The organism is Roseibium sp. HPY-6, from assembly GCF_040530035.1.
Lineage (GTDB): Bacteria > Pseudomonadota > Alphaproteobacteria > Rhizobiales > Stappiaceae > Roseibium.
This window is the reverse complement of the sequence record NZ_JBEWCD010000003.1, coordinates 170,174-224,771: the sequence shown is the minus strand read 5'-3', so window position 1 is coordinate 224,771 and position 54,598 is coordinate 170,174. Positions and strand designations below refer to the sequence as shown.

Genomic DNA, 54,598 nt, shown 5'->3' with positions numbered 1-54,598 from the left:
AACCGGCGCTGCCCGACACGGCGCTGGATGGGTTGCGCGATGCCGATGTCTTCCAAACTCTCAAGATCGACACACCAGATCTCAAGGAAAAGATCCTTGCTCTTGAATCGAGTTTGCAGGCCTTTGGAGACCCGGATGTCGAAGGCACGGAGATCGACGATGCAAGGGACCGGCTTGCGGATTTGAAAGACCGCCTTGAAAGCGGGCTGAGGCTGACTGCATTGATGGACCGCTATCCGTCGGCGGACTCTCTGTTGGATTACCAGCGAGACACAGGCTCTGCCAACAACAGATGGCGTGAAGGGGCCTTGCGGGATCTGAGGGACATGATCGATCAGGTTCGCTCGCAGGATCCGGACAACGCGGTTTCGCCGCACGACTGGGCAAGCATCAAAACCTATCTTCAGGAAACGGGAACAAGCTTCTTCAACTTTTTCGACCTCGGTCAGGTGAGAGACCCGGGCTCCAGATATTCCGCGCTCGAAAAGAAAGTGTCCCTTTGGGATCTTTACGATCCCGGTTATGTGCAGCTTTGGGAATTTGTCGCCGACTACCATGCAGATCCGGAGCGCCGTAATCTTATTCCACCCGAAACTCTTCGCGGATTCGAACCTTACTGGCGCCGGCTTTGCCAGAACCGTCCGCACAGGGTTGGTGGAGAATTCGACGCCTTGCAATCCAGTCCCAGGGCCGGGCCAACCGACAGGGTGCTGCTTCTGCACCTTGCCGGCGATGTCGCCATGAACTGGACATGGGGCGACGCAGGCATTGTCTATTTCTGGATTTCACCGCAAGATCTGGCATCCGGCAGGTTTGAAAACACCGAGGCTGTCCTCGAGTGCTACTAGGACGCCGGAATTCCTCGCCAGACACATCAGCGCGGAGGCCGGAACATGACGCAGTCGAAATCAGCAAGGATCTCGCACATTGCCCCCGTTCTCAGGGTAAAGGACCTGTCAGCTTCGCTCGCCTACTACCGGGACAGTCTTCTGTTCCAGGTTGCGTTCGAATGGGCGGACAAAGAGGGCGACCCGGTGCGCTATGCTGTCCTTGAGCATGGGAAATCGGGCGTGCATCTGACACAGAGCGATACTCCTGGTGGCACCACCGCCTATTGTTTTGTCGAAGATATTGACGGTTATCATGCCCTTGCGAAGTCAGCCGGGGCGAACATAACCGAGAATATCGATGATCAGCCATGGGGCATGCGCGAATTCGAAACCCGGGACCCGGACGGGAATGTCCTCATTTTCGGTGAGCACAAGGACAACATCGCTGAACGCAACGCGCCGAAGCACAAACACCTGAAAGACAGCTTCTGGTATCACGGCATCCTGCACCCGCATGATCATACCGGCTCGCAGAGCTGAGTGCATCGCTTCCCTGAGTTGAAAGCAGAACGGATTTCCCGGACTGCTACCTGAAGGAAATCATAGGTAGATAGCAGCGCGGGAATCCGGTGAAATGCGCGATAACCGTGATTGTGGTCCGGCTATGCTTGAAGGCGCGGTGCCGGTCGTCGGGGGATGTGTCATGCGGAACGCGGATTGAAACAGTTCTTGCTTGCCGCTTCGTCCGGGAATTGACTACGCTTGCGGCTATTGTCGTGGATGCCTGCAAATGACAGGAGCCGATTAATGTGGGATTTTGATTTTTCGCGTGCCGTCGGGCTGATGGTACGGACATTTCCATATCTATTGTTCAGAGTGATTGTATATGGCGGTATTGCCGTCGCGTATGTTGTCGTGACCGGGTTCGGAGCCGGCATCGGTTACGGTCTCGGATGGTTCGGCGATCCGGACTCACAGGCCGGATTTGCCTTCTGGGGCGGCCTGATCGGTTTCGGCCTGACCGCCACCGCAATCTACCTGCTGCGCGAATATCTTCTTTACACCGTCAAGGCCGGGCACATCGCCGTGCTGGTTGAACTCATGGACGACAAGGATTTGCCGGACGGACAGGGCCAGGTCGCCTATGGCGCAAGCGTGGTCAAGGAACGGTTCGTCCAGTCGAGTGCCCTGTTCGGTCTCGATCAGCTCATCAAAGGCGTGATCCGCGCGATCAGCGGCTTTGTCGAGGGCGTTGCGTCGATCCTGCCGATCCCGGGGCTGAACGGCCTCGTGTCGCTTTTCAGGGCCTTCATGAAGGTGGCGGTCGGATTTGTCGACGAGGTTATTCTTGCCCACGCAATCCGGACGCGGTCCGACAATGCCTGGGCATCGGCACGCGAAGCGCTTGTTCTCTACGGTCAGAACTACCAGGCGATGCTGAAGAATGCGGCCTTTATCGCGCTCTTCACCTACATAATCGCAATTCTTGTGTTCCTGTTCATGTTGGCGCCCGCTGCAGGCCTCGTCTATCTGATGCCGGGCTCCTGGAGCGCAGGCGGTCTTGTGTTTGCCATCATTTTTGCCTGGGCCGTCAAGGCGGCGGTGCTCGAACCCCTCGCGATCACCCTGATGATGCAGGTGTTCTTCAAGGTGACGAAAGGTCAGACGCCGAACCCGGAATGGGACGCGAAACTGTCCCAGATGTCCGACAAGTTCGTCGAGATCAAGGACAAGGCTTTCGAGGGTACCCGCCCGGGTGGTGCGGCTGCTCCCGCTGAATAAGGTTGGCGCAGCAAGGAAAACCGGCAAGGATAGGGTTTCAGATCCGAATTTTCTAAGGGATTGCCAATGAGGACTTTCAACACTCCGATCGGCTGTGCCGCCGTGATCCTTGCCGGGCTTTCACAGCCCGCTTTTGCCGATGCCTGCAGCAGTCGGTTCACGGAAATCTACATGCAACTCGACCAGGGTGTTGCAACAAAAACGGTCGCGACGACCCAGTTCAAAGGCGCGCCGGCGACGGTGAACGATTTTCTTTATCTCAGCCAGGATCACCACATGACGGTGCCGACCGATCCGGCGGGACCTTGGGTACTGACCTATCAGAATGTCATGTATCAGTCGCCGGATGAGGGCAAGACCTGGAGCAAAGTGCGTGATCTCGACAGCGCCCAGAACGCGGAAGGTGCAATTGCGGCTAAAAAGGCAAATGCGGAAACCATCCGCAACGCGGAGTGCGGCGAAGACACCGTCGATGGCGTTCCCCTGGAAAAGGTCGCGGCCGACCTGACGGTCAGTCAGGGGATGATCACGGAAAACCGCTACACATACTGGCTGACACGCGACGAGGGGTTCATCGTCAAGGCGGTCTACGAGACGACTGCGCCCAATTTTGAGATGGTGACGACCCAGACGATCGAGCCGGCACCGGAGCTTTCCCTACCGACCCCGGAGTAAGAGTTGGCTTGAACCGGCTCAGCCGCGTCCGCGATAAGGCGCAACGCCCTGTTCCGGTATCCAGACGCCCTCGGGGGCCGGGCCGGTCTGATAAAAGACGTCGATCGGAATGCCGCCACGCGGGTACCAGTAGCCACCGATCCGGAGCCACGCCGGGTCAAGCAGTTCAACCAGACGTTTGGCGATGGAAACAGTGCAGTCCTCGTGGAAAGCGCCGTGATTTCGAAACGAGCCTAGATAGAGTTTCAGGGATTTGCTCTCGACCAGAAATTCGTTAGGCACATAGTCGATCACAAGATGCGCGAAATCCGGCGCACTGGTGATCGGGCATAGCGAGGTGAATTCCGGCGCGACGAAACGCACCATGTAGGGCGTGCCCGCCTGGGGGTTTGGAACCTTTTCCAAAACCGCATTGTCCGGGTCGTCCGGAAGCTCGGTCGATGCGCCGAGCTGGGTCAGGTTCTCGTAAATGCTGCTTTCGGACATGAATCTCTCGCTGGTATGAACGGTGTTCGATTTGGCGCTCAAACGCCCCGCAAATTGCCCCAGATCAGCGTGTGCAGCTGTGGCAGCACGGTGGCAGAGTACAGCCGGTCGGTGGAAACCTTGTCGACCAGCCAGCGCATGCGCTCCATGATGCCAGACATGTCGATCGCACCGTTCTGTTCGTCCGGGTGTGGCGGTGTATGATTTCCGGGCTGAAGAAAAAGCGGAAGCTCAGGGTAGCGCGCAGCGACGTCTCGCGCGAAAGCGTAGTCCTCGTCATCGAAGATCACGACTTTCATCACGATCCGGGTGACCGGTCCCGCTGCCTCGACGCATTCGGCCAGCTTCTGCCAATCGATGGTCATGCCGCTGGAAGGGGGTTTGGGGCTGAGTGTCAGCGTATCCAGCATGGCGAACCAGTCCCGGGCAATGCTGCCCTGTGTCTCCAGCGCAAACTTATAGCCTTCCTGCCGGCCCAGCCCGATGAGGCCGCCGAGCGGTTGAATGGCCGGGTTGCCGCCGGAAAGGGATACGATCAGCGGTTTGCCGCCAGACAGGATATCGACCTGCATCATGATGGCGGCCGGTGACATCGGCAGCCATTCGTCCCGATATGCGCTGTCGACAGCGTGCAGCGTATCGCACCAGCTGCAGCGGTAGTCACATCCCCCGGTCCGCACGAATACGGTCGGTTGGCCGATCAGCGCGCCCTCGCCCTGGATGGTCGGACCGAAAATTTCGTTGACGCGAATGGTCTCCGGGGTCATCGGCGGGCCTCCACGGGAACGTAGACCAACGGCCGGTACTCCGCGCAGGTTTTCGGTGTTTCCCTGACCCGAACCGCCATTGTTTCCGTCCATTCAGCCTTGCACCAGTCGAAAAGATGCTTCGCCAGCCGCTCGGCCGTCACGCAGTCATCTCCCAGGACATCATTGAGATGACGGTGATCGAGCGTGTCATCGATGTAGGTCTTCAACGCCTTCAATTCGTTGTAATCACGCACGAAACCGACTGTGTTCAATTCGTTCGAGGCGAGTTCGATCTCGACAACGTAGTTGTGGCCGTGAAACCGCGCACAGGGGTGATCGTCTCCAAGCCCGATCAGCTGATGGGATGCGGAGAAGTGGAATTCCTTTGTGATCCTAAACATTGCAGGCGGCCTTCCAGAAGTCCGTGTCCGCATAGACCGTAGGATCGATACCATCTGCCAGGTGGAAGGCTTCCCGGCGCTCGACGCATGTTCCGCATCGGCCGCAATGGGTTTCACCACCCTTGTAGCAGGACCAGGTCTTTCGATAATCGACGCCCAAACGCAGACCCTCGGCTGCGATATCCGCCTTGCTGACGTGAACATAGGGCGTGACAAGGCTGATCTCCGCGTAGCCGTCCAGCGCATAGCGCTGCATTGTCTCAAAGCTCGATGTGAAGGCCGGACGGCAATCAGGATAGATGAAATGATCGCCGCCATGGACAGCTGTTGCAACGGCATTGGCGCCACGCGAAGCGGCAATGCCGTAGGCGATGGTGAGCATGATCGCGTTGCGGTTCGGCACAACGGTGACCTTCATAGTGTCTTCGGCATAGTGCCCATCGGGAACGTCGACGTCATCGGTCAGCGCCGAGCCGGTGAGCTGGCGGCCGATGTTTTCGATGTTCATGAGAATATGTTCGGTGTTGAGCTCCTCGGCGCAGGTCCTGGCAAAATCCAGTTCCTTGCGGTGGCGCTGGCCGTAGTCGAAGGAGATCAGACCAACAAGCTCATGGTCTCGCGCAATCTTGTGCGCAAGGGTGACGGAATCCATTCCGCCGGAACAGATGACAAGTGTTTTCAACGATATAGTCCCTTGTTTTCGCTGTGAACGTCCGTTGAGACGCTCGTCACCGGGTAGGCTGCGACCGGTGGCTCACCATCAATGAGCGGCGCGCCTTTTAGCAGGTTCTGACGAAAAGGGAAGGCCTGAGCCGGTCAAAGCGTTGAAACAGCGCTGTTGACATTTCTTTGCGAGTGTATAGAAATAATTTCTATGCAATCGTAGAGAAATAAGATTTATGGCCCGTCCAAAGAGCTACATCGTTGAAGAAGTTGTCGAGCGCGTGGTCTATGCGTTCTGGCAACACGGTTATCAGGCACTCGGCCTGAGAGAACTTGAGCGCCTTACCGGCCTCAATCAGTTTGCCATCCGGACCGAGTTCGGCGGTAAGGAGGGGCTCTACCTCGCGGCCCTGGAATTTTACACGCAGAGCGCAGTCACAACTGCAATGCAGCCGATGAGAGATGGCGGTGTCCCCGAGATCACCGGTTTCCTGAAGTCACTGGTCACAGACGGATCGATGACATCGAGCAAGTACGGATGCCTTGTCGTGAACACCGGGATCGAAAATGCCAGGGTTGGCAGTGTGCGGCTTGAAGAAGCTGTCAGGCACTACTGGGACGAACTGGAAAGCTGTTTCCTGGCCTGCCTTCAAAAGGCGCTTTCCGAAGGCAAGCTGGATCCGTCGATGGATGTTCCCTCGGTGGCAAAGGGACTGGTGTCCGGTGTCATGGGCGTACATGCCCAGAACCGGTTGGACCAGTCCAACCGGGCCGGACGTTTCCTGGTCGATGTCCTGTGCAATCAACTCAAAGCCATGGAGAAATCATGACCAAACGCAACCCCTCGCTTGAGCGCGTCGAAGGTCATGACACCCTATGGACGGTCCGGAAAGGCAATCTGAGATGCACCATTGTCGGACTGCCCGATGGTAGTGTCTGCCTCTACAGTCCGGTTGAAAAGACCGGCGGGATCGTTGCCGAAACGCATGACGTCCGGTTTCTGCTGGCGCCCAATCATTATCACAACAAGGCGGTTTCAGAGCATGTTCAGCTGTTCGGCGAGGCAAGACTTGTGTGCACCGATGCGGCACGCCCGCGGCTCGACAAGATAACCGGTCAACGTTTCGAACCGTTGTCCTCACTTGCCGATGCGCTTCCGGATAATGTGGAGTTTGCTGAACCTGAAGGGCTCAAGACGGGAGAACTCTGGCTGATTGTACGCACCGGCAATGAGCTTGCCTGGATCGTCACCGACGCGTTTTGCGGGCTTCAGGACAACGAAAACGAGGCGGCCCATCCGGGTTTTCTGAAGACGTTTCCGAAATATGGTCTTAAGGACAAGGCACGTTTTTCAGATTGGGTGCGTGAACGGCTTGAAGAGGAAAGTCCGACCATGATCATTCCGTGCCACGGGGAGATCGTGCGAGGGACGAGCCTTCGGACGGAATTGGACAATCTGCTCAAGACGCTTTGATGTCAGCGCGTCCAAGTGCGCTGGTGACAAAGTCGGTTCTTCAGGCCCAGATCGCCATCCGCAATCCGCGCTCGTCGCGCCTGTAGGAAGCAGGAAACGGGTCCGCCTGGCCCAGCAGGCACCTCTCCGCGATCAGGCTGTTGGCGGCGGCATCGAGAAGGTCGTCCCGGCCGCATCCCTTTGGAGGTCTCTGGTCGAGGAACGTCTGCGGCAGTCCCTTGGACACAAGCAAGTCGCGTCGCTGATCGAGACCGTCGGGGTTCCGGCGACTTTCGGCTTTCTAAGGTACGCGTCTTGCTCTCCTGCCATTCAGGCGTCAGCTTTTGACGCTAAATGACGAGCTGCTCACGTGACGCTACTTCCCTAACCTTTTGCTTTAGCGGTCGCGCTCCAAGGTGTTCCAGGCTGAAGGAGGACATCAGTTCAGTCGTATGTGTGATGTCCGCATCAGCATAAGCCGAAAAGCCTAGTTTTGTTCGTTCGGAGAGTTCCGCCACCGTCACCTGGAACAGGCGGAAGGGATCGAAATCAATAGCTTCGATGTCACTCAGGAAATCGTTCTGTGACAGAACGAAGCAAGCTGCCGTCAGTTTGCCGCTGCGGCCGCGGTACGCAACCAGTTTCCAGAACTCTCGTGGAATCAGGACGCCACGGTATTCCGGGTCATCTTCACCAAAGACTGGGCCAGAAATTACAGATACTCTAATGTCCTGGTCGGCGGCTTCTTCTAGGATCAGGTTTTCAAGTCGACCCCAAAGTCCGCTCAGGCTTGATCTGTTGAAACGTTCGTGTTGCGGAGCGATGTTGGTGTAGAAGAAGGAATCCTTGTTGGCCTGTTTGGCTTCGGGGATTGGCCCCCATGCGAGATCAGCGCGTCTTGCAATATGCCCGCGGTCCAGTTTGTTTTCCTCGTAGGTAGAATTGTCCAGCTGAAACTTAGTCTGGATACGCTTGTCTTGTCTGAACGAATGATCTCCAAGCACTACCTTTCGGGCTCCGTCAATGTTCCAGGCTACGAATCGCGCCATTCGGCGTTTCGCGCTTAAGCAGACCGAGAAATGTGTATAGGGAATTGTCTGATTTCTTTCGAAGTTGACGGCGTCGCGTTTAATTGCGGTCGACATCTCCGGCATGGGTGCCGGTAGTCCGAGAAAATTAGCGTCATATCCAGTTCTGAGACCAACGGACTCTGGCTCGTCATCTTCCAATATGAGTGTTGCTGGTGGTGACAGCGTGAACCGAAGCTTGTTTTGCACCGATACCGGATAGCAGGCGAGAGCATGTTCGTCAGGGTTATCGCCGCCCTCTCCAGCAAAATGCAGTCCTGCGAAAATATTCTTTGCTTTTTTACCTTCAGCTATGACCCAAACACTGCCGGAATCGCCACCCATGCTAATTTCGTTCCCTGAAGCGGGTAAAGCCGGGTTCGGCTTGATCTCGAAACAGCCGATCATTTGTTCGCCAGTCGTTCCGCCGTAATTGATTTTTACAATGACGTCCGTGCGGCGGACGATGCCATATGTGGTTCCTGTCGTTCGCCCGGTTTTAACGAGCGTATCATCGAGTTCAACGTCGGCTAACTTCGTTGGAACGACATCAAGATTATGGATTGAGGCATCGAAATGCCGATTCCGCAGGTTTGCAAGCGCACAGTCACCAGCGGCACCCAAATGGCTGCGCAGTAGTTCGCCGCAGGCATTGTTTGATATATTGTTGTCGTCATGGGGGCCGGGTTGCACGATCGTGTCGCCAACTTCCCCGGTGTCGCCGTCAAGAACATGCCAATTGGATAAAATGCACGGCCTTCCGGTCTCTTCGTCGTAGACAATCATGCCCAGCGTTCCAGCGCTTCCGTCTACATGGGAAACGCTCGCACCCGGAACAACAGTGTCCAGCCTTGTTTTCAAAACATTGGGATCTTCAGGCTCAACGAGCCGGTAGCTCAGCTTATAACGCCTTGGAACGACATCTGTTGCGATTTTGACACCTTCGAACTCGATCTCGGTCGGCAATTCTTTGGTGTTCAAGCTTTCAAGAGCTGAAGTTTCGACCTTTTCTTCGACAGTGAAGACGACACTGATGTCACCAGTGTCGTTTTTTCGACCGATCCCAATTGATGTAACATTCGGGTCAGACAGATAGGCCGAACCTCGCGTCCTGATGAATTTTCGCAGCGTGTTTCGCATTGCTTCGGATTTAGATTTGCGAACGGTTTTACTTTTTTTGGCCACGGACTCTACCTCCGGGAGAAATGTTTGAGTGAAATTATCAATCCCGATAGTCTAGCACGCCTTGACAACTTCTGGTGGATTTCTCGCGTGCAAAAGTGTCTTTCACGTTCATCCAATTGTACTGGGTCCAATTGACCGTTCTTCAGGCCCAGATCGCCATCCGCAATCCGCGCTCGTCGCGCCTGTAGGAAGCAGGAAACGGGTCCGCCTGGCCCAGCAGGCACCTCTCCGCGATCAGGCTGTTGGCGGCGGCATCGAGAAGGTCGTCCCGGCCGCATCCCTTTGGAGGTCTCTGGTCGAGGAACGTCTGCGGCAGCCCCTTGGACACAAGCAAGTCGCGGCGCTGATCGAGACCGTCGGGATTTGGACGGCTTTTGACTTTCTTCGGCAGGCTCATTTCCCTGCCGCCATTCAGTCGCCAGAAGGCAAGTTCCGGATGAACCTCGAAGATGCGCTCTTCGAGTTCCGGTGTCATCAGTTCATCGATCTCCCGGATTTTCGGAAACAGAAAGAAGCACTGTTTAGAGACTTTTTTTGGCGGGGAAGATGTCTTGAGCGCGGTCGCACATGCCTCTCTGTAGTCCGTTTCATAAACAGCGCCGCGGGACGGCACTGTGAAGACAGAGGACTGGCGTTCGCCAAGGTGTTTGCGGGCAGCCTTTTCCGGCCCGCGTCCCTCGGCCGAAATGAAGTCCGGCAAGCCAATCGGCATATCGACCGCGATAATGCTGAGGACCGGATCGGCCGCTAACAGCTCGCGAAAGGACGGAAACACCTTGAGCACCGGATTGTCGGGATCGTTTCGGTTTCGCAGGACGGCAACCCATCCTGCCTTACAGCCGTCGACACCCGCAAGCCAGACGCCGCCGCTGTCAGGCACGGGCTTTGGTTTCAACAACGCGCCGGGATGTCACAAGAGCCATCGCCCGTACGACCGACTGCTGCTCTTCGGCAAACAGCAGTTCGTTCGCACCTTTTTTCACGCTTCTGGCGACAAGCTCGAATACGGATGCGGAAGCGCGTTTCAACGCTTCTTCGTCATCGAAACCGGCGAGAGAATTGGCAAGAAACAGGCCTGCTATCAGATCGCCTGTCCCGTGCGGCGGGTTTTCGATCGCGGCGTGTTCTGCGGCGACTGCGCCGCGCGGTCCTGCCAGCAGGTTCGCAATGGCATTTCGGCGAAGGGCTGGTGAGGACGTGATCAGCACCTTCTTTTTGCCGAGCGCCCGAGCTGCGGAAAGCGCCTGGAGTTCACCCTCAACTTCGCGGTTCGTCAGCCAACCGAGTTCGAAGGAATTCGGGGTGACGATGTCGGCAAGGGGGACCAGTTCATCTCGGATAGCCTCGGCCGTGGCTTTGGGCACGTATAGTCCGCCGCCGCCAGCGCTGTGATGGTCCCCTATCACCGGATCGCAAAGATAGGGGGCCTCCGGATTGACCTGTTTGACTGCCGTTACGAGCTTCGCAATTGGACCGGCCTGTTCCGCCGCGCCGAGATATCCGGAAATGATTCCACCCAGTTCCGCGAGTTTCGCTGAACGGGCGAGATCTTCGGCAATTGAAGCGAAATCTCTTTCGGACGCAACGATCCGGGTTCCCTTGCCGTGACCTGGATGCCATGGCAAGAGGATTGTCGGCAGGAACCAGACATCGTGCCCGATCCGCTCAAGGGCAAAGGTCAGTCCGCGTCCACTGATGCCACCGCTGACCACCTGGGACGTGATCACGAGAAGCGGCTTTTTCCGAGGCTCGGGCATGCCCGGCTGTTGCATCATGATCAAAACCCTTGAGTGCCGGATCAGGCAGCGTCGGAGGACGATTTTGTCCCGGTCCCATACCGCTTCTCGATATAGTCCAGAACCATCTGTTTGAATTCGTCGGCTATGCCTTCGCCCCGGAGCGTCGCAACTTTCTCACCGTCAACAAAAACAGGCGCAGAGGGCGTCTCCCCGGTGCCCGGAAGCGAAATGCCGATATCGGCATGCTTGGATTCGCCGGGACCGTTCACGATACAGCCCATGACCGCGACATTGAGATTTTCAACGCCTGGATACTGCTCGCGCCACGCCGGCATAGAGTCCCTGATATGATCCTGAATGTCGCTTGCCAGCTCCTGGAAAACGGTCGACGTGGTCCGGCCGCAGCCGGGGCAGGCGGCAACAACGGGAACGAATGCCCGAAAGCCCATCACCTGCAAAAGTTCCTGCGCCACCTGGACTTCGCGCGTGCGATCGCCGCCCGGCTCCGGTGTCAGGGAGACCCGGATGGTGTCGCCGATGCCTTGCTGCAGCAAAATGCCCATGGAGGCGGCGGAAGACACAATCCCCTTGGTTCCCATACCCGCTTCGGTGAGGCCAAGATGGAGCGCGTAGTCGCAGCGCCGGGCGAGATCAGCATAAACGGCAATCAGGTCCTGGACCTGGCTGACCTTGGCCGACAGGATGATCTTGTCGCGGCCCATCCCAAGACCCTCGGCCCGTTCCGCGGACAGGAGGCCCGACTGGATGATCGCTTCGCGCATGACCGCCGCTGCGGATACGGGATTGGTGCTCCCGGCGTTTTCATCCATGAGCTTGGTAAGCAGTTCCTGATCGAGCGACCCCCAGTTGACGCCAATGCGCACCGGTTTGTCGTGTTTGAGCGCGATATCGATGATTTGCGAGAACTGTGTATCACGCTTGGCCTTGAAGCCGACATTGCCCGGGTTGATCCGGTACTTGTCGAGTGCGGCAGCGCAGTCGGGATAATCCGCCAGCAGCTTGTGGCCGATATAGTGGAAATCGCCAACAAGCGGCACGTCGATGCCGATCCGCTCGAGCCGCTCCTTGATGCGCGGCACCTGGGCTGCGGCTTCGGGCCGGTCGACGGTGATGCGCACGATCTCAGAACCTGCGCGCGCAAGGGCGGCGACCTGGGCAACCGTTGAATCCGCGTCGGCCGTGTCCGTGTTGGTCATGGATTGGACGACGATTGGAGCGCTGCCGCCAACCTCAACATTACCGACCATGACACCGACGGATTTGCGTCGCGGCAGGGGTTTTGCGAAATCATCAATCATGACTGAAGCCAACCGGTTAAGGGCATTTGCCAACCATATGAGGGAAATTGACGGAAGTTTCCAGCATTGGATGGGCAGATGGGGCGAAAAAGGGCAAAGTTTGGTGAATTGCCCCGCGGCGAACGCGCGACACCCTAGCGAAGACCCCGAAGACTCTCTACGTTTTGTATCGCACAGAATTCACCGGGGTCAGGCCATGTTCATCACCGTTCTGGAACGTTCAGTCTCCCTTGCACAACACAATATCGGGACACTCTTCAAAACCGGATGGGCCTATATCCTGCTTCTGCTGGCGCTCAATTTTGCCATTGGCTCGTCTCTCATGCCCGAGAGCGGGTTCACGACCGTCTCTTACATGACCGAACCGGTGGCCAAGGCCGATGAGGGCGCATTACGGGCGCTTGCCGCAATTGCCAATTTGCTCGTCGGGTTTTCCATTGCAATTGCCTACGTTCGCCGAATACTGATCGATGCGCGCGATTTTCCGATCACGTTCGGAAAACGAAACATCAACGTCATACTCTACCAGATCGTGCTCGCGCTGATCGGCTTTCTGTCATTGATCCCGCTGATTATTGTGTCCTCGATCGTCGCCGCGCTGACAGCCGGGTTCGGGCTTTTGCTGATGTTCCTCGCGCCCTTTATCGCTCTCATGGTGGTTCAGAAGTTTTCGGTTGTGCTTCCTGCGGCTGCTGTCGACGATCCGCTGACACTTAAAGAAAGCTGGCGGGCAACATCCGGGCTTGGCTGGGCAATGGTCTTTTCGGCACTTATCATGAGCCTTCTTGCCGGTTTTCTGGGTCTTGCCTGGGGATTTCTACTCAGTGTCAGCGATGGGCTGCTTCCGGCAAACGACCTGTGGCAGCAAATCCGGTCTGCTATTTTTCCGATGGGTACGATGCTGATCCTCGTATGGATATTCTCCAGCCTGCATGCAACATTTTACGGACTGATCCGGGAGCGGTTTGCCGAAAGGCTGGGTTTGCGCGAGGAAGACTATCTGCAAGCCGATGCGCAGAGAGAAGTTTCGCGCGAACGCGCCCAAAAAGCACTTTCCGGCGCCCGGCGAATGAAGCGGCATTGACGCCGTCCGGCGGGATGCAAATGCAGCGACCCTGCTGGTTCATCACTTTTCTTCATTGTGATGTTGCAGTGCGGCGATAACTGGTGAAATGTTGCACCAGATAATATCGTCTTCTGGGAGATCCCGCATGCTTGCGAACAAAACCGCCGTCGTTACCGGTTCCACGTCCGGTATCGGACTTGGCTGCGCCCGTGCCTTTGCCGAGCAGGGCGCCAATGTCGTCATAAACGGTCTTGGCGATGCCGACGAAATCGAAGCGACCCGGGCTGCGATCGAGGCCGATTTTGGCGTGCGGTGTGCCTACTCCTCCGCAAACATGCTGAACGGTGATGCGATTGCGGGGATGATTGCGGATGCTGAAAATGACTTCGGGTCCGTTGATATCCTTGTGAACAATGCCGGAATTCAGTTCGTTTCGCCGGTCGACGAGTTTCCGGTCGACAAGTGGGATGCCATCATAGCTATCAACCTGTCGTCGGCATTTCACGCGATCCGGGCCGCACTCCCGGGAATGAAGCAGCGCGGCTGGGGCCGGATCATCAATACTGCGTCCGCGCACGCACTCGTGGCCTCGCCCTACAAGTCCGCCTATGTCGCAGCCAAGCACGGCATTGCCGGACTTACGAAAACGGTCGCGCTTGAAGTTGCGGAACAGGGCATCACTGTCAACGCCATCTGTCCTGGCTATGTCTGGACTCCACTCGTCGAGGCCCAAATTCCCGACACAATGAAAGCCCGCAATATGACGGAGGAGCAGGTCAAAAAGGATGTCATGTTGAAAGCGCAGCCGACCAAGGAATTTGTCACTGTTGAACAGGTTGCGGGTTATGCGGCTTTCCTGTGCTCCGACACGGCATCGTCGATTACGGGGTCCGTGCTGCCGATCGACGGGGGCTGGACAGCACAATAACCGCTGATCGCAATAATCTGGAAAGGCGTTCGACTTGGCCGCTCCGAAAAAGATAAATCTCGCGTTGCAGGGCGGTGGTGCTCATGGCGCTTTCACCTGGGGTGTACTCGACTATTTTCTCGAGGACAGCCGCCTTGCGATCGATGCGATTACCGGAACTTCCGCCGGAGCAATGAATGCCGTCGTTCTGGCGAGCGGCATGGAAGCAGGCGGCGAGGACGGCGCCAGGGTCAGCCTGGAAGCGTTCTGGCGTGAGGTCAGCGACGAGGCGCGGTTCAGTCCGATCCAGCGGTCTCCGCTCGATGTGCTTCTCGGCAACTGGAGCCTCGATCACTCGCCCAGTTATCTTTACTTCGATGTGCTGTCACGGTTCGCATCGCCCTATGAATTCAACCCTTTGAACGTCAATCCGCTTCGCGATGTCGTTGAAAAGATGGTCGACTTCGAGAAGGTTCATTGCTGTTCCGGCGTGAAGCTGTTCATAGCGGCAACGAATGTCTATTCCGGCAAGATCCGTGTTTTCAGCGAAAAGGAAGTCACACTGGACGCGGTCATGGCGTCGGCGTGCCTGCCTCAGCTGTATCAGGCGGTCGAAATTGAGGGAGAGCCGTATTGGGACGGCGGCTATATGGGTAATCCGCCGCTTTATCCGCTCTTTTACGAAACACAGACCCCGGACGTTATCCTGGTGCAGATCAACCCCCTGGAACGGCGCGAGGTGCCGCGCACTGCGCGCGAGATCGTCAATCGTCTCAACGAGATAACATTCAATTCCACACTTTTGCGCGAGTTGCGGGCCATCGACTTCGTCACGCGTCTGATCGAAGAAGGCAAACTTTCGTCCGAAGAGTACATGAAAGTGCACATGCACAGGATCTTCGCGCGCGAACTCAAGCCACTCCAGGCGTCGTCAAAAATGAACGCCGAATGGGCGTTTCTGACGGAATTGCGTGATCTCGGCCGGGAAACGGCGCGCGGATGGCTGGACGCTCATTTCGACGATATCGGCGTGCAATCATCTGTCGATCTCAGGGATGAGTTTTCATGACCACACGCTTGCGATGAAGCTGAGGCGTTAACTTTTCCTTAGGCCTGTTCGCAACCGGCTTTGCAGATTGCAATGCATGAGAAGTAAATGCTTCGTAAATGATTTCAATATCTTGTGCCGGCGGCGGTGCGCCTGTCCAGATCTGGGTATTTTTCCGCGCAAACAAATTGGCAAGCCTTTTGCGATTGACTTGGCACGCTGATTGTCAGGTTGTGCGTCGTCAGCGCCTTATGTGGATGGAAGAAGTGGGCAACTGCGACCCCGCCCGCTTCTTTCCTCCCATAGCGGGCTCGGCGAATGCGGGGCACGACACGGCGTCATTGACGCAATTTCAATGCGATCTCTTCCCAAATTAGCCGAATAGGATTTTTTCTGGACAGAAACTGTCCTTAAAGTGTTGCTATCGGATACCTATCTTTAGAGCAGATCGAAAAAAGGTTTTGGGATGAGAGACAGGTTTACGCATTTTTTGGCAGGCTGTCTTGGCGCCGTGGCATTGTGTACGCTATCGGCGGGCGCTTTTGCCGGCAGCGATGAAGAAAAGATGACCGAGATCAAGGAAAACGGCGGTTGTCCTCGCTGCGATCTGCGGTTGACCGAGCTGAGGTTCCTGACGGTCGAAAATCCCAACTTCAACAGGACCAACTTGCGCGAAACCGACCTCAAGGAGGCGGTGCTGCCAGGTGGAGATTTTCAGAATGCGGATCTACGCCGTGCGGAAGCCGAGCGCGCGGATTTCGCCGGCAGCAACTTTGCAGGATCGAATATGCGCTCTGCCGATCTTGAAAAGGCCAATTTCACCAACGCCAATCTGACGGATGTCGACCTCAGGGATGCCGACCTGAATGCAAGTATCGCCAATGGTGCGATCTTCGACGATGCAGATCTGCGTAACGCCGCACTCATCCGTTCCGTTGCCGTGGGCGCCTCTTTTGAAGGGGCAAAGATGGACGGTGTTAACCTGGAGCGCGTCGATCTGACGGATGCCAATTTCAAGAATGCCCGCATCCGCCAGGGTAAACTCGATCGCATCAAGGCGGTCGGCGCGGATTTTTCCGGTGCCGATTTTTCAGGCGTTCGCCTCGTGAGCGCCGACCTCACCAACGCCAATCTGACAAAAGTGGATTTTGATGGTGCTTTGCTTCGCCGGACCCGTCTTGTAGGCGCGGACCTTACGGGTGCCTATAATCTCGACCCGAGCCGGATCCTGGGTGCTTGTGGGGACGAGACCACCAAGCTCCCGCGTGGCATAGAACTTGTCGAGTGTTCCTACTGATCTGCGGGCTTACACACCTTTGAAAATGAAAAAGGAGGCCTCGAGCCTCCTTTTTTGCGCGGCAGGTGACGTCCTGGCCTTTAAAAGATATCGAAAGCGAAGCGGTAGCTCACACCCACGCCAAGTGTGAACTGGTCCTTGCTGCCGGCTTCCGCGATCGGGCTGTCCGCGGCATCGCCGATCAGACGGTCGTAAGTGCCGCGGATATGCAGCCGCACATCATCGTTCCAGTCGTAACTTCCGCGGGCCGCAAGCCCGATGCTCTTGAAACCGGCGCTGGGGTCATACTCAGTCAGGCGGCCGCCACTATTGGCCGCTTCCCGTGCTGTGACGCCGAAATAGGTGTCCATGTATTCGCCGGAGGCAAAGCTCGCACGCGGGCCGAAACTGACTTCCCACTTGTCGGTTGGATAGATGATGCCGTCCAGTCCAAGCTGGCCAACCTGACCGTTGTGGCCGTTGAAGCCCTGCCGCAGTTCAGCGAAAGCGCGGAAGTGTTCGGTGCGGAAACCGCCGCCAAGGCCGAGTTCGAATGCCCAGTCGACAGTGTCCGTCCCGGTCAGATCCGAGCTGTCGCTGGCGTCGCGTTCACCAATGAAATTGAAGGACGGGAAGAAAAAGACGCCGGCACGGCGCCGGCCATCGACTACCTGGCCAAGGCCGGGAAGGTAGAATCGCCCGACCGATATGATCGGCATCGGGTAGATCAGGTAGGAATCGGCAGATTCATATCGCGGCTGCGCGATCGCGCCGATGCCCAGATCGACCACGAATTGTTTCGTGGCGTCCTGTGCGGATATCTCGCCGCTTTGAGCCAGCGCGGTTCCGGACACGGCGCTCAGCGACAAGGCGAGCGCAACGCGTGACAAGGTCTTGAACATTAAGGCTTCATCCATATGGAGTTCATTGCCGGCAAGATAGCACGAAGCTGGCTTACTCAAAGCCTAACGAATCCCGGTTTTGCCGAAGTGTTGCATTTCCGCATCGGATTTCCATGCCGGTAAAGGCATCGCATTATTTTCAAACATTCTTTCGTTCTTGAAAGTGCCGTCTTGCAGGCGTGCGATCTCGGAGCTACATGAGAAACGTGACAGAACCTGAACGGCAACGGACCAGATCATGACCGCACTCTTTAACGTCATCCTTCTCGCGCTGGAGCTCTATACCTACGTGATCATTGCCAGTGCGATTTTTTCCTGGCTCTACGCTTTCAACATCGTGAATTCGAGCAACCAGATCATCAACTCGATCGGTCGCGTGCTCTACAATCTGACCGAGCCGGCGCTGCGTCCCATACGCCGTTTCATGCCCGATCTCGGCGGGATCGACATTTCTCCGGTTATTCTGCTTCTCGGGATCATTTTCCTGCGCCAGATCATCGTCATCAACATCTTGCCGATGGTGCGCGGTTTCTGACGTCGAGCGCCTTCACATGCAAAAAGCCCGGAGCATCGCATCCGGGCTTTTTCTATTCCGCGCAAGAACCTAGTCTTCGAGTTTGCGTGCTTCGTCCGGCAGCATAATCGGAATACCGTTGCGGATCGGATAGGCGAGTTTTGCCGATCTGGAGATCAGTTCCCTGGCGTCCGCGTCATATTCGAGCGTTGTCTTGGTCACGGGACACACAAGCAGTTCAAGAAGTTTCCGGTCAACCGGACGTTCTGTCGTGTCGTTCATCTGAAGTCTCTTTGCTGGCGAGGAACCCAGGCAGATTACTGAAGCGTGGAGCCGCCGTCATTTTGCGACCTTGCCAGATCCATCTCGGTGATGGCAATCAGGGTTTCGGCGCGCGTCTTCAAGTCGCGGGCTTCCAGCAAAGCCTGTTTTTCCTGAGGTCCATACGGGCACATCATGCAGAGTGCATTTACAAGCACTTCCGTTTCCGCTTCCGAAACGCTTTGCCAGTCCGCCTCCAGATTGTTGGCATCGAGATAATCGCGAAGGGTGCGCAACAGCCCGTTCCGGTCCACATCATCCTGACCGTCGCCGCATTTGAGGTCGCCGGAAAACGGCGCAAAGTCGCATTCCACCTCTCTGAAGGCGCTGTAGGTTCTAAGTTCCTTGCCGAGCGCGAAACGGGTTATGCCCTGCAGCGTGATCAGATACCGTCCATCGCCCGTTTCCTGAAAACTGGTGAGGCGACCGACGCATCCGACATTCGCAAGCGAGGGCGTGTCCGTCTCGTCGCCCATGGCCTCGGAGGCGGGTTGCACCATTCCGATCAGCCTGTTTCCGGACAGGGCGGTATCCACCATATCGAGATAGCGCTGCTCGAAAATATTCAGGGGCAACTGTGTTCTGGGAAGCAGAAGCGCACCGGACAAGGGAAAGACAGGCAGCACGGGTGGAAGATCCGCGATGGTGTCGTAAATGGCATTTCCCGCCTGCATTTCTGAGCCTTTTTATTTTGTTGCTTCCGGCACCGGGCCCCTAGTTTCCGGTCTCTCCCGTAAATGTGTGTCAGTTACGCCAATCGTCAAGAAAACAGCACGGCCGAGAGCTTGCGGCGGCCGTAATTGCTGGCAGGGTCCTTGAAGCCCCAGGCCTCGAAAAACTGCAGAAGCTGCTTGCGCGCACCATCTTCGTTCCAATCCCGATCGCGGCGGACGATCTCGATCAGCTGATCAACCGCTCCTTCCTTGTCGCCGTTGCCATTGAGGCCGAGAGCAAGATCGAAACGTGCCTGATGGTCGAGCGGATCCTTGGCGATCCGGTCGTGGAACTCTGCAAGGTCGCCAAGCGAAGCGGCCTGTTCGGCAAGATCGACAGCGGCCTTCGCTGCGACGTACGCTTCGTCGGACCGCTGGTCTTCGGGCACCAGTTCAAGCGCCTGCTGGGCGCGTTCAAGTTCGTCGGCACCCAGATAACACTGCGCTAGACCGGCAATCGCTTTCACATTTTCCGGCTCCATCTGCATCACCGCGCCAAAGAGCTGAGCGGCCTGGGGGAAATCCTGCGCAGCCAGAAGCTCTTCTGCCTGCTCAAGATAAGCGTCCGTCTGGTTCGCGGGAGCCGGCCCACCGAGCTTTTCGATGAATTCCTTGACCTGGCTTTCCTGCTGAGCGCCCATGAAGCCGTCCACGGGCTGACCATCCTTGAAGGCAACCACGGCGGGAATAGACTGGATCCCCATCTGGCCGGCGATCTCCGGATAGTCGTCGATGTTCATCTTGGCCAGCTTGACTGTGCCGCCGGCGGCCTTGACGGCAGCCTCGATAATCGGGGTCAGCTGTTTGCAGGGGCCGCACCAGGGCGCCCAGAAGTCAACAAGGACGGGTTGCTGACGCGACGCTTCAAGCACATCCGCCATAAACGTCTGGGTGGTGACATCGAATATCAGTTCACCTGCCGGCGCATCACCGCCTCCGCCACCACCATCGCCGCCGAAGCCACCGCCCTGGCCGCCATAACCGCCGCCCATGCTGGCACCGAACCCGCCGCCAACCTGTCCGCCGACGCTGTAGTTGCCATTGCTCATTTACCCGCCTCGTGCTTTCCGGCCGCTCTAGGACAAGCAGCCAATCTCGAATCGTCTATAGGCCAAATTTGCTCCTAACATGGAGCCGCTGCGCGGGAAATACAAACTCCGGCGCCGCGATACCTAAAGTCCCGCCTCGATTGCTTGGTCGCTTGCCGCCAAAACCTTGGGGTCGTGGCCGCAGGCACGGGCGAATTTCAAGAGGTCCTGTGCGCTGATCGCTGTCGTCGCATCGTTTTTCAGCGGATGATAGTTCAGCACTTCGTGCTGCATCATTGCTGCGTCAAAGACGGGCGTTACCCGAAGGGCGTCGCGATCATTTATAAGCGAAAAGGGGGTCACCGATCCCGGTTCTACCCCCAGAACCTCCATAAGCAGATCCGCGTTCCCGAAGGATACCCGGCCCTGTGCCCCGATGATCTGGTGAATTTTTTTGAGATCCACAGTCGCGTCATGGAGGAGCACAATCAGAAACAGTCGGCTCTTCTTGTCTTTCACAAACAGGTTCTTGGTATGCCCGCCCGGGATCCTGTCGTGGAGATCCCCGGATTCCGCGACGGTGAAAACCGGCTGATGGTCAACCGTGGTTACCTCGATATCGAGATCGGCCAGAAAGGCCATGAGTTCGTCGCGTGTTGCTGGCATGTTTTTTCCTGAAAATTGTGTTCCCGTGGGCTGTTTAACGTGATTGCCGGCCTGCTCACAAGCGGAAACTGTTGTAAAAAGTCGCTGTTTTCTGCGACTTTTCGACTTTCGTTTTCGGGTCGCCGCACAAAAAGACAGCTAAAAAAATTTCTTCAAATTCCTTGTTGCAATCCGTCCCGGCTTAGTTCATATACTGCGCCACCGACGCCAAGGCCATTGCCGCCGGGCGCTGGAACACTATGCGGGTGTAGCTCAGGGGTAGAGCACAACCTTGCCAAGGTTGGGGTCGTGGGTTCGAATCCCATCGCCCGCTCCAGATTTCTCACGATACCTCAGTGAGTTGAAAAAGCCGCCTTTCGGGCGGCTTTTTTCGTGGGTAACTTCCAGGTAACTTTATGGAAAAATTCAGGCGGCGACGCCTATGGGTCTATTCGCGATAATTCCATGACGAGCTGTTCTTCGGCCTCAGGTGCCTTTGTGACGTTACGATGTGCTCGGGCCATGAGTTTGTGTGCTTCGGGATGATCGCTTGCGTGGATCATGTGGAACATGACGCGCCCCTCGCCCTTGTCCCTCTCGTGAATTGGATATGGCTTCACGTATCTGTATCCAAGCTCATCTCGGAAGCGCTCGGCCATCCGAACCGCAATCTTCTCACCGCTTAAGCTGACAAGCTTTTTCCAACCCTCGCCGCCCCACCAGAGGTCAGGTCGATCCAAATTAACTTTATGCCCAGTCAAAGAACGGTGTAGCCAGCCGGTGGCAAGAAAGTAGAACAACTCTATTTTTCGCGCACCTTCGGGTTTGAAGTTTGCAAGCCTTTGCAAGGTGGTCCAGTGGCACTCGAGAGTGTACTGATCCAATAGGCAAAATGTTGCGGTTTTTTCCTTGATAAGGCCGCTGCTCAGGACCGCATCGACTTTTTGGTTAAAGTCGCCCTGCAATACTTCGTAGTGTCTTTTGTCCTTGTCTGGTTGCTGGTCCACAAGGGCGCGAAGCTTGTCAGCTTTGTCTTGCTTTAGGTCGCACAAAAAGATCTCTCGAAGCCTTCTAGGCTCAGTTTCTACAACAAGTTGAGCTGCCCAACTATTGCTGAGATCTTGTTTCTTGGGGCCAGCGAAACCATCGATGTAGCAACCATGCTTCGTAATAATCGTGAATAAGTAGATGTATTTGGCGATGAGTTGCGCTTTGTGTTGTGTCCAAACAGGACCGAGACCAGTTTGGCTAATGCTCACCGGTGAAAGTTGGACAGGTAAATTGCCGAAAAGTTCGTCTTTGTCGCTCATTACTGTCCAAGCTTCTGAATTCTCTAAGCCGCTCTGCCTCCAATTGCCGTCGGAAACTCACGGACGATTGTGCCATTGATTAGTCCACCACCTTTACCGTGTGGATCTATACCCTTCATATCAGATTTTGGCAGATTCAACCCTCCCGTGAGTGGGTTGTTCTCATAATTTCCCCATTGTTTGAAAAACGGAGCAATGCCACGTGACCGACAGTCGTTGAGGATGTCTTCAACCCAGAGTGGTTCAAGTGATCTAGCGCCGTGACCGCTCTCGCCACCAACAATTAACCAGTCGGGAGCCGGATCCGTTTGGCCGATGCGTAGGGGGCCGATGGCTGGCTCATAGGAAACAAACCAAACTCTTGCCGGGATCGCAGAAATGAATTTCTTGCGCTGATCGAAACGCAGTTGATCTTCGGCCGTAAAACCAAGCCATACATTTGACCAGCCGGACGGGCCCCAGTCGGGCGGCAGCATCTTATCAATGTTTTGGGGTCTTTTTGTCAGCAACTGCCAATCTAGATTCGGGGTCTGCCGGATCAGATTGAACAAGTCGGAACGCCAAGTGGGGTCAACCTTGTTGTCGAAGACATCGGCTAGCGAGGCGCAGAAAATACGCTGACGTCGACCATGTTTCAGCTCGAATGCTTCGGCTTCGCGTTGCCAGGCAAGTGGAGCTTTCCAATAAGCTTCCGTCGTTCGCTTTCTTGGATTATTCCCCCATTTCACATGACCCGATCTTTTTGACCAGCCTTCCGCGTAGCAGTTGTCACAGCCTGGACTGATCTTCGTACATCCTGTCCAAGGATTAAACGTTCTGTCTGTCCACTCAATTCCAGTAGTCTCAGCCATAACCAAATCCCCTTTGTCTTGACAAACCCTAGCACTCGGATTCGCTGTATAGAATCCTATAAATTCTGAATAAATTGGTTGACTGAAAGACATTTGCCGGAGTGTCGTGGACTTATTCTTTCGATGAGCAAAAAGCGATTTTGCACAATTTTATCAACAACCTGAGGGTGTGGAGACTCGACAACGAGGGAAATCGTCCTCAGACTTTTCCATGGTTTGCTTGTGATTCGCTTCGGCCTTGGCCTGAGTCCGAAAGGGCGGGCAACTGGCCCGGGAAAGGGGTGATGAATATGAGCAAGACCAAAATCGGCCGCAGCGCCATTACGGGACGCTTCACTAAGGTTTCGACCGCAGTGAAAAATCCTAGGACGCATGTGGTTGAGACCATCAAAAAGTAAGACCTAACAGTCTTCTTCCGGGCGGTGTTTCTTAGCCGGAGTGCCGCCCGGTTTCTTAACTATAACAAATGGGTTTCAGAAGTCTTAACCTACGATTAAGTGCACAGCCTGAAAGTGATCGGCCTTCGTCATGGTAATGCCTTATGAAGAGTTGGATTCCGATACTCGGTGTTTCACGCTCGTCGGGCAGTTTCTTTGGCACTGGGCGTACTTGGAAGCCTCCATCAACGACGCGATCGCAACTGCGCTCGAGCTCGGGCATCCACAAAGATATATAGTTACAAAGAACATCCAGTTCCGAGACAAGATCAAAACGCTGAAGGCCTCAGTCGCGGTGGCTTCGTCGCTTAGTGATGAAGAGCGAAGAATGCACAAGCGAACGCTTAACAAGATCTCGGACTATGCTGCGAAAAGAAACATCATCGCACATGACATGTTCGGTCCGGACGATGACACTGACAGCGTTATGTTCTTGCGAACTGTTGCAAGTGACAGGTTCGAGCTGCCTGTCGATCTTTGGTCGACAGATGACTTTGTGGCAGCATTCACTGACTTGGACAATTTTCGAGATCAAGTGACTGCGCTGGAAGAAAGTTTGAAAACGGCAAACAACTTCAAGCGCATTGCCCAAGCGCTGGTGGGCAAAGAAACCGGAATTGAAGCATTGTTTTCCTATGACTCAATGGACGCGCCGGACTTTCCAGTTGAGCCAAACTCAGACAGAGATCCCGACCCTTAACCGAAAGAACTCTGACTATTGCAACGTCCGGCAGATGCCCAGGGCAAACAGCGTCTCTCGATCTGTCGGCCAGCGGGCCTCGCTGCGGCTCAGCGTGGGGCAAAGGATATCGAAGAAGGCGCGACGGTTCGGCCTGTCGGCCTTCGAGTTGATCCAGCCCATGAGGGCGAGCACGAGGCCACGCGGCGCGCTCAGCGCGTCCGCGATGTCCATCGCCTCACCCGGTGTCATTCGATGAGGCAGCGCCACCTGCGCCGAGGCGCAGGCCAAGGCGCCAGCGCGCGTCTCGGGCGAGAGCTCGGCCAGCGCGGCACGAAGAAAGTCCTCGTCAGTCATCTGTATCTCCCTTAAAGGTCTGCGATCTGGGCGTCGAACTCTGCCGTGCGATCTGGCTCGGCAATCTTCCGGTGCTCGAGATATTGGATCTGCCGCTCCGTGCGCAGGCGTGCCTGCCGCTGAGCCTGCCAGGCGCGAAACGCCGTGTCGAAACGGAACCTAGGCATTGGCAAGATCCCTCATCCTGGTGGCCGTTCTAGATCTTTAGAGACAGCACCCGCTCTCAAGAAAGTTGAGGTGAAAGCGAATTTTGACTGTCCACTTCACGCCGCAGAAGCATAGCGGTAACGCGCTCAATTAAATCAAAACAAACTGTTAGTGCTGGGGCAATGGTTGGCTTAATTCTCGTTTTTGCAGAGCGTGAACTCAGTTCGGGCTTCACCAACCGCAATCTCCCCTTGCGGCTGGGTAAAGCAGAAATACCCGGTCATCGCTTTGCGAAAGGTCGGGCGAAAAGTCCGCTCCTTCGATGATCAGATAGTCGACGACGGACAGGCGCAGGTTCGTGCCGCGGTCTGTGAACTGCACGCTGCCACCATCGCCTTCCGTTGCGCAGAAGCCATCGGTGCTGCAATAGGCAAAGCTGCTGTATGCGCGGCCGTCCCGCAATCTGAACCCGAATTGAAGCGCAAGCTGGTTGTTGCCGGTGGTTGCTGAGGGCGCATCTAAAAACCAGATATGCGCCACCAGCTGCTTCGGATGATTGGCAAGGTGGCTGGCGGTGTAAGTGCGCGCAAAGCAGGGCTGTGCCGAAAACCGGTCGTGCAGGCGCATCGCATCGGCAACGCCAGCCAAGCCTGTTCCTGCAATGGCTGCTCCTGCAAAGACGAGGGAATTTCGCGTAAACCGTCTGATACTGTTGCCAAACATGAGCGTTGCCCCCGCACTTTCCAAACCGGATGCTGAACAAAGCATGGATGGCAAGAGTTTGCATCAGGTCTTTCGCGTGCCCAATGGCGCGGCTCGTGAAGTCAGGATCAATCTCTAACCGTCCGTGCAAGCGCAGCGCTGCGTCTCACCTTTGATCACGGGTGCTCAGACGGAATTACAACTAAAAATCATCCGTCAACTCTTGCGTTTTCCCGGATGCTCATGTCTTCTGATGATTGTGCTGTTCACGTTTAAAGTTTGAGATGCAAGCCTGTCTATTTCATGGGCTCAAATCTGACATTTGCGATATTTTTAGTTTGTGGGAGCTGCAAGATGACTGATTTCGACGAAGTTTCTCTACGTAATCCGATTTTCAGTTGGCAAGCCATGTTGTCTCTGGCGCTCATCTCGAAGCGCAGTTACAGGGACCTTGCTGCCTTCAAGGCCGATGCTGAGGCCGATTTGGGGATGAAGGTCACCGCACATGCTGACATTGCCGATACGCAAGCCTACCTCGTGGAGAGCGATGACGCGGCGGTACTTGTCTACCGTGGGACCAAAGGCATCGCCGACTGGCTGGTCAACATTCAGGTTTTCGATCTGGAGGGCGCATTCGGCGACGTCCATGGCGGGTTCCTGGAAGCCTACAGGGCTGCGCAGGGTATCTTGCTGCCACCTCTTCGGGCCGCGAGTTCAGCCGGCAAAACGCTTTGGCTCACCGGCCACAGCCTGGGCGGTGCAGTAGCGGTGAATACCGCCATTGAAACACACGGTTCCGTCAATGTTGCCGGGGTTGCGACCTTCGGTCAGCCGCGTCTCGCCCGCCGGGGCACGGCACGAAAAATAATGGACGTGTTCGGTAACCGCTACTACCGCTTTGTCAATGACGACGACGTGGTGCCGCGTGTCCCCTTCACCTATGCCCATTCCGGACAGCTCTTCCATTTTGACGGTTCGGGTCAGGTCAAGGCGCGCAACGAAGGTTTTGAAGCAAACCTGGAATCTGCCGGTCCGGGTGAGCCGGATCAGGGACCCGCTCCCCTTAGTGAAGAAGAGTTCAAGAGCCTGAGGCAACAGATCCAGGATGCGATGGCGAATCCTCCGGCGGGCCTTGAAAGTGCGCCGGGAGTTGGCGGAACCGAGAACCTTGAAGGGGTTTTTGACGGAGCGTCCGACGTCAACCTCGAGGGCTTTTTTCCCTCCGTCAAGGATCACCGCATTGATCGCTACATAGCTGCCACCGGCAAACAGATACGTTAGCCGGCGGCAGCGATTTAGCTCAAGACTTGAACCCGTCCAGTCAATCAATCAGGGAGTTTGAGATGACTGACATTGATACAGAACGTCAGGAGATTTCCGCTTTCCTCGAAAGCATAGACTTGCCGTCCGAAATGACGGGTGGCGTGGAACTTGAAACCGTAGGCGGGGCCGCGCCTGCGAAGCCGGACTTTGCCAAAGACGGCGGGCAGAACGTCGTGGTCAGCAATCAGTTGGCAGGGTTCGCAGAAGACGTGCCGCATGATCTGCGCTCTGCGATTGCGAATGTCATGTTGCTTGCGGAACTTGCCGCGGACAAGAAACAGGGCAGCGGGGATATCTCCCTCGACACTTGGATGGGACACTATGTCGGCACGCTCAACAAGCTGGGCTGGCGGTCCTCCGGCTTTGGTGACACGTCGCGCGCGCTCACCGGCACATCGGTGGAAGTGCACAAAGCCATCGTCCCCGTTTTGACGGCGGTTTTGGGCGGTGCAGCGGTCGGTGTTGCCTCGACTATTCTGAGCGTGCTTGACGGTTTGAAGGAGATGCACAAAACCCAACCCTGGTTCACGCTGTTCGACCGCAGGACCCAGCGCGCAAGGGCCAACCAGTTCCAGATTTCACAAGTGAGCATGGAGGGCGGGGAGCCGTCGATCACGCTCTTCGCCTTCATGCTGGATGCGGGTTCAGCAATAACGCAGGTTCTGTTCTTCCGGTTCTCTTCCGACGAGGCGACGCTCAGGCACGCGCATCAAAAAGTCTCGATCAACCCCGTGTTGCTGAAGGACTTCGAAGCGCGCGTAACGGCGAAACTGAGTACCCATCTGGACGGTGCGCTTGCCGATATCGATATCTAGGATTGGACATATATCAGGATCGCCCTGAATAGTGTGCAGGGGTCAGGCATCAGTGACCGATAAGGAATTGATATGGCCACTGTCCGGCGCTAAGTTTGAAGCGGACAGTGGCATCACCGTGACCAGTGGCGCCAGATCATAGATATCTTATCTGGGTCTTCGAAAGGAGTGGAATTGCCTGTCTGCGCCCTCCAACGCTCTCCTGCTGGCCAAGCGGGTCCAGATCCGCAAGACCGCCAAAATCGATGGCTGCTTCCTCTTCGATGGAACGTACGGACACCTGGGCTGCCTGCTGGGTGTGGCTTGACGTGAAGGCGCCGAAGACAAATTCCTCCTGACTTGGCAGGTTCGCTGTCTGGTCCATCCTGTACCCGGTGGAACATAATTTGCGTGTCCGGTCATGGACGAAGGCGATCACCTTCCAGAAGGCGACCGGAATCTTCACTCCGAAATGCACCGGGTCACTGTTCCTGAAAAAAGGGCCGGTGAAGACGCAAACGCGCATGCCGTCTTCGATGGCATTGTTGAGTGCATAGTCTTCCAGTTCGAGCCAGATCGGTGAGTTGAAGGCCTGCATTTGCGGCGTCGCGTTGGTAACATGCATGCTGTCTTCGTTGCCCAGCTTTGCATCGGTATCCGAGCCCCAGCCCGGATCGTTGCGTCGGGTCATGTGGCCCCGGCTGAATTTCGGCGGGTTGCCGTAGCATTCCTTCATGATCTGCTGCGTCCGCGGAATACGGCCGTCCCATTTCCAGCCTACGCGGCTCGCCATCTTGGCCTGGGCGCCATCGATGTTTACAGCCGAGAAAAAACACATGCGACGCGGCTTGTTCATGACGACGGAAAAATTATGGTACTTCAGCTCACTCATTTCGACGCCGTCGAATTCGAACCTGAGAAGATCCTTTTTAAGCAGAACCTCAGGCAGCTCCGTCCGTTTGTCCGCACCGAGAAACTCCGCGTTGAAACCCATGCGGTTGCGGTAGGTTTCCGGACGGGCTTCTTCGTTTTCGTCAATGAGATCATCGTCGCCAGGATCAGGTATCGGTGGTTGGCGTGACCCGGGCTCCGGCTCCAATGGTGCGGAGGCATATGTCGTAGTGTTGGCACCACCGGGTGCGCCAAGGGAGACTGTGACAGTGAGCGGGAATGTTACCGACTGCGCGCCCAAACCCGGAATCGGTTGAGGCGGTGTTTGGAGGACAACGTTGCTATCGCCCAAACGGGGTTGTGGCACCGCACCCGAGGAGCCGTCCACGTCCCGCGAGTTCTGCCTGCGGCGTTCAGCTTCGTAAGCGCTGCTGTCTCCGCGCTGCACCCGCTCCAGTGCTTCTTTCACGATGTCAGACCTGACGGCATAATTGGTGGTCATGAAGGCGCCGGAATAGTGCAGGCCGAATGCCTCACCGGTTTTAAGGTTCAGTACCACCGAGCCCGAGTTGCCGCCCAATGTGGTTGCATCATGCAGCAGGCGGTCTTCTTCCACGAATGTAACGCTGCCCGGTGCGACGCGCTTGTGATTGTAGCGTTTGCCGTAGATGTCTTCCATCAGGGTGAAATCGGGAATGCGCGAGTCGCTGGCCGGATAGCCGATCACGGCAGCAAGCTGAGTTTCTGACGGCGTGGACGACAGAAGGATCGGGTCCGACAAAGGGCCGTCGCCGGCCGTCTGCTCGACGCGGAAAAAGGCCATATCGGGATAATCGATCACATCCAGAACATCGATCAGTTTGAAGACGCGTGCGCCCGGATTGTCGAATTCCTTCAGAAAGTCGATGTTCGCCCGCACAGCGCGCGCACCATCCGTTGCAAAGGTAAATCCCTCGCCGTCGCGCATGGTGAATTCCCGGGCGACGTGACGGTTCGTGACCATGATGTCCCGGGCAACCAGCCAGCCGGTGCCGACCCAATCCAGATAGTGATTTTGTAGATTGATGCGCCCGCTTGCCTTGATGGCGTGTTCGAGAATGTCGGCCGCGCTTTCCAGGCGGGCTTTCCAGGTCTTGCTTTCCGATTGCTCGACGAATTCCAGAACCGTCTCGTTGTTCAACACGTCCAGCACTGGCCTGCCGGACCGCATGATAATGCTTTCCAGATTGAATTCGTCACTGAGCCCCGCCGGTGCAGCGCCCTCCGGCGTAAAGGTTTCGAACGCCTCCAGACTGGCCTCAAGATCGAGGCCGCCGCTGGTATCGGCAAGTTCTTCGTTCAATTCATTGTCGCGATCGAGAAAACGCTTCCTGAATTTTCTCATGCGTTCAATGTTTTCACTTGAGGCAGACATAAATTCCCCCCTTTGAAATCGGACTATTGAAAATGCACGTAAGGGTTTATTGGAGCACACTCCGGCAGAAATGCAATGCGTAAGGCCGTCCGGAAACCCGCAATTTCTCAGGGTTCAGACCATGCGACTGCCACAAGGCGGGTTGTATCCGGGAAACGGGATTTGCAACAAAGTCCGTCAGTCTGAGGCCAGACCCATCAATTTGAAGGGCTCCAAGGCGACGATAGACGCGTTTCGTCTAAAATTAGAGAAAAACCTGAAGGCTTGGCTGAACGAAGTGTCAGGGCAAGTGCGCTAGATTGTGCATACATTACATGAGGGATGGCGGAACACGACGTTCTTTCGGTGATGTTGCCTTGCTGTAGTACCCACTTTGCGCGGCGGAGCCTTTAGGCTCCGCCGCTATTCATTTCAGGCAAGGCTCATACTGTGTCATCGTCCACTTTGAGAAAAGCGCCGTTGCTCGCGTCGGACCGTTCTGCGGTATCAAGTGCCGCCTGCAGGAGCGCGCCATGGGCGAAATCCGGTTCAGGCTTGCCGTTTCCGCGAATGGCGTCAATGAAACGCTCATAAACCGTCGGGACGGGGCCTGCCTCAATATCCTGCCAACGTGCTTCCATCAGATCACTGCCACGGCAGATACGCAGCCGCTCGATACGGTTTTCGAAGGAGACCTCCAGTCCACCCTCGTCGCCATAAAGGCGAAGGCGCAGGTCGTTGTGATGGCCTGACGCAAATCGGGTCGCGGTGATCGTCCCGAGAGCGCCGTTTTTCAGTTCCGCCTGAAGTGTAAAGCTGTCATTGGCATCGAGCGGATACTCGCCAATGCGGTTTCCTTCCGCCTTGTCGAAGGTCTTGAGACGGCAGGACAGCTCAGACACGGGGCTTTGCGCTGCGAACGCGGTGAAATCAAGAATGTGGATGCCGACGTCACCGAGAACACCCTTCGAACCATGTTCGGTTGACAGGCGCCAGAGCCACTGGCTTTCCGTACGCCAATCACCCCATGCCGGCTGGGTCAGCCAGCTTTGGAGGTAGGACGCCTCGAAATGCCGAAGTGCGCCGATCGCGCCTTCGCCGACCAACTGAGCTGCTTTTTGCAAGACGGCGACATCCCGGTAGCTGAGATTGACCATGCCGATGACGCCCTTCTCCTCGGCAAGGGCGGTCATTTCCTGCGCATTGGCTGCGTTGGTTGCCAACGGTTTCTCGCACAAGACGTGTTTGCCCGCTGCCAAGAGCTGCAGCGTTGTCGGATGATGGGCGGCGTCCGGCGTCACGTTGGAGACCGCGTCAAACGCACCCCACGCGATCGCCTCCCGAAGGTCCTCGAATTTTTCGGCAACATCGTAGGCTTCGCAAAATTCGGCAAGCATGTCCGGACGCCGGTCCACACCGGCAACGATTTCAACTCCGGGCATTTTCTGAAACGCGGCAGCATGGTTTCTGGCCATGTTGCCTGTTCCAAGAATGAGGACGCGCACGGGGTTTTTAGAGGAAGTCATGGGCGACTCCATTGCGTGTGAAACATCGGACCGCGTTTTTCAGGTCCGCCTGGTGCTGTGCAATGTCAGCGAAAGCCCTCTTCGCCTTCTGCGTGCAGTTTGGGGCCACGTTCTTCGATTTTTTCCGGTGCCGACTCTACCGGAACGTTCGGAGCCGCATTGGGATCTGCAACGCGCGCAAGCGGGTTAAATGCCCATTTGACGCCGTTTTTCAGAACTGTCTGGATCGTGGCATCGTGATAGGTCGGATAAGTCTCGTGGCCGGGCCGAAAGTAGAAAACGTTGCCTGCGCCGCGTTTGTAGGTGAGGCCGGAGCGGAAAACCTCTCCACCCTGAAACCAGCTGATGAAGACTGTTTCGAGGGGTTCGGGAACCCCGAAAGGCTCGCCGTACATTTCCTCCATCTCCAGTTCGAAACTGTCCGGCACGTTTTTCGTAATCGGATGATTTCGGCTCGTGACCCAAAGCCGTTCCCGTTCACCTGCCTCACGCCAGGTGAGGTTGCACGGGCTGCCCATCAGCCGTTTGAACGGTTTGGCAAAATGGGCCGAATGCAGGAACATCATGCCCATGCCGGACCAGACAGCGTCACAAACACGGTCGACAACTTCGTCTGCGACATCGCCATGTGCGGCGTGCCCCCACCATACCAGAACATCGGTCTCGGCCAGACGGTCCGCGGTCAAGCCGTGCTCGGGTTCCTGCAGGGTTGCCGTCGTCGCGCTGATCTCAGGATCGGTATTCAGAGCGTCCGCAATGCATTGATGCATCCCGTCCGAATAGGTTCGCGCAACAATCGCATTGTGTTGCTCGTGGACGTTTTCGCCCCAAACCACGGTTCTGATCGGCATAGCCGCGTCTCCTGGTCAATACTGGTTTTCAGGAAGAGCGCTTCCATTCTTCAAAGCGCTTTGGATAGCGCTATCACTCCACTTTTTGCGTGTCAATCAGACAGTCGCCAGAAGTTGCAGATTCCTGAATTTGCCCGTGACGTCCCGCCGCATTGCCGCATTTTAGCAGGTGGCGTAAACAAACCATAACATATGGTATGTTTGGAGATTAAAGATGAATTCCTTTTTCCTAGTCGCGGCTGCCCTGTCTGCCGGCACCTGTCTTATCCATACGTTCCTCGGCGGCAGGGAAATTGCGGTTCCCTTGCTGAACGCAACCGGATTGGGTCCTGTCCCCAAATACGTGAGCTACTACTGCTGGCACATTGCAACCATCGCTCTTGCGGCGATGGCCATCATGTTTGCGGTCGCTGCAGCGTATCCGCAAAGCTGGGAGCTCGGCTGGACCGCGACTGGACTGGCAGTTTCTTTCTGCCTGCTGGGCGTGGCACTTCCCCCTTTGAAAAAACAGTCCTACAAAGCAATGCCGCAAGGCTGGTTGTTCCTGCCAATTGCGTGTTTCGGTATTGCCGGTGGCGTCTAGTGAGTTGAATGGCACGATTTTCGAAGCAGGATTGGCTGGATCTGGGCCTAACGCGTCTGTCGCGTGAAGGCGCGTCCGGCCTGACCGTGGAAGCACTCTGCAGTGCCGCCGCCCGTACGCGGGGGTCCTTTTACCATCACTTCAAGGACCATGATGCATTTCTGGAACAGCTGCTCCTGGCGTGGAAGCAGCGCAACACGCTGGATGTCGCCGATGCGATCATGCAGCAGCCTGAGGAAAAGCGGGCGCAGACACTGTCTGACATTGCCAACATGCTGGATCAGGACCTTGAGCGTGCGGTGCGCAAGTTAGCGCAGTCAAACCCAATTGCACGCGGGATCGTTCAGGATGTCGACGAGGTCAGGACCGAATTTGTTGTCGGGCTCTACTGCAACATGGGCCTGGAAGAGACCCTGGCCCGGGAAATCGCGCAGCTGGAATATGCAGCCTATGTCGGCAGCCAGATCATCTGGCCGGGCATGACCGCGTCAGACCGTATCCGGCTGGATCAGCGGTTCGCGTCCATGGTGGCCAAGGCGTTCCTGAAAGACTGAGGGACCGCGCAGCTGTCCACCAAACTCAGACTGCATGTCGAGGTGGCCTGAGATGAGTCGATCACGCAAATGTGAACACTAACCAATCCTCAACGGCTTTCTGGTATCTGATGCCTCTCCAGTGTTCAGGAAAGGGCATCCGTCATGCATGCACTTCGTCAGCCCATTACCGCAGTCGTTATCGTCTTCTGGTTTTTCTTCTGGCTGCTCAACGGTCTCGACAAGTTCTTTGCCCGGCAGGATATCTGGCTGGTCCACTGGTGGGGGAACCACAGGGTCGAAAAGTTCACCATGTATTTCGACAGGCTTGCCTGGGATCCTGCATTCGTTCAGGCAACTCTCATCTTTGCGGGTCTTGTCGAATTCGCCGCTGCCGGCATTTTTGTGTGGGCCGGTGTCAAGCTGCTTCAGGGCAGGCCCGGCGTCGCCTATCGTACGGATTTGGCAATTGCCGTTTCGATTACGGTGTTTCTGGGCTTCACGATATTCGACGTCGTCGTCGGTGACCGGGCGGAACTGCTTGAACACTCGACCTATATCGGCGTGCTGCTGGTGTCGTTCCTGGCCGTGTCGGCAGAAAGCTTCTTTCAACACCTGCGGGATCTGGACAGCCAGAGCACGCTCAATCGGCATTATCCACCGAAAGCTCAGTAGCCCAGAGTGAGGGCTCCCTGACGGCGTGGATCGGAGAACCCTGCCAGAACACCGTCAATGCTCATGATCGACTGTGTCGAGCCCATGGCATTCTTGACCACCACCTCATGCCCTCTGTCCTCGAGCAGTCTGACGGTGTCCGGTGAGATACCCTCCTCGATCCGGATTTCGTCGGGAAGCCACTGATTGTGGATCCGCGGTGCGACCGTGGCTTCAGCGATATTCATCTGGTGGTCGACGACATTCAGGATGATCTGCAAGGTCGTCGTGATGATGCGGCTGCCGCCCGGGGAACCGGTCGCCAGGTGGAACTGACCATCCTTGAAGACAAGTGTCGGGCTCATGGAAGAGAGCGGACGCTTGCCACCTTCAACGGCATTGGCAGTGCCGCCGATCAGGCCGTACGCGTTCGGAACGCCGGGTTTTGCCGAAAAGTCATCGAGTTCATTGTTCAGCAGAACACCGGTTCCGTCGGCGGTCAGGCCGGAGCCATACGAAAAGTTCAGCGTATAAGTATTCGAAACGGCGTTCCCGTCCTTGTCGACGACGGAATAGTGTGTGGTTTCATTGCTTTCATAAGGCAACGGATCGGCCGGCTTGACCTCCTCGGACGGTCTTGCTGCTTCCATTTGAATGGTCTTTGTGAGCTCGGCCGCATAGTCGCGCGACGTCAGACCCTTGATGGGAACACTGACAAAGTCGGGGTCGCCCAGGTATTTGGATCTGTCGGCATAGGCCAAACGCATTGCTTCGGACATGGCGTGAATGGAATCGGCCGAATTCGGACCAAACTCATTCATCGGGAAACGTTCAAGGATGTTCAGGATCTGGACAATATGAACGCCGCCGGAAGATGGAGGCGGCATGGACGCAATCTCGTAACCCCGATAGGTCCCGACGACCGGGTCGCGCCAGACCGGCTGATAATCGGCGAGGTCTTCCACCGTCATGCTGCCGCCGGCATCCTGGACTTTCTTCGCGATTTTCTCCGCGATTTCACCTTTGTAGAAGCCGTCCGCACCTTGCTCGGAAATCAACTCCAGTGTGCGCGCAAGATCTGCCTGAACGAGTGTTTCGCCCGGCAGGTAAGGCAATCCGCCGGCCTTGAAGAAAATTTCCGCTGTGGCGGGATCCCTCGTCAGTCGCTCTGCTCTGGCGGTCAGGGCAGCCGACAGGCCTGGTGTCACCGTTATCCCGTTGCCTGCCAACTCGATCGCGGGGGCGATGAGGTCCTGCCAGGTCACATTACTGCTGCCGTGTTCGGCGTAAGCCGCCGCAAATCCTGCCACTGTGCCTGGTACCCCGATGGCCAGGCCCGAGAACCTTGACTTTTGCTTGTCCGGCTCGCCGTCCGGCCCCAGAAACATGTCCTTGAAGGCACCGCTGGGAGCCTTTTCGCGATAATCCAGAGCCAGCGTTTCATCGCTCTCGGCCATGTGGATCATCATGAACCCGCCACCGCCCAAATTGCCCGCACGCGGAAGTGTTACGGCCAGCGCAAAGCCTGTCGCAATCGCTGCATCCACGGCATTGCCACCCTTTTGCAGAATGTCGACGCCGACAGCCGTCGCGACGGCCTCCTGGCTTGCCACCATCCCGTTTTGCGCCGTAACCGGGTGGAAAAGATCCGTCAGGGCATAGATCGGTGCGCTTTGCGCGGCGGCTTGAATGGGCGGAAGAATCAGTGTTGCAGCTGCGATCGCGCAAACCATGGTTCTGAGGCGACGTCCCATAACTTTTCTCCCATGTTGTGATTTTCGAAAGTGTGTCGGAACGTTTCTTGTGTGGCAACACAAAAGCGCGCGCAGGTTGTTTGCATGAGCGGCAAATTGATCCACCGCAAGGCCGCATCACCGGAAAAAAGCCAGTCTTGAATTATCAACTCTTTTTGTCTGAAGGAGACGCGCATGATCCGGTGCCCGGAAGTTTTCAGGTTATCGCGCTCTAGGGCCAGAAACGCAGCCACATCGGCACTGGTACTTGCGATTCTGATGTTGGGGGCAATGCCCATGCCGGCTGTTGGAGCAGACGCTGCGGCCGGAAAAACCCTGGCGCTGCAGTGGTGTTCTTCCTGTCACCTGGTTTCCCAGGATCAGGCGACAGCTGCCAGTGTTTCGCTTCCGAGCTTTTACGACATAGCAAAGGATCCGGACTGGACAGAAACCACGCTGGCGACCTTCCTGGCAGATCCGCATCCGAAAATGCCGGATATGAGCCTGGGCAACAGGGAGATCGCAAATCTGGCGAAGTACATAAATTCGCTGGGACCGCAGTAGCGTTCGCGCAAACGTTTCATATGTCGAATTCGGCGCGCATGGCTGCGTGATAGGAGCCGGCGTAGTCTGCATCGCCGGCGTCAAAAACCTCGTCGGGCAATCCTGTGTTGAAAACGCGCACGTCCCGGGTCTTGTCGGTCATGCTGCCGCTTGCCAGAATATGATCGAGCGCTTGCCCCTTGCCTTTATGCAGGACGGTCTGCCGCTTTGAAATCGGCAGGGACGCGTCGAGCTGGAACAGTCTGCGGTGCTCCCACTCCGGAGAGGCCGTGTCATCAGGATCGGCCCGCAAAAGACGGAGCGTTCCGGTCTCGCCGGTCGCGTTGAAGTCACCTGTCAGGATGATCTGTGCCTTTTCGTCCCTCTCGAAAAGGTCTTCAACCGCCAGACGCAATTCAAGTGCCTGCGCTGTCTGCTTCAGCACCGACAATTGGTATCCTTCTGCCCAGGCTGCCGTGCTTTTCCAGGTTCTTGTCGCCGTCTTGCCGCCGCGGATCATGGCGGCAATCGGTGCCCGCAGATGCACGACGAACAGATGGAGCGGTTTTGGCAACCCAAGATCGATTTCGGATCTCAGGATTGGCCGTTCGAATGTGATCGACTGGGGTGCATCATAACCCGGGTCGGCGGTGGTCGGCTGCCAGAGCGGTGCATGCGCACGCGATTGAAAAATGCTCTCGTGATCGATGATCGGATATCGCGACAGGATGACAAGATTGTGCTTGTCTCCCGGGCCCTTGCCGGGCGCACGCTCGCTGGCGACACGGTGATAGGTTTCGTAAACCGTGCCTGCCAGCAAGAGATCGAGCGCCGGGAATTGCCGCTGCGGAGCAGCCTTGACCTTTTGCGCGTTTACCTCCTGAAGGCACAGGATATCGGCTTCAAGCTCCTCAATGCGAGGGCGTAGAGCCTCCAGACGCGGTCTCAGCGGGGCGACTTCATAACGATCGTCGCCGTAAGATTCCATATTGAACGTGGCAAGCTTCATCAAAAATCCAAACCGATCGCGACGTGCAAGATGACGGATGGGCACTTCAAGTGTTAGGCAGCGTATCTGTTGAAATCAACAAGAGGTTTGGATGGACAATCAGGCGTGCCCATGTGGCAGGGGACCGGCCTTCGAGGCCTGCTGCGAACCTTTTCTCGCCGGTTCCGCGCTCCCCAAAACCGCGGAAGATCTGATGCGGTCGAGATACACAGCCTTCGCCCGGCAAAGGATTTCTTATTTGAAAGACACGTTGTGGCCAAAGCACCAAAGCAGTTTTGATGAGCTTGCTACCTCGCGGTGGGCTTCGGAAAACCACTGGGCGGCTTTGACCGTGCTTGAGGTGCATGCGGGCGGTGAAGCCGACCGGGAAGGGACTGTTCTTTTTGAAGCAAAATATCTTTCAGGTGGCAAACTCGTCACCCACCGTGAGCGCAGCCGGTTTCGGAAAAAATCCGGCCGATGGTTCTATGTGGAGGCCATCGCGGATTGATGCAGCCGCCGCTTCGGGCTGCTGCATCAGTGTGCTTGAACGCGTTCTGGTCAGTTACGCCCGGCCATGACGCCGCCATCGACATCCCAGATCGCTCCGGTGACCCAACCGGCCTCGTCTGAAAGCAGAAAATCCACGGCCGACGCAACATCGTCCGCCGTTCCGATGCGCCCGATCGGGTGAAAAGCGTCGAAACCTTGCTTCAAAGTCTGCGAGATCTGATCTTCAGGGATAAAGGCGCTGTAAATGGGTGTCTCCACGACTGCCGGTGCAACCGCATTGACCCGGATCCCCTGATCACCAAGCTCCATTGCCAGGTGCTGCGTAAACGCGTGAAGGCCCGCTTTCGCCATGGAATAGGCTGACGACGGTGTGGCCTTGACAGCCTGATGCGCCCACATTGATCCAAGGTTCACAACAGCGCCTTTTCCCGCTTCCGACATATTCCGCGTTGCTGCCTGTGTGATCAGGAAGGTGCCTCGATTGAAGGCGTGATACAAATCGAAGTCCTCACCGGTGTGGTCAAGGTAAGGTTTCGGACTGAAGTAACCTGCGGCATTCACGAGATACCCGATCGGCTGGCCCAAGTTTTCGATCTTTTCGACAATTCCTTGCACGTCGGAGGGCCGGGTGACATCTGCCCGCCAGGTATCAACGGTGACGTTGTGGCGTGCTTCGATCTCTGCGCGGGCCGTGGCAAGTTTCTCCGTGTTCCTTCCGATCAGGACGAGTGGGATGCCACGTGCTGCCAGGCGATGTGCGGTTGCAAGACCCATGCCCGATGTGCCGCCCTGAATGATTGCGATGCTAGTGTCCATTTCCGATCTCCAATTTGACTTCAAGGAATTTATCTATCTATCGATAGGTAAATAAGACGAAACTGATATCTGTATTGCGTCCCGGGTTGTCAAGCCCTATCTATCAGTCGGTAGATTAGGAGATCGCCCCGTGACCGCATCGACAGCCGATACAGAAGACAAAATCCTCGATCTGGCCGAAGCCCTCATTCGGACGAACGGATATAACGGCTTCAGTTTCCGGGAGATCGCGTCCGGTGTCGGGGTCAAAAGTTCAAGCGTTCACTATTATTTCCCGACCAAGGCCGACCTCGGTGCAAAGGTTGCCAAGAGATACACCGACCGGTTTCTGGATACTCTTGGGGATCCGGACATGCCGACGGTCAGCGCAGATGCGCTTGTCGAGAGGCTTCATGCCGAATTTGCAAGTGCCCTTGGAAAAGACGGTCAGATGTGCCTGTGCGGCGTTTTGGCCGCAGAATCTGCCGGCCTTCCGGATGCTGTCGTCAAAGAAGCAAAATCTTTCTTCGACAAGACTGGTGAGTGGCTGAAAAGGGGGTTGAAGAAGACCGAATGGGGATCAAATGCGACGGAAGAGGACTTGGCCAAACAGTCTCTGAGCGTGCTTGCGCAGCTTGAAGGAGCCATGTTGATCGCGCGAATACAGGGAAAGCCTGCTTGGTTCAATGATCTGAAGCCCAAGATTTCAGAATTGGAAATCTAATATAGTGAAAGTAAATTTTCCTGAGAATTTGAATCTGAATAAATTCAACAGATATACTTAACGCGGTATATTATAAAAATCCGATAAAATGAAAAAACGTTAATTTGAATATCCATCCGCCTGAATACATCTTTCATCGTATCAAGTGTAGATGAAATGGAGGATGTGAAAATGCTAAGATATGCAAATAAACATATGGATGAGCTCAGGAAGGAGATAGAAGTTTTGCTGAACCGCCACGACATCGACCCATCCGAGAAAAGCAAGAGACTTAGCCGGTTGGATCGCTCCTACCAATTCTGGCGGCAATTCGCATAAAGCAAGCACTTTTGACGTAGCAACAAATGATGAAGTCCAGATCCGCCGTGCGCATTAAAGGATTGTGGCGCGCGTGCGGTGGACACGAAAAACGGCCCAAGAGGGCCGTTCAGATTTTTTGATACTGGTTTTTCCAGTTAAGCGCGTTTGCGCCTACGGGATGCAAATCCAAGAAGCGCAACACCGGCAGGAAGCAACAGACCTGCTGCAGGGATCGGCACTGCCGTGATGTTGACCGTGTCGATAAAGCCGCCAAGCGTGTTCTGCTTTCCTGTTGCAGCAAATGCAAGCGTATAGTTACCGGCTGTCTCAACAACAAAGAGCGCCTTGACGAGGGTCCAGGCACCCACAGAGGTTAGCGGTGACACACTGGGACCAGTGATGAAGCCGGATACGAGATCGTCGCTGATCGAATATTCAATGCCATTGGAACTCGCGTCGTCGTTGCGCGGGCTGAACCAGAAGGAAAGTTCGTATTTCCCAGCGTCGAGTGCAACTTCCTGCTCCATGGACGAATTTGAGTTCGGCCTCGGGTGGCTGTCCAGCTCGATATAGTGCTGGCCCGAATGCGCATCGACGCTCCTCAGTGTCCTGTTGGTTTGAACCTCAATGCCTGCGCCGCTGGCCGTGGTCCAGCCGTTTATCTGCGTAAACACATCCCAGGACGAACCGGTCGTCGCCAGGTTCGAAAGCTTGTTTCCGTTTACAAGACCTGTGGGATCCAGCGTTGCGGTGTCTTCAAAGTTACCGTTGATAATCATCGCATTTGCTGTGCTCGCGCCGAGGAGAAGAGCGCTCGCAAATGCAGCTGTCGCTATTGCCTTAAACATCATTTTTGCCTTTGCACACCGGCCATTTAGCCGCGTGACATCATACAAAACCGTTTGATGCCAAGCGGAGCGGCCTGTTTTTAGTTGGTCTCTTCTCCCCCATAAGAGAACTCTAATGCTCTATAAGGTTTTTTTATTACTTCTGCAATGCAGAAGAGGAAGCACTGTTACGCAACCGTTTCTTAAGGTTAATTTTCAGCGCCGTTTGTGTCTGGGATACCGAGGTTTTCGGCCAAGGGCGTGAAGGCAAAAAAAGATCCGGCCCCTGCGCATTGGCGGCGACAGCAGGGACCGGATCGAAAGGCGGATCGAAGGGGAGGCAACCCTCTTAATCCGCAATGGCTGCCCAAACCGCCTTTATCTGAACGCGGGTCAGAGCTGTAATGATTCAGGCAATTCATATGTTCACTATTTGTTCTTATTTTCACGCTTGTGTCAAGCGCGAATGCGGCCGTTCACATTAGGCAGGGCGGTGACATTCGCGCGATCGCGATCTGGTTTCTGGCCGGTGAGTGGTCTCGGAACGAAATCAACAACTGCCTTGGTCAGACCATCTGGTTCTAATGTCAAAAGAACCGGCAGCGACTATGGGAGCGTGTCGATGGTCTTTGGATGGGTCTCACAGACTAAAACCGTGACGGAATGCATGGAAGCTTGTCTCAGCTTGCGTTGCCGAATTGTCGTGCCGGCTCACGTATCTGTGAAGGCGAGCCGACATTCAGCCCTCGAAAGCCACGGAATATTAAGCCCCTCATGACATTAATACGGAAAGGTATTTTCAAGGGCCCCGAACGTGCGATTTACCGCCTATTCCTGGACAAAGCGTTTTCAAGACGCCACCTGGACCCAGGCGCTTGGCAAAAGCGTTGACCGATTTGCGTCTGCCGCATCCGGACCCGCGTCGGAAAAACAGGCGGCCGGACGCATGGCGTTGTCAACGTTTGCTGTCAGGGTCGCCGGCGCTGCCCTTGCCTTTCTGTCTCAAATTGTGCTCGCGCGCCTGCTTGGTGCGCACGACTACGGTATCTACTCCGTTGCCTGGACCTTCGTCATTGTCCTGGGAGTGATGGCTTGTGGCGGTTTTTCAACATCGGCCAGCCGGTTCATTCCCCAGTATCGCCAGGCCGAAGATCTCGATGGTCTGCGCGGGTTCCTGAAAGCGAGCCGGCTGACTGCGTTTCTGTTCGGCCTCGGGACGGCGGCGTGCGCGATCGGTTTTGTCTACCTCCTGCGACCGGCCATTGAGCCATACTACACCCTGCCGTTGGTGATCGTGTTCCTGGCGCTGCCTTTTTTCGCCTTCGGTCTTGTGCAGGATGGTATCGCACGCAGCTACGACTGGCCTTCGCTGGCGATGCTGCCGACTTACATCTGGCGGCCGCTTGCCATCCTTTTTCTGCTGATATGTGCGGTATTCCTTGGGTTTCCGGCAAGTGCGGAAACCGCGGCTCTTGTTGCCGTAGCGGCCACTCTGTTGGTCGCTGCCTACCAATATGTTCATCTGAAGAAGAAACTCCCCAGCAAGGTCTCACCCGGGCCGGCGCGGATTGAGCTGAAGTCGTGGCTTGTTGTCTCGGCACCAATGCTCATGGTCGAGGGCTTCCTGCAGCTGATTACCAGCGCTGACGTGATCATGGTGAGCTTCTTTCAAAGCCCAGACGAAGTTGCGGTTTATTTCGCAGCATCCAGAACATTGGCACTGGTTCATTTTGTCTATTTCGCCGTTCGTGCCGCGTCGGCGCACCGGTTTTCCAGCTACATCCATAACCAGGATCTAACCGGTCTTGCCGCCTATACCCGTCAGGCGAGCCTGTGGACGTTCTGGCCCTCCCTTGCCGCTGGAGCAGTGCTCCTGCTGGTGGCGCCCCTGTTGCTGCGTCTCTTCGGCAATGGGTTCGAGAGCGGATACCCGCTCATCGCACTTTTGTTGATCGGTGTGCTCGCGCGCGCTTCCGTCGGCCCGGCAGATGCGCTTCTGTCGATGACGGGACACCAGAAAACATGCGCTGGAATTTATGCGGCGACCTTTGCTCTCAATGTTGTTTTGAACCTGATTTTCATTCCTTGGCTTGGTCTGGCCGGAGCGGCAATCGCGACGAGTTGCGCAATCTTATTTGAAGCAACCGTGCTTGCGTGGGCAGCAAAGCGAAGGCTGAACGTAACAACATTTGTGGTTCCGTTGATGCTTTCGGACGGGAGACGGCCCGTTGAAAGCTGATGTCGAAATGTCCGCGCCCCTTGAGGCCGTTTCATTCGATCCCCTAAGCAGCGATCTGCCTGTTGATGCCTGGAAAACACTCGCAGGCAATGCGCTTGACCCCAACCCGTTCTTCGGCCCCCAGTTCCTTCGCCCCTTTTTGAAAAACCACAAGGTCAAAGGGATCAGCCTGGTAACGGTTCGCAACAAGCGATCGGGTGACTGGCTTTTGTCTTGTCCGGTGGGCCGCCGTCTCGCGGGCGTCTTCGTTCCTGTTGCAACAGCATGGACAAGTGACTACGCCCCGCTTGGAACGCCGTTGATGCATCCGGAAGCGGACCGTGAGCATGTCGATCTTTTTTTCAAGGCAGCATCTGGAGCATTTGGAGTGCTCGCCTTTCCGTTTCTGCCATTGGCAACCCAAACAGCCGAGCGCTTGCAGGCCCCGGCACGCATGACTTCGGCGATCTACTCAAGATCATGCCGGGCTGCTCACGCACCGGGGCAAGAAGGCGAGCAGCAGCTGGCCGATGCCTTCAAGGGCAAGCGCCGCAAGGAAATGCGGCGTCTGCTGCGCAAACTTGAAGAACATGGAGATGTCAGTTTTGAAAGCATCACCGGTCCTGCGGTGGTCGATCACTTCGATGCGTTTCTGGATCTCGAAGCGTCCGGCTGGAAAGGACGCGGCCTGACGGCGCTCGCAAGCGACACAAAGACCGCGCAGTTTTCACGCGAAGCAGTTGCCGCGTTTTCACAGTCAGGTTCGATCCGCATAGACGAGTTGCGCGCAGGTGGCAGGCTGATCGCGTCAATCGTATGCTTTGTCGAGAGCGGACATGTCTTTACATGGAAAATTGCCTTCGACGAGGAGTTCAGTCGTTACTCGCCAGGCGCCCAGCTTGTCCTTTACACGTTTCGGGAAAACCTTGCGTTGCCGGACTTCACGGCTGCCGACTCCCTCGCCATTCCCGGCCATCCGATGATCGAGCCTTTGTGGCGGGGCCGCCTGGAAACGGGCACACTCATTCTGTCAACGGCGCCAGTGGCAGAGGCCAAAATCCAGCTGTGCGGTGCAGACCTTGCCTTGGAGCGTAAATTGCGCAGCGCTGCCCGCGCAGCACGGGCAAGATTCCGGTCTTCCTAGCTCGCTTGCTGCCTTGTTTCAGAGCGGGCGAGATCACGCAGTTTCCGTCTGATGACCTTTCCTGTCGTCGTCATCGGGAGTGAGTCCATGAATTCGATTTCGCGCGGAAATTCATGCGCGGAAAGCCTCTCGCGGACGAATGTTCTGATATGGCTCTCGAGCTCCTCATTCGCAGACTCATCCGGTTTCAGAACGATGTAGGCCTTTACGATCTCCGTGCGGAGCGGATCCGGTTTCCCGACCGCTGCGGCCAGGGCAACAGCTGGATGTTTTATGAGGCAATCCTCGATTTCGCCGGGTCCGATGCGATAGCTCGCCGATGTGATGATGTCATCGTCCCGACCGACAAAATGAATGTAGCCGTCTTCATCCATCACACCCTGGTCACCCGTCAGCATCCAATCGCCCAGAAACTTTTCCCGCGTGGCGTCAGGTTTGTTCCAGTATTCCAGAAACATGACGGGGTCTGGCCGTTTAATAGCAATCTGCCCGGGGGTCTCGGCCGGGAGCACCGTGCCGCTGGTGTCGATAATAGCGACCTCATGCCCCGGCATTTCCTTGCCGATGGCACCGGAGCGCGTCACCCCAAGGGATGCAGCCGATCCGAGGATCGCATTGCATTCGGTCTGTCCGTAGAATTCGTTGACGGGAAAACCGAACTCTTCCAGGAACCAGTCATAGGTCTCCCGTCCAAGGGATTCCCCGGCAGATCCGACACTGCGCCAGTTCAAGGCAAACCTTTGGGAGGGCCTTTCAACCGCGCGCAGCATCTTCAGAGCCGTTGGCGGAATGAAGGCGTTGCGAACGTTCTGACTTTCGAGCAGATGAAACGCGAATTCCGGATCAAATTTCCGGGACGCATAAGAGACCACCGGAACACCGAGTTTCAATGCCGGAAAGAGTGCGTTCAACAACCCGCCCGCCCAGGCCCAGTCGGCAGGCGTCCATAGCAGGTCGCCATCCTGACCGAGAAAATTCTGGGAGAGTTCTATGCCCGGCATATGACCGGGCAGCACACGATGCCCGTGAAGAACGCCTTTAGGTTGACCGGTTGTGCCGGATGTATAGATCATCAGTGCCGGATCGTTCGGCGTGGTGTCCAGCGTGTCAAATCGATCGCTTGCACGATCAAGCAGAGCGTCGAAGGAAAGCGCACGGCTTTCCGCTCCGTCGACAGAAATCAGAATTTCCAGCTCCGGCAGCGCTTCGCGGATTACCGAAAGTTTTTCCAGCCCTTGTGCGTCCGTAAAAATGACCTTTGCGCCTGAATCGGAGAGCCGGTACCGCAACGCTTCCTGCCCGAAGAGAGCTGCCATCGGTACAGCGATCGCACCAATCTTGTAGGCTGCGATATGGGCAATCGCGGTTTGCGGGCTTTGCGGCAAAAGAAGAGCGACCCGATCTCCGCTGCCCACCCCAAGCGCGGCAAGAGCATTGGCACAGCGGTTGGCCGCCTGATTCAAACGGAGATGTGTCCAATCCTGACTGGCGCCGTTCGGCAACACATGACGGATCGCAAGCCGATGCGGATCCTTTTGCGCCCAACAATCACTTACAGCGGCCGCAATATTGTAGACCGGGGGAAGCGACCAGCGGAAACGGTCTATCAGTGTTGCGTAGTCGCTGGTTGGTTGCAGCATTTTTGGCGTCCGGTGCAAAAATTTTAGGCAGCGGAGTTTAGGCGCGCGATTGCTGCAGCGCAATAGAGACGTTTTTCATCTTTGTGCTAATGGATGCGCGTTTTCGACAAGCTCCCGCAGTCGCTCATCCAGGACATGGGTATAGATCTGTGTCGTGGAGATATCCGCATGTCCGAGCAGCTGCTGTACAACACGCAAATCCGCCCCGTTTTGAAGCAGGTGCGAGGCAAAAGCATGTCTGAGAACGTGCGGTGAGACCTTGGACGCATCCAGTCCGGCCGCAAGCGCCAGGTCTTTCAGTTCGCGCGCAAAGTGCTGGCGCGTAAGGTGGCCGCTGTCTCCATGTGATGGAAATAGCCAAGGGCTTTTGGTGTAGGCACCTTCTTCTGCACGCAGCGCAACATAAGTTTTCATCGCCAGTTGTGCCGCAATTGACAGCGGAACGAGACGCTCTTTACCGCCCTTGCCCTTTATTTCTATCAGCCGCTCGTCGCGCAGTGCGGCCCTGACCGGAAGCGCCACGAGTTCCGACACACGCAGGCCGGTCGCATAGAGGACTTCGATCAGCGTGTACATGCGCTGCGCCCTAAGTCGTGCTGCAACGCTTCCCTTTTGCTTTCGTGCCTCGCCACCGGCTGTTTCGATAAGGCGGTCGACATCTTCCATCGTCAAAACCTTCGGCAGCGTGCCCCGCTTTTTGGGGGCAGACATTGTCCGGGTCGGATCGTCCCGACGTGTTCCTTCCGAATAAAGAAACTTGAAAAACTGCTTCAATGCCGACAAACGCCTGGCTTGTGAACTTTCCGCAAAGCCGCGCCGGGTCAGATCGCTCATATAGGCGGATATGTCGTCGTCCCGGGCGTTGGCGATTTTCGTTTTGCCGAGAAAAACTGAAAAGTCCTCGAGATCCCGCCGGTAGCCGTCCAGCGTGTTGTCGGCTGCGCCTCGTTCGGCAGCAAGCATCTCGAGGAAGTTTTCCAGATCGAAGCCGGTAGCCATCTCCAAGTCCTGACCTAGCGCCCGAAACCGTCTTTCTTAACCCTGACCGTGATCTCCCGCTCGCGCGGATCGACCAAATTCGCAAGGCTATAGATCGCGCCGTAGCCGATCGCACCGAGCAGGGCGAGCACAAGCAGCAGGCGGGTCAAGGTGGGCACGTAACATCTCCCGAGGGCGAATCGAATACCGGATTGTTTCAAGAACACGGCCTTGTACGCAAGGCACACAAGGAAATTCGGCGGCTGTGATCCCCATCGTGTCTTTTCCTTCGAATATGGTACAACGCAGCCATGACTGAAAACAAAAAGACACAGGACGTCGGCACGGCCTTCGACGATCCCAAAACGGAACCGGTGGATCTTGATCGCCTCACCGCGGCGCTCGGACGGCGATCCATTGTTCTGGTCGGAATTATGGGGTGCGGAAAATCGACCGTCGGCAAGCGTCTCGCGCATCGCCTGGGTCTTGAATTCGTTGACGCGGATTCCGAGATAGAACGTGCGGCCAATATGACGGTTTCGGAGATCTTTGCAGCGCATGGCGAGCCATATTTCCGCAGTGGCGAAGAACGGGTCATTGCGAGGTTGCTTGGCGAAGGACCTCAGGTTCTGGCAACCGGCGGCGGCGCTTTCATGAGCGAAACGACCCGTTCCGAAATCGCGGAACAGGGCCTTTCAGTCTGGTTGAAGGTGGATTTCGATACAGTCATGGCACGCGTCCGGCGCCGCGCGACCAGGCCACTTCTTCAAAACCCGGACCCGGAAGGTACCATGCGGAAGCTGCTGGCTGAGCGGGAACCGGTCTATGCGAAGGCAACCCTGACGGTCACATCCAAGGACATTCCCCATGATGCCGTGGTGGATCAGATCGTTGTCGCAATGGCGCAATACCTTTTTCAGGGGGAGGATACGTTCTCCTCACCCTCGTCTTTCACTTAAGTCTCGGAACCAGAAAAGACATGGCAGACACGATTGCGGCGCCAGCCCTATCAGCCCGGAATACAGTGCGCGTCGATCTCGGCGCACGCAGCTACGATATCAAGATCGGCCGAGGCCTTATTGACGACGCGGGAACTGAAATCGCCTCCGTACTGCCGGGTGCGCGGCTGGCCGTGATTGCCGATGAGACAGTTGCCCGATTGCATCTTGACCGGTTCTCCGCCAGCCTTGATGCAGCAGGCATCGAGCATACCGTTCTCACCGTTCCTGCCGGTGAAAGCACCAAGTGCTTTTCCGAGTTCGAACGGCTTTGCGACGAGGTCCTTGCTGCGCGGCTTGAACGTGGCGATGCGGTGGCTGCGCTTGGTGGTGGTGTCGTCGGCGATCTGGCAGGGTTTGTTGCCGCTGCAACGCGGCGTGGCATGGCTTTTGTTCAGGTGCCGACAACACTTCTGGCGCAGGTGGACAGTTCCGTTGGCGGCAAAACCGGCATCAATTCACGGCACGGCAAGAATTTGATCGGCGCATTTTATCAGCCGGCCCTGGTTCTTGCCGATACCGCGGTGCTTGACACTCTGCCTCCGCGCGACTTTCGCGCTGGATATGCCGAAGTCGCCAAATATGGTCTTTTGGGAGACGCGGAGTTTTTCCGCTGGCTTGAGGAAAACTGGAAAGCAGTGATCGACGGCGGGCCGGAGCGCGACGAGGCCGTTGCCCGCTCGTGTCAGGCCAAGGCGGATGTGGTCGCCGCGGACGAATTTGAATCCGGTCGGCGTGCGCTCCTCAATCTGGGGCACACCTTCGGCCATGCACTGGAGGCAGCGGTCTCTTACGAAACCGAGCGTCTGGTGCATGGCGAGGGCGTTTCGATCGGCATGATGCTGGCGCATGAGTTCTCGGCGCGTCTGGAACTGATTGACAACGACACCGTGGCAAGGGTTCATGACCATCTTACCCAGGTCGGACTTCCTGTTCGGATCCAGCAGATCCCTGGCCAGTTGCCGGGTGCGGAAACCTTCATGGATATCATCGCGCAGGACAAGAAAGTCAGCCGCGGTGCGCTCACGTTCATCTTGACGCGCGGCATTGGAGCCGCATTTGTCGAGAAAGGCGTGGACCCGGAAAATGTCCTGGAATTTCTCAAGGAGAAACTCGACCGATGATGGAAACAGCTCTCTGGCTGGCTATTGCGGCCATATTCGTGCTCCTGTTCCTGTCCGGGTTCTTTTCCGGCTCGGAGACGGCTCTAACAGCGGCATCACGGGCACGCGTTCTGCAACTGGAAAAGACCGGTGACTGGCGCGCACGCGTCGCCAGTCGTCTGATCGCTTCGAGGGAACGTCTCATCGGCGCGCTTCTTCTTGGCAACAATCTCGTCAACATTCTGGCTTCCGCGCTGGCGACCAGCGTGTTCCTGACATTGTTCGGCGAAGCGGGCGTCGCGATCGCGACACTGGTCATGACAGCGCTCGTCTTGATTTTTGCCGAAGTACTTCCGAAGACCTGGGCGATTTCGAATCCGGAACGTTTTGCGCTTATGGTCTCGCCGATTGTACGCGTTGTCGTTGCGGTCTTCGGGCCAATCGTTGCCGGTGTGGAGTGGATTGTGCGGCACCTACTACGTCTGCTGGGCGTCAATGTAGGTGCCGATGCCTTCATCCTGTCCGCTCATGATGAATTGCGTGGTGCTGTCGATCTTCAGCATATCGAAGGGGGGCTGGAAAAGGGCGAACGGGACCGCCTCGGCGGTCTGCTCGATCTTGCTGAACTGGAAGTGTCAGACGTGATGGTTCACCGCACCAATATGCTCGCGCTCAACGCGGACGACGATCCGGTAAAACTCGTCGACGCCATATTGGCGGCTCCCTATACACGCCTGCCGCTCTGGCGCGGCGAAAGCGACAATTTTGTCGGCGTTTTGCACGCAAAGGATCTTCTGCGAGCCCTAAATGCGGCCGATGGCGATGCCACGAAGATCAGCATTTTGGACATTGCAGCACCCGCCTGGTTCGTGCCCGATACCACCAGCCTCCAGGATCAGCTGAATGCTTTCCTTCGGCACAAGTCGCATTTTGCGCTCGTCGTCGATGAATACGGCGAGGTCATGGGTCTGGTGACGCTGGAAGACATTCTGGAAGAGATCGTCGGTGAGATCGCCGATGAACACGATCTGGAACTTGAAGGCCTGCGCCCGCAGGCGGATGGCTCGGTCATCGTCGATGGGTCGGTCCCGATCCGCGACCTCAATCGCGCCGCAGACTGGAGCCTGCCGGATGACGAAGCGACAACCATTGCCGGACTTGTCATTCACGAAGCTCGCATGATCCCTGAAGAACGTCAGATCTTCACGTTTCACGGCTTCCGTTTCACCGTTTTGCGCCGGGAGAAAAATCGCGTCACGCGCCTGCGCATCATGCCGCTCGGCCAAGTCAGACAATCGGCCAGCGGCGAAACGCCGCGGGTTACGGCGCAGGGCTGACTGTCAGGCGCCGCCACTTACTCTTGCCGCCCGCGGATCCGGCTCGTCCGGTGACCGGATCTCCAGGGCGAGCGCATGAACACCGTGCTCCAGCTCTTCGGACAGCAATTCGTTGATGGCACGATGACGGGCGACGCGGTTCATGCCTTCAAAGGCTTTGGCGGAGATCTGCACCCGGAAATGCGTTTCGCCACCTTCCCGCCACCCGCCGTGGCCTCTGTGATTCTCGGACTCGTCGATCACATTCAAAAAATCAGGAGCAAATGCGGTCGTCAGTTTGGTGGTTATCGTGTCTTTTGTGGTCATGATCCTCAACGTGTGATCAGTGTTTTCAAAGTCAAGTCTTTGCGGGTCCAGCCATGGCTGGTAGAGTGTCGGGCTGTTCGAGACCCGGCAAAAAAGGTGAGCGGAAATTAACTTTGGACACCGGGGAAATGCAACACCAAGCGGCTTGCCCGCGCATTGATAGAATTCGATATTCAGCCACATGAAACTGGAATCAAAACTCTTTGACAGTATCCGCGTAAAGCCGGACAAGGAGCGGGCTGCACAGGACACCCATCCTGTGTGCGATCACCCCGGCTGCAAGCGACCGGGCATGCACCGCGCGCCCAAGGGGCGCGACCGCGAAGGCGAGTATTTCAATTTCTGTGTCGACCACGTCAGGGAATACAACAAGTCCTATAACTACTTCACCGGCATGGGTGATGACGATGTGCGCTCCTACCAGAAGGACAGCCTGACGGGACATCGGCCGACCTGGAAAATGGGTGTCAACAAGCAGGCAGCCGACGGACCGGACGGGTATGATCCAAGGGCCAGAATGCGCGGCAATGCGCAGCAAAGAGCCGAACAGGGGCGCCGTCCGAGACAGAGAAAACTTCTAACGCTTGAAAAACGGTCCCTGGATGTGCTCAATCTGCCGCATACAGCCCGTGGCGCGGAGATAAAAGCGCGCTATAAGGAGCTTGTGAAATTGAACCATCCGGACGCCAACGGCGGTGACAGATCTTCCGAGGACCGCCTGCGGGAGATCATTCAGGCCTATAACGTCCTGAAAAAAGCCGGTTTCCTTTAAGCTAGCAGGGTCCTGCCGGCTTTTCCCAAATGATCCTGCCCGACTATCCGGGGCAGCGGAGGACTGATGACTGAGACGACGACTGCGGCCATGGCCATGCCGGACACCGAGGTTTCTGTAGAAGAGGTTTTCGGATTCAATTCCAGCCTCAAGGTTCCGGCTTTTTCCGCGCCGTCGGAACACGTGCCGGAACGCGATGACGACTATCTGTTCGATCGTGCGACAACCCTGGCTATCCTGGCGGGTTTTGCGCATAACCGCCGCGTGATGGTGACGGGCTACCACGGCACCGGCAAGTCGACCCATATCGAGCAGGTCGCGGCGCGCCTGAATTGGCCCTGTGTCCGCGTCAACCTCGACAGTCACATCTCCCGTATCGACCTTGTCGGCAAGGATGCAATTGTGATCCGGGAAGGCCAGCAGGTTACCGAGTTCAAGGATGGCATCCTGCCCTGGGCCTACCAGCACAATGTCGCGCTCGTCTTTGACGAATACGATGCGGGCCGGCCGGACGTGATGTTCGTGATCCAGCGTATTCTGGAATCGTCCGGGCGGCTAACGCTTCTGGACCAGAGCCGGGTCATCCGCCCGCATGCGGCTTTCCGGTTGTTTGCAACAGCCAATACGGTGGGCCTTGGCGACACGTCAGGCCTCTATCACGGTACTCAGCAGATCAACCAGGCCCAGATGGACCGTTGGTCGATCGTGACAACGCTGAACTATCTGCCGCACGACAACGAGGTCGATATTGTCCTGTCCAAGGCCAAGAGTTTTCAGACCGACGAAGGCCGGAACACCGTTTCGAAGATGGTGCGTCTTGCCGACATGACCCGGAATGCCTTTATCAATGGCGATCTGTCGACCGTGATGAGCCCTCGGACAGTGATCACCTGGGCGGAGAATGCCGACATATTCGGGGATGTCGGCTTTGCCTTCCGGCTGACGTTCCTCAACAAATGCGATGATATGGAGCAGTCGCTGGTGGCTGAGTTTTATCAGCGCTGCTTCGGTGAAGACTTGCCGGAGTCCTCCGTCAACGTTGTAATGAGCTGAGGCTTCGATGGCGCCACGTCCGGGTCATAACACTCTTCCGGGAAACAAGCCCGCTCCTTCGACTGAACCCTTCAAGCAGTCGGTCAGTGGAACCATGCGGGCGATCTCCGGCGAAGCGGAACTGGAGGTTCTGTTTTCCGGGGACCGGCCGGGTTTGAGCGGTATGACGGCGCGGCTGCCAGAGCCGTCAAGGAAAGTTACCGCCCGGGACGTTGCGGTCACACGGGGGCTTTCAGATTCCATGGCGCTGCGCATCGCATGCCACGACAAGACCGTGCATTCGAAGAACCTGCCCCAGGGATCGGAAGCCAGAGCGATTTTCGAGGCGGTCGAGCAAGCGCGGTGCGAAGCTGTCGGCGCGCGTCGCATGCAGGGTGTTGCTGAAAACCTTGCCGTTATGCTTGATGACCGGTTCAGAAAGTCCGGTGCGCCCGACATTTCCAGCCGGGAAGAAGCGCCGTTGCAGGACGCGCTGTCGCTGATCGTGCGCGAAAGGCTGACGGGCCAATTGCCGCCGGAAAGCGCCAAGAACCTCGTCGACATGTGGCGTGGGTGGGTCGAAGACAAGGCTGGTGCCGAACTTGATCTGCTTCAGTCTGAGGTCGAGGATCAGAGTTCCTTTGCCAACCGGTTCCGGGATGTTCTCAAATCGCTCGATATGGGCGACGACCTGGGTGATCAGGATCAGGACGCCGATCCGGACCAGAGTGAAGACGACGGTAACAACGAAGAATCCGAAACCGGCGAAGACGACGAAAACGACAGCGGGGAGCAGGAAGCCTCGCCGCAGGACATGGAGCTTTCCGGCGAAGAGCAGGAAGCCGGCGACACAGAAGCCGCCGACATGGATATGGAAGACATCGTCGAACAGGACATGGCGGAGGATTCCGAGGAGCCGGGTGAAAGCGACCGGCAGGACACGCCTTTTTCCAACAGGCCAGAGACTGACTACCGGGTCTTTACGCAGCAATTCGACGAGACGGTCACAGCCGAAGAGCTTTGCGACACCGCTGAACTGGATCGCTTGCGCGGCTTCCTCGACAAGCAACTGACGCATCTTCAGGGTGCTGTCGCGCGGCTTGCCAACCGGCTTCAGAGAAAACTGATGGCACAGCAGAACCGTGCCTGGGACTTTGACCTGGAAGAAGGCCTTCTCGATACCGCGCGTCTGACCAGGGCAGTCACCGACCCGATGTCGCCGCTTGCCTTCAAGCAGGAGCGCGATACGAATTTCCGCGATACCGTGGTGACACTGCTTCTCGATAACTCCGGTTCGATGCGCGGGCGGCCGATCACAGTCGCTGCGACCTGCGCTGATATCCTGGCGCGAACGCTGGAGCGGTGTGGCGTCAAAGTGGAAATCCTCGGCTTCACCACAAAAGCCTGGAAAGGTGGACAGTCGCGGGAGAGCTGGATCGGTGCTGGCAAACCGCCAACGCCCGGCCGTTTGAACGACCTGCGCCACATTATATACAAATCGGCCGACGCTCCCTGGCGCCGCGCGCGCCGTAATCTCGGCCTGATGATGCGCGAAGGCCTGTTGAAGGAAAACATCGACGGCGAAGCACTGCTATGGGCTCACGACCGCTTGCTCGGCCGTCCGGAGCAGCGCCGCATTCTGATGATGATTTCCGACGGTGCGCCGGTCGACGACACCACACTGTCCGTCAATCCGGGGAATTATCTGGAACGGCATCTGCGTTTTGTCATCGAGGAAATTGAAACACGTTCCCCGGTCGAGCTGATTGCCATCGGGATCGGCCACGATGTCACGCGCTACTACCGGCGAGCCGTGACGATCGTGGATGCGGAAGAACTGGCCGGGGCGATGACGGACCAGCTCGCAGACCTGTTCGACGACGAGGTGCAGCAAGAGTATCAAAGCCGTGGCAGACGCCGCGGCGGTCGCCGATAGGATACCGGGCAGGGATGGCGATGCGATTGAGACAGGTGTGTTTCAGCATCGCTTTTGCCGTTCTGATTTTGCTCACACCTTATGCCGCGCGTGCTCCTGCCGCTCAGGTTCAGGAAATCCTGACGGACGGCAAGCCGGTGAAAGCACGGACCCGGGCAATTGAGACCTTTCAGATAGGTCATCCCGAGACGACGTTTGGCGACCTTACCTTCCTGGGAGGACTGGAATTGCTCGCGTCGGACCGCAAGGTGGGCGGGCTGTCCGGGTTGATCTCCCTCGACAAAGGGAAGCGTTTCCTTGCGGTGACCGACAATGGTCACTGGGTCAGCGGCGAGATCGATCAGGCCGAAGATGGCGCTCCCAACGACATCAGGAACATTCGCTTTGCGCCGCTTCTGGGTGCCGACGGCAAGACCCTGCAGGCGCGCTGGGGGCATGACACGGAAGCCGTGACACTTGCAGGTTCCGGTCTATACGTTACCGCAGAGTTCAAGAACGCAATCTATCACTATCCCTGGCCGCTCACGACGGGCAAGGAACGTATGCTGGGCCAGGTCAGCTTGCCGGAAGATGTGCGCTCCCTGCCGCGCAACGCCGGTCTTGAATCCCTCGAAGCGGCACCTGAAGGGAGCGCACTTCATGGGAAAATGATCGCCGTTGCGGAATCAAGCCCGAGCGACGCGCATGATTTTTCGGCGTTCATCATCGGGCCGGACGGGTTCGAGCGGTTCGCCATCAAACGCCGGAACCGCTTCGACGCCACGGATGCGGCGTTTCTTCCAAACGGCGACCTTGTCCTGATGGAGAGGCGCTTCAATCTGCGAGACCTGATCGGTCTGCGTTTGCGCCGCTTCGATGCTGCGTCGATCAGACCCGGTGCGGTGCTTGAGGGTGACGTCCTGCTGGAAGCG

59 protein-coding genes, 1 tRNA gene and 1 pseudogene (2 of these 61 cut by a window edge) are annotated in these 54,598 nt (G+C 56.6%); 30 read left to right on the top strand and 31 right to left on the bottom strand.

Annotation, left to right across the window (positions count from 1 at the left end; translation table 11 throughout):
* The 4 genes from ABVF61_RS27000 to ABVF61_RS26985 all read left to right on the top strand — a co-directional run.
* A protein-coding gene (locus ABVF61_RS27000) for a DUF1963 domain-containing protein (protein ID WP_353996713.1) crosses the window boundary here: on the top strand, positions 1 to 848 show its final stretch. The gene continues 874 nt to the left of window position 1, outside the view; only the last 848 of its 1,722 coding nucleotides appear in the window; its start codon lies off the left edge, out of view; its stop codon occupies positions 846 to 848.
* A 45-nt stretch (positions 849 to 893) separates the two neighbouring features.
* Positions 894 to 1,370: a bleomycin resistance protein gene (locus tag ABVF61_RS26995; RefSeq protein ID WP_353996712.1), complete on the top strand. Its 477-nt coding sequence runs from the start codon at positions 894 to 896 to the stop codon at positions 1,368 to 1,370.
* Between the two features lie 267 nt (positions 1,371 to 1,637).
* Positions 1,638 to 2,612, top strand: coding sequence for a hypothetical protein (locus ABVF61_RS26990; RefSeq protein ID WP_353996711.1), 975 nt, complete (start codon positions 1,638 to 1,640; stop codon positions 2,610 to 2,612).
* A gap of 66 nt (positions 2,613 to 2,678) precedes the next feature.
* Positions 2,679 to 3,287, top strand: a complete 609-nt coding sequence (locus ABVF61_RS26985; protein ID WP_353996710.1) for a hypothetical protein — start codon at positions 2,679 to 2,681, stop codon at positions 3,285 to 3,287.
* A gap of 18 nt (positions 3,288 to 3,305) precedes the next feature.
* Here the strand turns inward: ABVF61_RS26985 and queF are convergent, their stop codons facing one another.
* Genes queF through queC form a run of 4 tightly spaced genes read right to left on the bottom strand, consistent with a single transcriptional unit; the run spans position 3,306 to position 5,605 of the window.
* The gene (gene queF, locus ABVF61_RS26980) at positions 3,306 to 3,773 is read right to left on the bottom strand and encodes a preQ(1) synthase (RefSeq protein ID WP_353996709.1); all 468 of its coding nucleotides are present in this window, start codon (positions 3,771 to 3,773) and stop codon (positions 3,306 to 3,308) included.
* A gap of 38 nt (positions 3,774 to 3,811) precedes the next feature.
* Positions 3,812 to 4,540 carry a 7-carboxy-7-deazaguanine synthase QueE gene (queE, locus tag ABVF61_RS26975; RefSeq protein ID WP_353996708.1) on the bottom strand — a complete coding sequence of 243 codons (729 nt, stop codon included), beginning with the start codon at positions 4,538 to 4,540 and terminating at the stop codon, positions 3,812 to 3,814.
* Positions 4,537 to 4,923: a 6-carboxytetrahydropterin synthase QueD gene (gene queD, locus ABVF61_RS26970; RefSeq protein WP_353996707.1), complete on the bottom strand. Its 387-nt coding sequence runs from the start codon at positions 4,921 to 4,923 to the stop codon at positions 4,537 to 4,539. The genes queE and queD overlap by 4 nt, the downstream gene beginning before the upstream one ends.
* On the bottom strand, positions 4,916 to 5,605 hold the full coding sequence (queC, locus tag ABVF61_RS26965) for a 7-cyano-7-deazaguanine synthase QueC (protein ID WP_353996706.1): 690 nt from the start codon (positions 5,603 to 5,605) through the stop codon (positions 4,916 to 4,918). The genes queD and queC overlap by 8 nt, the downstream gene beginning before the upstream one ends.
* A 217-nt stretch (positions 5,606 to 5,822) precedes the next feature.
* Between queC and ABVF61_RS26960 the strand changes: the two genes are divergently transcribed.
* The gene (locus ABVF61_RS26960; protein WP_353996705.1) at positions 5,823 to 6,416 is read left to right on the top strand and encodes a TetR/AcrR family transcriptional regulator; all 594 of its coding nucleotides are present in this window, start codon (positions 5,823 to 5,825) and stop codon (positions 6,414 to 6,416) included.
* Entirely contained in the window at positions 6,413 to 7,060 is a 648-nt protein-coding gene (locus tag ABVF61_RS26955; protein WP_353996704.1) for a hypothetical protein, read from the top strand. Before ABVF61_RS26960 ends, ABVF61_RS26955 begins: the two co-directional genes overlap by 4 nt.
* Positions 7,061 to 7,100: 40 nt before the next feature.
* On the opposite strand, the pseudogene ABVF61_RS26950 reads toward ABVF61_RS26955, so the two are convergent.
* The 5 genes and pseudogenes from ABVF61_RS26950 to ispG form a co-directional block, all read right to left on the bottom strand.
* A pseudogene (locus tag ABVF61_RS26950) lies at positions 7,101 to 7,322 on the bottom strand (DUF429 domain-containing protein); the annotation flags it as partial.
* Positions 7,323 to 7,389: 67 nt separating this feature from the next.
* The gene (locus ABVF61_RS26945; RefSeq protein WP_353996703.1) at positions 7,390 to 9,291 is read right to left on the bottom strand and encodes a DNA/RNA non-specific endonuclease; all 1,902 of its coding nucleotides are present in this window, start codon (positions 9,289 to 9,291) and stop codon (positions 7,390 to 7,392) included.
* A gap of 142 nt (positions 9,292 to 9,433) precedes the next feature.
* Positions 9,434 to 10,171 (bottom strand): DUF429 domain-containing protein, encoded by a 738-nt coding sequence (locus ABVF61_RS26940; RefSeq protein ID WP_353996702.1) that lies wholly within the window; start codon positions 10,169 to 10,171, stop codon positions 9,434 to 9,436.
* Positions 10,164 to 11,066, bottom strand: coding sequence for a pyridoxal kinase (gene pdxY / locus ABVF61_RS26935; protein ID WP_353996701.1), 903 nt, complete (start codon positions 11,064 to 11,066; stop codon positions 10,164 to 10,166). The genes ABVF61_RS26940 and pdxY overlap by 8 nt, the downstream gene beginning before the upstream one ends.
* Positions 11,067 to 11,089: 23 nt before the next feature.
* A complete protein-coding gene (gene ispG / locus ABVF61_RS26930; protein WP_502950021.1) occupies positions 11,090 to 12,349 on the bottom strand; it encodes a flavodoxin-dependent (E)-4-hydroxy-3-methylbut-2-enyl-diphosphate synthase in 1,260 nt (419 codons plus the stop codon).
* A 196-nt stretch (positions 12,350 to 12,545) separates the two neighbouring features.
* On the opposite strand from ispG, the gene ABVF61_RS26925 reads away from it, so the two are divergent.
* From ABVF61_RS26925 to ABVF61_RS26910, 4 genes are all read left to right on the top strand, one after another.
* Positions 12,546 to 13,433, top strand: coding sequence for a 4-hydroxy-3-methylbut-2-en-1-yl diphosphate synthase (locus ABVF61_RS26925; protein WP_353996699.1), 888 nt, complete (start codon positions 12,546 to 12,548; stop codon positions 13,431 to 13,433).
* Between the two features lie 127 nt (positions 13,434 to 13,560).
* Positions 13,561 to 14,343, top strand: coding sequence for a 3-hydroxybutyrate dehydrogenase (locus ABVF61_RS26920; RefSeq protein WP_353996698.1), 783 nt, complete (start codon positions 13,561 to 13,563; stop codon positions 14,341 to 14,343).
* A 34-nt stretch (positions 14,344 to 14,377) separates the two neighbouring features.
* A complete protein-coding gene (locus tag ABVF61_RS26915) occupies positions 14,378 to 15,391 on the top strand; it encodes a patatin-like phospholipase family protein (RefSeq protein WP_353996697.1) in 1,014 nt (337 codons plus the stop codon).
* Positions 15,392 to 15,935: 544 nt separating this feature from the next.
* Positions 15,936 to 16,667: a pentapeptide repeat-containing protein gene (locus ABVF61_RS26910; RefSeq protein ID WP_353996696.1), complete on the top strand. Its 732-nt coding sequence runs from the start codon at positions 15,936 to 15,938 to the stop codon at positions 16,665 to 16,667.
* Between the two features lie 80 nt (positions 16,668 to 16,747).
* Here ABVF61_RS26910 and ABVF61_RS26905 read toward each other — a convergent pair whose 3' ends face one another.
* Positions 16,748 to 17,563, bottom strand: a complete 816-nt coding sequence (locus ABVF61_RS26905) for a MipA/OmpV family protein (RefSeq protein WP_353996695.1) — start codon at positions 17,561 to 17,563, stop codon at positions 16,748 to 16,750.
* A 48-nt stretch (positions 17,564 to 17,611) separates the two neighbouring features.
* Complete coding sequence (locus ABVF61_RS26900; protein WP_353996694.1) at positions 17,612 to 17,788, bottom strand: hypothetical protein; 177 nt, start codon at positions 17,786 to 17,788, stop codon at positions 17,612 to 17,614.
* Here ABVF61_RS26900 and ABVF61_RS26895 point away from each other — a divergent pair.
* Positions 17,787 to 18,083: a YggT family protein gene (locus tag ABVF61_RS26895; protein ID WP_353996693.1), complete on the top strand. Its 297-nt coding sequence runs from the start codon at positions 17,787 to 17,789 to the stop codon at positions 18,081 to 18,083. The two genes, ABVF61_RS26900 and ABVF61_RS26895, sit on opposite strands and share 2 nt — an antisense overlap.
* A gap of 69 nt (positions 18,084 to 18,152) precedes the next feature.
* Here ABVF61_RS26895 and ABVF61_RS26890 read toward each other — a convergent pair whose 3' ends face one another.
* From ABVF61_RS26890 to ABVF61_RS26875, 4 genes are all read right to left on the bottom strand, one after another.
* Positions 18,153 to 18,344 carry a Trm112 family protein gene (locus ABVF61_RS26890; RefSeq protein WP_353996692.1) on the bottom strand — a complete coding sequence of 64 codons (192 nt, stop codon included), beginning with the start codon at positions 18,342 to 18,344 and terminating at the stop codon, positions 18,153 to 18,155.
* Between the two features lie 35 nt (positions 18,345 to 18,379).
* Complete coding sequence (locus ABVF61_RS26885; protein ID WP_353996691.1) at positions 18,380 to 19,057, bottom strand: LON peptidase substrate-binding domain-containing protein; 678 nt, start codon at positions 19,055 to 19,057, stop codon at positions 18,380 to 18,382.
* Between the two features lie 86 nt (positions 19,058 to 19,143).
* Positions 19,144 to 20,088, bottom strand: coding sequence for a thioredoxin (trxA, locus tag ABVF61_RS26880; RefSeq protein WP_502950032.1), 945 nt, complete (start codon positions 20,086 to 20,088; stop codon positions 19,144 to 19,146).
* A 180-nt stretch (positions 20,089 to 20,268) separates the two neighbouring features.
* A complete protein-coding gene (locus tag ABVF61_RS26875) occupies positions 20,269 to 20,790 on the bottom strand; it encodes a prolyl-tRNA synthetase associated domain-containing protein (protein WP_353996689.1) in 522 nt (173 codons plus the stop codon).
* Between the two features lie 241 nt (positions 20,791 to 21,031).
* On the opposite strand from ABVF61_RS26875, the gene ABVF61_RS26870 reads away from it, so the two are divergent.
* Positions 21,032 to 21,106: transfer RNA gene (locus ABVF61_RS26870), tRNA-Gly, on the top strand.
* A 103-nt stretch (positions 21,107 to 21,209) separates the two neighbouring features.
* Here the strand turns inward: ABVF61_RS26870 and tcmP are convergent.
* A complete protein-coding gene (gene tcmP / locus ABVF61_RS26865) occupies positions 21,210 to 22,079 on the bottom strand; it encodes a three-Cys-motif partner protein TcmP (protein ID WP_353996688.1) in 870 nt (289 codons plus the stop codon).
* A 23-nt stretch (positions 22,080 to 22,102) separates the two neighbouring features.
* Positions 22,103 to 22,930, bottom strand: a complete 828-nt coding sequence (locus ABVF61_RS26860) for a DUF5131 family protein (protein WP_353996687.1) — start codon at positions 22,928 to 22,930, stop codon at positions 22,103 to 22,105.
* Between the two features lie 534 nt (positions 22,931 to 23,464).
* Between ABVF61_RS26860 and ABVF61_RS26855 the strand changes: the two genes are divergently transcribed.
* Positions 23,465 to 24,067, top strand: a complete 603-nt coding sequence (locus tag ABVF61_RS26855; protein WP_353996686.1) for a hypothetical protein — start codon at positions 23,465 to 23,467, stop codon at positions 24,065 to 24,067.
* A 15-nt stretch (positions 24,068 to 24,082) separates the two neighbouring features.
* Here ABVF61_RS26855 and ABVF61_RS26850 read toward each other — a convergent pair whose 3' ends face one another.
* The 3 genes from ABVF61_RS26850 to ABVF61_RS26840 form a co-directional block, all read right to left on the bottom strand.
* Positions 24,083 to 24,403 carry a hypothetical protein gene (locus tag ABVF61_RS26850; protein WP_353996685.1) on the bottom strand — a complete coding sequence of 107 codons (321 nt, stop codon included), beginning with the start codon at positions 24,401 to 24,403 and terminating at the stop codon, positions 24,083 to 24,085.
* A gap of 11 nt (positions 24,404 to 24,414) precedes the next feature.
* Positions 24,415 to 24,570 (bottom strand): hypothetical protein, encoded by a 156-nt coding sequence (locus ABVF61_RS26845; RefSeq protein WP_353996684.1) that lies wholly within the window; start codon positions 24,568 to 24,570, stop codon positions 24,415 to 24,417.
* A gap of 211 nt (positions 24,571 to 24,781) precedes the next feature.
* Entirely contained in the window at positions 24,782 to 25,273 is a 492-nt protein-coding gene (locus ABVF61_RS26840; protein WP_353996683.1) for a hypothetical protein, read from the bottom strand.
* Positions 25,274 to 25,606: 333 nt separating this feature from the next.
* Between ABVF61_RS26840 and ABVF61_RS26835 the strand changes: the two genes are divergently transcribed.
* Together ABVF61_RS26835 and ABVF61_RS26830 are read left to right on the top strand one after the other, a co-directional pair.
* Positions 25,607 to 26,533 (top strand): lipase family protein, encoded by a 927-nt coding sequence (locus tag ABVF61_RS26835; RefSeq protein ID WP_353996682.1) that lies wholly within the window; start codon positions 25,607 to 25,609, stop codon positions 26,531 to 26,533.
* A gap of 62 nt (positions 26,534 to 26,595) precedes the next feature.
* Complete coding sequence (locus ABVF61_RS26830) at positions 26,596 to 27,390, top strand: hypothetical protein (RefSeq protein WP_353996681.1); 795 nt, start codon at positions 26,596 to 26,598, stop codon at positions 27,388 to 27,390.
* Between the two features lie 136 nt (positions 27,391 to 27,526).
* Here ABVF61_RS26830 and ABVF61_RS26825 read toward each other — a convergent pair whose 3' ends face one another.
* From ABVF61_RS26825 to ABVF61_RS26815, 3 genes are all read right to left on the bottom strand, one after another.
* Positions 27,527 to 29,674, bottom strand: a complete 2,148-nt coding sequence (locus tag ABVF61_RS26825) for a DNA/RNA non-specific endonuclease (RefSeq protein ID WP_353996680.1) — start codon at positions 29,672 to 29,674, stop codon at positions 27,527 to 27,529.
* Between the two features lie 422 nt (positions 29,675 to 30,096).
* The gene (locus ABVF61_RS26820) at positions 30,097 to 31,158 is read right to left on the bottom strand and encodes a Gfo/Idh/MocA family protein (protein ID WP_353997325.1); all 1,062 of its coding nucleotides are present in this window, start codon (positions 31,156 to 31,158) and stop codon (positions 30,097 to 30,099) included.
* An 86-nt stretch (positions 31,159 to 31,244) separates the two neighbouring features.
* A complete protein-coding gene (locus ABVF61_RS26815) occupies positions 31,245 to 32,030 on the bottom strand; it encodes a ThuA domain-containing protein (RefSeq protein ID WP_353996679.1) in 786 nt (261 codons plus the stop codon).
* A 214-nt stretch (positions 32,031 to 32,244) separates the two neighbouring features.
* Between ABVF61_RS26815 and ABVF61_RS26810 the strand changes: the two genes are divergently transcribed.
* The 3 genes from ABVF61_RS26810 (at position 32,245) to ABVF61_RS26800 (ending at position 33,821) form a co-directional block, all read left to right on the top strand.
* A complete protein-coding gene (locus ABVF61_RS26810; RefSeq protein ID WP_353996678.1) occupies positions 32,245 to 32,613 on the top strand; it encodes a hypothetical protein in 369 nt (122 codons plus the stop codon).
* An 8-nt stretch (positions 32,614 to 32,621) separates the two neighbouring features.
* The gene (locus ABVF61_RS26805) at positions 32,622 to 33,167 is read left to right on the top strand and encodes a TetR/AcrR family transcriptional regulator (protein WP_353996677.1); all 546 of its coding nucleotides are present in this window, start codon (positions 32,622 to 32,624) and stop codon (positions 33,165 to 33,167) included.
* Positions 33,168 to 33,311: 144 nt separating this feature from the next.
* Positions 33,312 to 33,821, top strand: a complete 510-nt coding sequence (locus ABVF61_RS26800; protein ID WP_353996676.1) for a hypothetical protein — start codon at positions 33,312 to 33,314, stop codon at positions 33,819 to 33,821.
* On the opposite strand, the gene ggt is transcribed toward ABVF61_RS26800, so the two are convergent.
* A complete protein-coding gene (gene ggt, locus ABVF61_RS26795; protein WP_353996675.1) occupies positions 33,815 to 35,554 on the bottom strand; it encodes a gamma-glutamyltransferase in 1,740 nt (579 codons plus the stop codon). The genes ABVF61_RS26800 and ggt overlap by 7 nt on opposite strands.
* A gap of 276 nt (positions 35,555 to 35,830) precedes the next feature.
* Here ggt and ABVF61_RS26790 point away from each other — a divergent pair, with 276 nt between their 5' ends.
* Entirely contained in the window at positions 35,831 to 36,097 is a 267-nt protein-coding gene (locus ABVF61_RS26790; protein WP_353996674.1) for a c-type cytochrome, read from the top strand.
* A gap of 16 nt (positions 36,098 to 36,113) precedes the next feature.
* Here the strand turns inward: ABVF61_RS26790 and ABVF61_RS26785 are convergent, their stop codons facing one another.
* A complete protein-coding gene (locus ABVF61_RS26785) occupies positions 36,114 to 37,085 on the bottom strand; it encodes an endonuclease/exonuclease/phosphatase family protein (protein WP_353996673.1) in 972 nt (323 codons plus the stop codon).
* A gap of 91 nt (positions 37,086 to 37,176) precedes the next feature.
* Between ABVF61_RS26785 and ABVF61_RS26780 the strand changes: the two genes are divergently transcribed.
* Entirely contained in the window at positions 37,177 to 37,575 is a 399-nt protein-coding gene (locus ABVF61_RS26780; protein ID WP_353996672.1) for a YchJ family protein, read from the top strand.
* A gap of 50 nt (positions 37,576 to 37,625) precedes the next feature.
* Here ABVF61_RS26780 and ABVF61_RS26775 read toward each other — a convergent pair whose 3' ends face one another.
* The gene (locus tag ABVF61_RS26775; RefSeq protein WP_353996671.1) at positions 37,626 to 38,393 is read right to left on the bottom strand and encodes an SDR family NAD(P)-dependent oxidoreductase; all 768 of its coding nucleotides are present in this window, start codon (positions 38,391 to 38,393) and stop codon (positions 37,626 to 37,628) included.
* A gap of 130 nt (positions 38,394 to 38,523) precedes the next feature.
* On the opposite strand from ABVF61_RS26775, the gene ABVF61_RS26770 reads away from it, so the two are divergent.
* Complete coding sequence (locus ABVF61_RS26770) at positions 38,524 to 39,096, top strand: TetR/AcrR family transcriptional regulator (protein WP_353996670.1); 573 nt, start codon at positions 38,524 to 38,526, stop codon at positions 39,094 to 39,096.
* A gap of 455 nt (positions 39,097 to 39,551) precedes the next feature.
* Here the strand turns inward: ABVF61_RS26770 and ABVF61_RS26765 are convergent, their stop codons facing one another.
* Positions 39,552 to 40,244: a hypothetical protein gene (locus ABVF61_RS26765; RefSeq protein WP_353996669.1), complete on the bottom strand. Its 693-nt coding sequence runs from the start codon at positions 40,242 to 40,244 to the stop codon at positions 39,552 to 39,554.
* A 793-nt stretch (positions 40,245 to 41,037) separates the two neighbouring features.
* On the opposite strand from ABVF61_RS26765, the gene ABVF61_RS26760 reads away from it, so the two are divergent.
* Complete coding sequence (locus ABVF61_RS26760; RefSeq protein ID WP_353996668.1) at positions 41,038 to 42,462, top strand: lipopolysaccharide biosynthesis protein; 1,425 nt, start codon at positions 41,038 to 41,040, stop codon at positions 42,460 to 42,462.
* Entirely contained in the window at positions 42,452 to 43,585 is a 1,134-nt protein-coding gene (locus ABVF61_RS26755) for a GNAT family N-acetyltransferase (RefSeq protein ID WP_353996667.1), read from the top strand. Before ABVF61_RS26760 ends, ABVF61_RS26755 begins: the two co-directional genes overlap by 11 nt.
* Here the strand turns inward: ABVF61_RS26755 and ABVF61_RS26750 are convergent.
* From ABVF61_RS26750 to ABVF61_RS26740, 3 genes are all read right to left on the bottom strand, one after another.
* Positions 43,582 to 45,225, bottom strand: coding sequence for an AMP-binding protein (locus ABVF61_RS26750; protein WP_353996666.1), 1,644 nt, complete (start codon positions 45,223 to 45,225; stop codon positions 43,582 to 43,584). The genes ABVF61_RS26755 and ABVF61_RS26750 overlap by 4 nt on opposite strands.
* Positions 45,226 to 45,300: 75 nt before the next feature.
* Complete coding sequence (locus ABVF61_RS26745) at positions 45,301 to 46,224, bottom strand: site-specific tyrosine recombinase XerD (RefSeq protein ID WP_353996665.1); 924 nt, start codon at positions 46,222 to 46,224, stop codon at positions 45,301 to 45,303.
* 14 nt (positions 46,225 to 46,238) lie between these two features.
* Positions 46,239 to 46,382, bottom strand: a complete 144-nt coding sequence (locus ABVF61_RS26740; protein ID WP_299478567.1) for a hypothetical protein — start codon at positions 46,380 to 46,382, stop codon at positions 46,239 to 46,241.
* A 132-nt stretch (positions 46,383 to 46,514) separates the two neighbouring features.
* On the opposite strand from ABVF61_RS26740, the gene ABVF61_RS26735 reads away from it, so the two are divergent.
* From ABVF61_RS26735 to ABVF61_RS26725, 3 genes are read left to right on the top strand one after another with little or no spacing between them, the layout of a single operon-like run.
* Positions 46,515 to 47,162, top strand: coding sequence for a shikimate kinase (locus ABVF61_RS26735; protein ID WP_353996664.1), 648 nt, complete (start codon positions 46,515 to 46,517; stop codon positions 47,160 to 47,162).
* Positions 47,163 to 47,182: 20 nt separating this feature from the next.
* On the top strand, positions 47,183 to 48,325 hold the full coding sequence (gene aroB, locus ABVF61_RS26730) for a 3-dehydroquinate synthase (protein ID WP_353996663.1): 1,143 nt from the start codon (positions 47,183 to 47,185) through the stop codon (positions 48,323 to 48,325).
* On the top strand, positions 48,325 to 49,641 hold the full coding sequence (locus ABVF61_RS26725) for an HlyC/CorC family transporter (protein WP_502950031.1): 1,317 nt from the start codon (positions 48,325 to 48,327) through the stop codon (positions 49,639 to 49,641). The genes aroB and ABVF61_RS26725 overlap by 1 nt, the downstream gene beginning before the upstream one ends.
* A gap of 3 nt (positions 49,642 to 49,644) precedes the next feature.
* Here the strand turns inward: ABVF61_RS26725 and ABVF61_RS26720 are convergent, their stop codons facing one another.
* Positions 49,645 to 49,947, bottom strand: a complete 303-nt coding sequence (locus ABVF61_RS26720) for a BolA family protein (RefSeq protein WP_353996661.1) — start codon at positions 49,945 to 49,947, stop codon at positions 49,645 to 49,647.
* Between the two features lie 181 nt (positions 49,948 to 50,128).
* On the opposite strand from ABVF61_RS26720, the gene ABVF61_RS26715 reads away from it, so the two are divergent.
* From ABVF61_RS26715 to ABVF61_RS26700, 4 genes are all read left to right on the top strand, one after another.
* Positions 50,129 to 50,719, top strand: coding sequence for a DnaJ domain-containing protein (locus ABVF61_RS26715; RefSeq protein WP_353996660.1), 591 nt, complete (start codon positions 50,129 to 50,131; stop codon positions 50,717 to 50,719).
* 66 nt (positions 50,720 to 50,785) lie between these two features.
* The gene (gene cobS, locus ABVF61_RS26710; RefSeq protein ID WP_353996659.1) at positions 50,786 to 51,772 is read left to right on the top strand and encodes a cobaltochelatase subunit CobS; all 987 of its coding nucleotides are present in this window, start codon (positions 50,786 to 50,788) and stop codon (positions 51,770 to 51,772) included.
* A gap of 7 nt (positions 51,773 to 51,779) precedes the next feature.
* Positions 51,780 to 53,687 carry a cobaltochelatase subunit CobT gene (gene cobT / locus ABVF61_RS26705; protein ID WP_353996658.1) on the top strand — a complete coding sequence of 636 codons (1,908 nt, stop codon included), beginning with the start codon at positions 51,780 to 51,782 and terminating at the stop codon, positions 53,685 to 53,687.
* A gap of 14 nt (positions 53,688 to 53,701) precedes the next feature.
* Positions 53,702 to 54,598: the 5' portion of an esterase-like activity of phytase family protein gene (locus tag ABVF61_RS26700; RefSeq protein ID WP_353996657.1), read on the top strand. The gene runs 144 nt beyond the window's last position; 897 of the gene's 1,041 nt are visible here — the first part of the coding sequence; the start codon lies at positions 53,702 to 53,704; the stop codon falls past the right edge of the window.

Excerpts from the sequence above, each read along its gene's own strand:
- ABVF61_RS26720 (WP_353996661.1), bottom strand. The coding sequence starts at position 49,947 with ATGACCACAAAAGACACGATAACCACCAAACTGACGACCGCATTTGCT.
- ABVF61_RS26830 (WP_353996681.1), top strand. The coding sequence starts at position 26,596 with ATGACTGACATTGATACAGAACGTCAGGAGATTTCCGCTTTCCTCGAA.
- ABVF61_RS26800 (WP_353996676.1), top strand. The coding sequence starts at position 33,312 with ATGCATGCACTTCGTCAGCCCATTACCGCAGTCGTTATCGTCTTCTGG.
- ABVF61_RS26895 (WP_353996693.1), top strand. The coding sequence starts at position 17,787 with ATGACCGCACTCTTTAACGTCATCCTTCTCGCGCTGGAGCTCTATACC.
- trxA (WP_502950032.1), bottom strand. The coding sequence starts at position 20,088 with ATGGGCGGCGGTTATGGCGGCCAGGGCGGTGGCTTCGGCGGCGATGGT.
- ABVF61_RS26825 (WP_353996680.1), bottom strand. The coding sequence starts at position 29,674 with ATGTCTGCCTCAAGTGAAAACATTGAACGCATGAGAAAATTCAGGAAG.
- ABVF61_RS26840 (WP_353996683.1), bottom strand. The coding sequence starts at position 25,273 with ATGTTTGGCAACAGTATCAGACGGTTTACGCGAAATTCCCTCGTCTTT.
- ABVF61_RS26725 (WP_502950031.1), top strand. The coding sequence starts at position 48,325 with ATGGAAACAGCTCTCTGGCTGGCTATTGCGGCCATATTCGTGCTCCTG.
- cobT (WP_353996658.1), top strand. The coding sequence starts at position 51,780 with ATGGCGCCACGTCCGGGTCATAACACTCTTCCGGGAAACAAGCCCGCT.
- ABVF61_RS26890 (WP_353996692.1), bottom strand. The coding sequence starts at position 18,344 with ATGAACGACACGACAGAACGTCCGGTTGACCGGAAACTTCTTGAACTG.
- ABVF61_RS26990 (WP_353996711.1), top strand. The coding sequence starts at position 1,638 with ATGTGGGATTTTGATTTTTCGCGTGCCGTCGGGCTGATGGTACGGACA.
- ABVF61_RS26735 (WP_353996664.1), top strand. The coding sequence starts at position 46,515 with ATGACTGAAAACAAAAAGACACAGGACGTCGGCACGGCCTTCGACGAT.
- ABVF61_RS26850 (WP_353996685.1), bottom strand. The coding sequence starts at position 24,403 with ATGACTGACGAGGACTTTCTTCGTGCCGCGCTGGCCGAGCTCTCGCCC.
- ABVF61_RS26875 (WP_353996689.1), bottom strand. The coding sequence starts at position 20,790 with ATGCCAGCAACACGCGACGAACTCATGGCCTTTCTGGCCGATCTCGAT.
- ABVF61_RS26860 (WP_353996687.1), bottom strand. The coding sequence starts at position 22,930 with ATGGCTGAGACTACTGGAATTGAGTGGACAGACAGAACGTTTAATCCT.
- cobS (WP_353996659.1), top strand. The coding sequence starts at position 50,786 with ATGACTGAGACGACGACTGCGGCCATGGCCATGCCGGACACCGAGGTT.
- ABVF61_RS26960 (WP_353996705.1), top strand. The coding sequence starts at position 5,823 with ATGGCCCGTCCAAAGAGCTACATCGTTGAAGAAGTTGTCGAGCGCGTG.
- ABVF61_RS26955 (WP_353996704.1), top strand. The coding sequence starts at position 6,413 with ATGACCAAACGCAACCCCTCGCTTGAGCGCGTCGAAGGTCATGACACC.
- ABVF61_RS26765 (WP_353996669.1), bottom strand. The coding sequence starts at position 40,244 with ATGTTTAAGGCAATAGCGACAGCTGCATTTGCGAGCGCTCTTCTCCTC.
- aroB (WP_353996663.1), top strand. The coding sequence starts at position 47,183 with ATGGCAGACACGATTGCGGCGCCAGCCCTATCAGCCCGGAATACAGTG.
- ispG (WP_502950021.1), bottom strand. The coding sequence starts at position 12,349 with ATGATTGATGATTTCGCAAAACCCCTGCCGCGACGCAAATCCGTCGGT.
- ABVF61_RS26775 (WP_353996671.1), bottom strand. The coding sequence starts at position 38,393 with ATGGACACTAGCATCGCAATCATTCAGGGCGGCACATCGGGCATGGGT.
- ABVF61_RS26885 (WP_353996691.1), bottom strand. The coding sequence starts at position 19,057 with ATGCAGGCGGGAAATGCCATTTACGACACCATCGCGGATCTTCCACCC.
- ABVF61_RS26855 (WP_353996686.1), top strand. The coding sequence starts at position 23,465 with ATGCCTTATGAAGAGTTGGATTCCGATACTCGGTGTTTCACGCTCGTC.
- queE (WP_353996708.1), bottom strand. The coding sequence starts at position 4,540 with ATGACCCCGGAGACCATTCGCGTCAACGAAATTTTCGGTCCGACCATC.
- queF (WP_353996709.1), bottom strand. The coding sequence starts at position 3,773 with ATGTCCGAAAGCAGCATTTACGAGAACCTGACCCAGCTCGGCGCATCG.
- ABVF61_RS26905 (WP_353996695.1), bottom strand. The coding sequence starts at position 17,563 with ATGGATGAAGCCTTAATGTTCAAGACCTTGTCACGCGTTGCGCTCGCC.
- ABVF61_RS26715 (WP_353996660.1), top strand. The coding sequence starts at position 50,129 with ATGAAACTGGAATCAAAACTCTTTGACAGTATCCGCGTAAAGCCGGAC.
- ggt (WP_353996675.1), bottom strand. The coding sequence starts at position 35,554 with ATGGGACGTCGCCTCAGAACCATGGTTTGCGCGATCGCAGCTGCAACA.
- ABVF61_RS26910 (WP_353996696.1), top strand. The coding sequence starts at position 15,936 with ATGACCGAGATCAAGGAAAACGGCGGTTGTCCTCGCTGCGATCTGCGG.
- ABVF61_RS26750 (WP_353996666.1), bottom strand. The coding sequence starts at position 45,225 with ATGCTGCAACCAACCAGCGACTACGCAACACTGATAGACCGTTTCCGC.
- ABVF61_RS26920 (WP_353996698.1), top strand. The coding sequence starts at position 13,561 with ATGCTTGCGAACAAAACCGCCGTCGTTACCGGTTCCACGTCCGGTATC.
- ABVF61_RS26815 (WP_353996679.1), bottom strand. The coding sequence starts at position 32,030 with ATGCCGATCAGAACCGTGGTTTGGGGCGAAAACGTCCACGAGCAACAC.
- ABVF61_RS26810 (WP_353996678.1), top strand. The coding sequence starts at position 32,245 with ATGAATTCCTTTTTCCTAGTCGCGGCTGCCCTGTCTGCCGGCACCTGT.
- pdxY (WP_353996701.1), bottom strand. The coding sequence starts at position 11,066 with ATGATGCAACAGCCGGGCATGCCCGAGCCTCGGAAAAAGCCGCTTCTC.
- ABVF61_RS26790 (WP_353996674.1), top strand. The coding sequence starts at position 35,831 with ATGCCGGCTGTTGGAGCAGACGCTGCGGCCGGAAAAACCCTGGCGCTG.
- ABVF61_RS26995 (WP_353996712.1), top strand. The coding sequence starts at position 894 with ATGACGCAGTCGAAATCAGCAAGGATCTCGCACATTGCCCCCGTTCTC.
- ABVF61_RS26845 (WP_353996684.1), bottom strand. The coding sequence starts at position 24,570 with ATGCCTAGGTTCCGTTTCGACACGGCGTTTCGCGCCTGGCAGGCTCAG.
- ABVF61_RS26985 (WP_353996710.1), top strand. The coding sequence starts at position 2,679 with ATGAGGACTTTCAACACTCCGATCGGCTGTGCCGCCGTGATCCTTGCC.
- queD (WP_353996707.1), bottom strand. The coding sequence starts at position 4,923 with ATGTTTAGGATCACAAAGGAATTCCACTTCTCCGCATCCCATCAGCTG.
- ABVF61_RS26780 (WP_353996672.1), top strand. The coding sequence starts at position 37,177 with ATGGACAATCAGGCGTGCCCATGTGGCAGGGGACCGGCCTTCGAGGCC.
- ABVF61_RS26785 (WP_353996673.1), bottom strand. The coding sequence starts at position 37,085 with ATGAAGCTTGCCACGTTCAATATGGAATCTTACGGCGACGATCGTTAT.
- tcmP (WP_353996688.1), bottom strand. The coding sequence starts at position 22,079 with ATGAGCGACAAAGACGAACTTTTCGGCAATTTACCTGTCCAACTTTCA.
- ABVF61_RS26805 (WP_353996677.1), top strand. The coding sequence starts at position 32,622 with ATGGCACGATTTTCGAAGCAGGATTGGCTGGATCTGGGCCTAACGCGT.
- ABVF61_RS26900 (WP_353996694.1), bottom strand. The coding sequence starts at position 17,788 with ATGATCTGGTCCGTTGCCGTTCAGGTTCTGTCACGTTTCTCATGTAGC.
- ABVF61_RS26925 (WP_353996699.1), top strand. The coding sequence starts at position 12,546 with ATGTTCATCACCGTTCTGGAACGTTCAGTCTCCCTTGCACAACACAAT.
- ABVF61_RS26745 (WP_353996665.1), bottom strand. The coding sequence starts at position 46,224 with ATGGCTACCGGCTTCGATCTGGAAAACTTCCTCGAGATGCTTGCTGCC.
- ABVF61_RS26835 (WP_353996682.1), top strand. The coding sequence starts at position 25,607 with ATGACTGATTTCGACGAAGTTTCTCTACGTAATCCGATTTTCAGTTGG.